This window comes from Noviherbaspirillum sp. Root189, from assembly GCF_001428545.1.
GTDB lineage: Bacteria > Pseudomonadota > Gammaproteobacteria > Burkholderiales > Burkholderiaceae_D > Noviherbaspirillum.
The window spans coordinates 1-57,193 of record NZ_LMHZ01000001.1; the positions used below are offsets into that span (position 1 = coordinate 1).

General features: G+C 57.7%; 51 protein-coding genes and 3 tRNA genes. 18 read left to right on the plus strand and 36 right to left on the minus strand.

Going from position 1 to position 57,193, the window contains the following annotated elements; translation table 11 throughout:
- The 6 genes from tuf to ASE07_RS00030 all read right to left on the minus strand — a co-directional run.
- A partial coding sequence (tuf, locus tag ASE07_RS00005; protein WP_057288758.1) for an elongation factor Tu occupies positions 1-1,085 on the minus strand: 1,085 nt, incomplete at its 3' end.
- Complete coding sequence (locus ASE07_RS00010; protein ID WP_057288759.1) at positions 1,046-1,405, minus strand: GTP-binding protein; 360 nt, start codon at positions 1,403-1,405, stop codon at positions 1,046-1,048. The genes ASE07_RS00010 and tuf, both read right to left, overlap by 40 nt.
- A gap of 76 nt (positions 1,406-1,481) precedes the next feature.
- A tRNA-Thr gene (locus tag ASE07_RS00015) sits at positions 1,482-1,556 on the minus strand.
- Between the two features lie 87 nt (positions 1,557-1,643).
- Positions 1,644-1,717: transfer RNA gene (locus tag ASE07_RS00020), tRNA-Gly, on the minus strand.
- A gap of 45 nt (positions 1,718-1,762) precedes the next feature.
- A tRNA-Tyr gene (locus ASE07_RS00025) sits at positions 1,763-1,848 on the minus strand.
- Between the two features lie 111 nt (positions 1,849-1,959).
- Complete coding sequence (locus ASE07_RS00030; protein ID WP_057288760.1) at positions 1,960-2,925, minus strand: gamma-glutamyl-gamma-aminobutyrate hydrolase family protein; 966 nt, start codon at positions 2,923-2,925, stop codon at positions 1,960-1,962.
- 102 nt (positions 2,926-3,027) lie between these two features.
- Between ASE07_RS00030 and ASE07_RS00035 the strand changes: the two genes are divergently transcribed.
- Positions 3,028-3,510, plus strand: coding sequence for an ArsC/Spx/MgsR family protein (locus ASE07_RS00035; protein WP_235548292.1), 483 nt, complete (start codon positions 3,028-3,030; stop codon positions 3,508-3,510).
- A gap of 14 nt (positions 3,511-3,524) precedes the next feature.
- Here ASE07_RS00035 and ASE07_RS00040 read toward each other — a convergent pair whose 3' ends face one another.
- The 5 genes from ASE07_RS00040 to ASE07_RS00060 all read right to left on the minus strand — a co-directional run bounded on the left by ASE07_RS00040 (position 3,525) and on the right by ASE07_RS00060 (position 8,497).
- The gene (locus ASE07_RS00040) at positions 3,525-5,153 is read right to left on the minus strand and encodes a tetratricopeptide repeat-containing response regulator (protein ID WP_057288761.1); all 1,629 of its coding nucleotides are present in this window, start codon (positions 5,151-5,153) and stop codon (positions 3,525-3,527) included.
- Between the two features lie 150 nt (positions 5,154-5,303).
- Entirely contained in the window at positions 5,304-6,725 is a 1,422-nt protein-coding gene (locus ASE07_RS00045; protein WP_057288762.1) for a DHA2 family efflux MFS transporter permease subunit, read from the minus strand.
- Positions 6,726-6,847: 122 nt separating this feature from the next.
- Positions 6,848-7,063, minus strand: coding sequence for a DUF2905 family protein (locus tag ASE07_RS00050; RefSeq protein WP_057288763.1), 216 nt, complete (start codon positions 7,061-7,063; stop codon positions 6,848-6,850).
- An 11-nt stretch (positions 7,064-7,074) separates the two neighbouring features.
- Positions 7,075-7,272: a DUF2905 domain-containing protein gene (locus ASE07_RS00055; RefSeq protein ID WP_057288764.1), complete on the minus strand. Its 198-nt coding sequence runs from the start codon at positions 7,270-7,272 to the stop codon at positions 7,075-7,077.
- 61 nt (positions 7,273-7,333) lie between these two features.
- Positions 7,334-8,497 (minus strand): class I SAM-dependent methyltransferase, encoded by a 1,164-nt coding sequence (locus tag ASE07_RS00060; protein WP_200960860.1) that lies wholly within the window; start codon positions 8,495-8,497, stop codon positions 7,334-7,336.
- Between the two features lie 98 nt (positions 8,498-8,595).
- Between ASE07_RS00060 and ASE07_RS00065 the strand changes: the two genes are divergently transcribed.
- The 3 genes from ASE07_RS00065 to ttcA are packed head-to-tail and all read left to right on the plus strand — an operon-like array spanning position 8,596 to position 10,706.
- Positions 8,596-9,363, plus strand: coding sequence for an SDR family oxidoreductase (locus ASE07_RS00065; protein ID WP_057289043.1), 768 nt, complete (start codon positions 8,596-8,598; stop codon positions 9,361-9,363).
- Between the two features lie 12 nt (positions 9,364-9,375).
- Positions 9,376-9,768: a dihydroneopterin aldolase gene (locus tag ASE07_RS00070; protein WP_057288765.1), complete on the plus strand. Its 393-nt coding sequence runs from the start codon at positions 9,376-9,378 to the stop codon at positions 9,766-9,768.
- Between the two features lie 14 nt (positions 9,769-9,782).
- Positions 9,783-10,706: a tRNA 2-thiocytidine(32) synthetase TtcA gene (ttcA, locus tag ASE07_RS00075; protein WP_057289044.1), complete on the plus strand. Its 924-nt coding sequence runs from the start codon at positions 9,783-9,785 to the stop codon at positions 10,704-10,706.
- 126 nt (positions 10,707-10,832) lie between these two features.
- Here ttcA and ASE07_RS00080 read toward each other — a convergent pair whose 3' ends face one another.
- Positions 10,833-11,684: a DUF6279 family lipoprotein gene (locus tag ASE07_RS00080; RefSeq protein ID WP_235548293.1), complete on the minus strand. Its 852-nt coding sequence runs from the start codon at positions 11,682-11,684 to the stop codon at positions 10,833-10,835.
- Positions 11,685-11,738: 54 nt separating this feature from the next.
- Between ASE07_RS00080 and glmU the strand changes: the two genes are divergently transcribed.
- Positions 11,739-13,097, plus strand: a complete 1,359-nt coding sequence (gene glmU / locus ASE07_RS00085; RefSeq protein WP_057288766.1) for a bifunctional UDP-N-acetylglucosamine diphosphorylase/glucosamine-1-phosphate N-acetyltransferase GlmU — start codon at positions 11,739-11,741, stop codon at positions 13,095-13,097.
- A gap of 20 nt (positions 13,098-13,117) precedes the next feature.
- Here glmU and ASE07_RS00090 read toward each other — a convergent pair whose 3' ends face one another.
- The 3 genes from ASE07_RS00090 to ASE07_RS00100 all read right to left on the minus strand — a co-directional run bounded on the left by ASE07_RS00090 (position 13,118) and on the right by ASE07_RS00100 (position 14,553).
- Entirely contained in the window at positions 13,118-13,579 is a 462-nt protein-coding gene (locus ASE07_RS00090; protein WP_057288767.1) for a hypothetical protein, read from the minus strand.
- Between the two features lie 5 nt (positions 13,580-13,584).
- Positions 13,585-13,974, minus strand: a complete 390-nt coding sequence (locus tag ASE07_RS00095) for a hypothetical protein (protein WP_057288768.1) — start codon at positions 13,972-13,974, stop codon at positions 13,585-13,587.
- Positions 13,975-14,082: 108 nt separating this feature from the next.
- Positions 14,083-14,553, minus strand: coding sequence for an Lrp/AsnC family transcriptional regulator (locus ASE07_RS00100; protein WP_057288769.1), 471 nt, complete (start codon positions 14,551-14,553; stop codon positions 14,083-14,085).
- A 152-nt stretch (positions 14,554-14,705) separates the two neighbouring features.
- Between ASE07_RS00100 and glmS the strand changes: the two genes are divergently transcribed.
- Positions 14,706-16,523 carry a glutamine--fructose-6-phosphate transaminase (isomerizing) gene (gene glmS, locus ASE07_RS00105; protein ID WP_057288770.1) on the plus strand — a complete coding sequence of 606 codons (1,818 nt, stop codon included), beginning with the start codon at positions 14,706-14,708 and terminating at the stop codon, positions 16,521-16,523.
- Between the two features lie 370 nt (positions 16,524-16,893).
- Here the strand turns inward: glmS and ASE07_RS00110 are convergent, their stop codons facing one another.
- The 6 genes from ASE07_RS00110 to ASE07_RS00135 all read right to left on the minus strand — a co-directional run bounded on the left by ASE07_RS00110 (position 16,894) and on the right by ASE07_RS00135 (position 26,462).
- Positions 16,894-17,874: a tripartite tricarboxylate transporter substrate binding protein gene (locus ASE07_RS00110; protein ID WP_082583859.1), complete on the minus strand. Its 981-nt coding sequence runs from the start codon at positions 17,872-17,874 to the stop codon at positions 16,894-16,896.
- Positions 17,875-17,997: 123 nt separating this feature from the next.
- Positions 17,998-20,379, minus strand: coding sequence for a DUF6351 family protein (locus ASE07_RS00115; protein ID WP_057288771.1), 2,382 nt, complete (start codon positions 20,377-20,379; stop codon positions 17,998-18,000).
- A gap of 282 nt (positions 20,380-20,661) precedes the next feature.
- The gene (locus ASE07_RS00120) at positions 20,662-21,300 is read right to left on the minus strand and encodes a response regulator (protein WP_057288772.1); all 639 of its coding nucleotides are present in this window, start codon (positions 21,298-21,300) and stop codon (positions 20,662-20,664) included.
- Between the two features lies 1 nt (position 21,301).
- Positions 21,302-22,387: a PAS domain-containing sensor histidine kinase gene (locus ASE07_RS00125; protein WP_057288773.1), complete on the minus strand. Its 1,086-nt coding sequence runs from the start codon at positions 22,385-22,387 to the stop codon at positions 21,302-21,304.
- Between the two features lie 17 nt (positions 22,388-22,404).
- Positions 22,405-23,433, minus strand: coding sequence for a Bug family tripartite tricarboxylate transporter substrate binding protein (locus ASE07_RS00130; RefSeq protein ID WP_057288774.1), 1,029 nt, complete (start codon positions 23,431-23,433; stop codon positions 22,405-22,407).
- Positions 23,434-23,537: 104 nt separating this feature from the next.
- The gene (locus tag ASE07_RS00135; RefSeq protein ID WP_156396307.1) at positions 23,538-26,462 is read right to left on the minus strand and encodes a sensor domain-containing protein; all 2,925 of its coding nucleotides are present in this window, start codon (positions 26,460-26,462) and stop codon (positions 23,538-23,540) included.
- A gap of 262 nt (positions 26,463-26,724) precedes the next feature.
- On the opposite strand from ASE07_RS00135, the gene ASE07_RS00140 reads away from it, so the two are divergent.
- Positions 26,725-28,827: a putative bifunctional diguanylate cyclase/phosphodiesterase gene (locus tag ASE07_RS00140; protein WP_162256850.1), complete on the plus strand. Its 2,103-nt coding sequence runs from the start codon at positions 26,725-26,727 to the stop codon at positions 28,825-28,827.
- A gap of 4 nt (positions 28,828-28,831) precedes the next feature.
- Here ASE07_RS00140 and ASE07_RS00145 read toward each other — a convergent pair whose 3' ends face one another.
- A complete protein-coding gene (locus tag ASE07_RS00145; protein ID WP_057288777.1) occupies positions 28,832-29,464 on the minus strand; it encodes an ANTAR domain-containing response regulator in 633 nt (210 codons plus the stop codon).
- A 416-nt stretch (positions 29,465-29,880) separates the two neighbouring features.
- On the opposite strand from ASE07_RS00145, the gene ASE07_RS00150 reads away from it, so the two are divergent.
- The gene (locus ASE07_RS00150) at positions 29,881-30,912 is read left to right on the plus strand and encodes a GGDEF domain-containing protein (protein WP_057288778.1); all 1,032 of its coding nucleotides are present in this window, start codon (positions 29,881-29,883) and stop codon (positions 30,910-30,912) included.
- 130 nt (positions 30,913-31,042) lie between these two features.
- On the opposite strand, the gene ASE07_RS00155 is transcribed toward ASE07_RS00150, so the two are convergent.
- On the minus strand, positions 31,043-31,672 hold the full coding sequence (locus ASE07_RS00155) for a LysE family translocator (protein WP_057288779.1): 630 nt from the start codon (positions 31,670-31,672) through the stop codon (positions 31,043-31,045).
- Positions 31,669-32,607, minus strand: coding sequence for a drug/metabolite exporter YedA (gene yedA, locus ASE07_RS00160; protein WP_082583861.1), 939 nt, complete (start codon positions 32,605-32,607; stop codon positions 31,669-31,671). Before yedA ends, ASE07_RS00155 begins: the two co-directional genes overlap by 4 nt.
- Positions 32,608-32,726: 119 nt before the next feature.
- Between yedA and ASE07_RS00165 the strand changes: the two genes are divergently transcribed.
- The 3 genes from ASE07_RS00165 (at position 32,727) to ASE07_RS00175 (ending at position 37,936) form a co-directional block, all read left to right on the plus strand.
- A complete protein-coding gene (locus ASE07_RS00165; protein WP_057288780.1) occupies positions 32,727-33,173 on the plus strand; it encodes an Lrp/AsnC family transcriptional regulator in 447 nt (148 codons plus the stop codon).
- Positions 33,174-33,219: 46 nt separating this feature from the next.
- Positions 33,220-34,155 carry a LysR substrate-binding domain-containing protein gene (locus tag ASE07_RS00170; RefSeq protein ID WP_057288781.1) on the plus strand — a complete coding sequence of 312 codons (936 nt, stop codon included), beginning with the start codon at positions 33,220-33,222 and terminating at the stop codon, positions 34,153-34,155.
- A 220-nt stretch (positions 34,156-34,375) separates the two neighbouring features.
- Positions 34,376-37,936: an indolepyruvate ferredoxin oxidoreductase family protein gene (locus tag ASE07_RS00175; protein WP_057288782.1), complete on the plus strand. Its 3,561-nt coding sequence runs from the start codon at positions 34,376-34,378 to the stop codon at positions 37,934-37,936.
- A gap of 106 nt (positions 37,937-38,042) precedes the next feature.
- Here ASE07_RS00175 and ASE07_RS00180 read toward each other — a convergent pair whose 3' ends face one another.
- Positions 38,043-38,729, minus strand: coding sequence for a Crp/Fnr family transcriptional regulator (locus ASE07_RS00180; RefSeq protein ID WP_057289047.1), 687 nt, complete (start codon positions 38,727-38,729; stop codon positions 38,043-38,045).
- Positions 38,730-39,018: 289 nt separating this feature from the next.
- Between ASE07_RS00180 and rarD the strand changes: the two genes are divergently transcribed.
- Positions 39,019-39,903, plus strand: coding sequence for an EamA family transporter RarD (gene rarD / locus ASE07_RS00185; RefSeq protein ID WP_057288783.1), 885 nt, complete (start codon positions 39,019-39,021; stop codon positions 39,901-39,903).
- 37 nt (positions 39,904-39,940) lie between these two features.
- On the opposite strand, the gene ASE07_RS00190 is transcribed toward rarD, so the two are convergent.
- Positions 39,941-41,818: a potassium transporter Kup gene (locus tag ASE07_RS00190; protein ID WP_156396308.1), complete on the minus strand. Its 1,878-nt coding sequence runs from the start codon at positions 41,816-41,818 to the stop codon at positions 39,941-39,943.
- A gap of 272 nt (positions 41,819-42,090) precedes the next feature.
- On the opposite strand from ASE07_RS00190, the gene ettA reads away from it, so the two are divergent.
- Together ettA and ASE07_RS28550 are read left to right on the plus strand one after the other, a co-directional pair.
- On the plus strand, positions 42,091-43,758 hold the full coding sequence (gene ettA, locus ASE07_RS00195) for an energy-dependent translational throttle protein EttA (RefSeq protein WP_057288785.1): 1,668 nt from the start codon (positions 42,091-42,093) through the stop codon (positions 43,756-43,758).
- Positions 43,759-44,137: 379 nt separating this feature from the next.
- Positions 44,138-44,353, plus strand: coding sequence for a hypothetical protein (locus tag ASE07_RS28550; protein ID WP_156396309.1), 216 nt, complete (start codon positions 44,138-44,140; stop codon positions 44,351-44,353).
- Positions 44,354-44,411: 58 nt separating this feature from the next.
- On the opposite strand, the gene ASE07_RS00200 is transcribed toward ASE07_RS28550, so the two are convergent.
- The gene (locus tag ASE07_RS00200) at positions 44,412-45,239 is read right to left on the minus strand and encodes a DUF4198 domain-containing protein (protein WP_057288786.1); all 828 of its coding nucleotides are present in this window, start codon (positions 45,237-45,239) and stop codon (positions 44,412-44,414) included.
- 124 nt (positions 45,240-45,363) lie between these two features.
- Positions 45,364-46,062: a class I SAM-dependent methyltransferase gene (locus ASE07_RS00205; protein WP_057288787.1), complete on the minus strand. Its 699-nt coding sequence runs from the start codon at positions 46,060-46,062 to the stop codon at positions 45,364-45,366.
- A 279-nt stretch (positions 46,063-46,341) separates the two neighbouring features.
- On the opposite strand from ASE07_RS00205, the gene ASE07_RS00210 reads away from it, so the two are divergent.
- The 3 genes from ASE07_RS00210 (at position 46,342) to lpxO (ending at position 48,679) form a co-directional block, all read left to right on the plus strand.
- Complete coding sequence (locus ASE07_RS00210; protein WP_057288788.1) at positions 46,342-46,671, plus strand: hypothetical protein; 330 nt, start codon at positions 46,342-46,344, stop codon at positions 46,669-46,671.
- Between the two features lie 130 nt (positions 46,672-46,801).
- Positions 46,802-47,605 (plus strand): substrate-binding periplasmic protein, encoded by an 804-nt coding sequence (locus tag ASE07_RS00215; RefSeq protein WP_162256851.1) that lies wholly within the window; start codon positions 46,802-46,804, stop codon positions 47,603-47,605.
- Between the two features lie 174 nt (positions 47,606-47,779).
- Complete coding sequence (lpxO, locus tag ASE07_RS00220) at positions 47,780-48,679, plus strand: lipid A hydroxylase LpxO (RefSeq protein ID WP_057289048.1); 900 nt, start codon at positions 47,780-47,782, stop codon at positions 48,677-48,679.
- Between the two features lie 10 nt (positions 48,680-48,689).
- Here lpxO and ASE07_RS00225 read toward each other — a convergent pair whose 3' ends face one another.
- On the minus strand, positions 48,690-49,238 hold the full coding sequence (locus tag ASE07_RS00225; protein ID WP_057288790.1) for a superoxide dismutase family protein: 549 nt from the start codon (positions 49,236-49,238) through the stop codon (positions 48,690-48,692).
- A gap of 269 nt (positions 49,239-49,507) precedes the next feature.
- On the opposite strand from ASE07_RS00225, the gene ASE07_RS00230 reads away from it, so the two are divergent.
- Positions 49,508-50,092 (plus strand): hypothetical protein, encoded by a 585-nt coding sequence (locus tag ASE07_RS00230; protein ID WP_057288791.1) that lies wholly within the window; start codon positions 49,508-49,510, stop codon positions 50,090-50,092.
- Positions 50,093-50,149: 57 nt separating this feature from the next.
- On the opposite strand, the gene ASE07_RS00235 is transcribed toward ASE07_RS00230, so the two are convergent.
- From ASE07_RS00235 to ASE07_RS00265, 7 genes are all read right to left on the minus strand, one after another.
- Positions 50,150-51,319 carry a zinc-dependent alcohol dehydrogenase gene (locus ASE07_RS00235; RefSeq protein ID WP_057288792.1) on the minus strand — a complete coding sequence of 390 codons (1,170 nt, stop codon included), beginning with the start codon at positions 51,317-51,319 and terminating at the stop codon, positions 50,150-50,152.
- Positions 51,316-52,383 carry an SRPBCC family protein gene (locus ASE07_RS00240; RefSeq protein WP_235548294.1) on the minus strand — a complete coding sequence of 356 codons (1,068 nt, stop codon included), beginning with the start codon at positions 52,381-52,383 and terminating at the stop codon, positions 51,316-51,318. The genes ASE07_RS00235 and ASE07_RS00240 overlap by 4 nt, the downstream gene beginning before the upstream one ends.
- A 328-nt stretch (positions 52,384-52,711) precedes the next feature.
- Positions 52,712-53,269 (minus strand): hypothetical protein, encoded by a 558-nt coding sequence (locus ASE07_RS00245; protein WP_057288793.1) that lies wholly within the window; start codon positions 53,267-53,269, stop codon positions 52,712-52,714.
- Positions 53,270-53,451: 182 nt separating this feature from the next.
- Positions 53,452-53,754, minus strand: coding sequence for an antibiotic biosynthesis monooxygenase family protein (locus tag ASE07_RS00250; RefSeq protein WP_057288794.1), 303 nt, complete (start codon positions 53,752-53,754; stop codon positions 53,452-53,454).
- Positions 53,755-53,922: 168 nt separating this feature from the next.
- The gene (locus ASE07_RS00255) at positions 53,923-55,092 is read right to left on the minus strand and encodes a DNA topoisomerase IB (protein ID WP_057288795.1); all 1,170 of its coding nucleotides are present in this window, start codon (positions 55,090-55,092) and stop codon (positions 53,923-53,925) included.
- Between the two features lie 109 nt (positions 55,093-55,201).
- Positions 55,202-55,801: a DUF924 family protein gene (locus ASE07_RS00260; RefSeq protein ID WP_057288796.1), complete on the minus strand. Its 600-nt coding sequence runs from the start codon at positions 55,799-55,801 to the stop codon at positions 55,202-55,204.
- Positions 55,802-55,941: 140 nt separating this feature from the next.
- On the minus strand, positions 55,942-57,180 hold the full coding sequence (locus tag ASE07_RS00265; protein WP_057288797.1) for a sensor histidine kinase: 1,239 nt from the start codon (positions 57,178-57,180) through the stop codon (positions 55,942-55,944).
- Positions 57,181-57,193: the final 13 nt, after the last annotated feature.

Sequence of the window (57,193 nt, forward strand, 5' to 3'; positions counted from 1 at the left end):
GTGATCGACACGTTGTCGCCTGGCATAACCATCTCTTTGTCCGCTGGCAGCTCGATCGCGCCGGTGACGTCTGTCGTGCGGAAGTAAAACTGCGGACGGTAGTTGTTGAAGAACGGGGTGTGACGRCCACCTTCATCCTTCGACAGCACGTAGATCTCGCCGGTAAAGTGCTTGTGCGGCTTGATCGAACCCGGCTTGGCCAGCACCTGGCCACGCTCGACGTCTTCACGCTTGGTACCGCGCAGCAGCACGCCTACGTTGTCGCCGGCCTGACCCTGGTCGAGCAGCTTGCGGAACATTTCCACGCCCGTGCAAGTCGTCTTCTGGGTGTCRCGGATACCGACGATTTCGATTTCTTCGCCAACCTTGACGATGCCGCGCTCAACGCGACCGGTCACCACGGTACCGCGGCCAGAGATCGAGAACACGTCTTCCACCGGCATCAGGAACGCACCGTCAACGGCACGCTCCGGRGTCGGGATGTAGGTGTCGAGCGCTTCAGCCAGCTTCATGATCGCCTGCTCGCCGAGCGGACCTGTGTCGCCTTCGAGCGCCAGCTTGGCCGAACCCTGCACGATGGGCAGATCGTCGCCAGGAAATTCGTACTTCGACAACAACTCGCGCACTTCCATTTCMACCAGCTCGAGCAACTCRGCGTCGTCGACCATGTCGCACTTGTTCAGGAAAACGATGATGTAAGGAACGCCAACCTGACGCGCCAGCAGGATGTGCTCGCGCGTTTGCGGCATCGGACCGTCAGCGGCCGAGCACACCAGGATCGCACCGTCCATCTGCGCGGCGCCAGTGATCATGTTCTTCACATAGTCAGCGTGGCCTGGGCAGTCAACGTGCGCATAGTGGCGGCTCTGGGTTTCATATTCAACGTGGGCGGTATTGATCGTGATGCCGCGCGCCTTTTCTTCCGGCGCCGCGTCGATCTGGTCGTAGGCCTTGGCTTCKCCGCCAAACTTCTTCGACAATACCGTTGCAATTGCTGCAGTCAGCGTGGTCTTGCCATGGTCAACGTGACCAATCGTGCCCACATTCACGTGCGGTTTGGTCCGCTCAAACTTGCCTTTTGCCATTTTAGCACCAGGATCGCACCGTCCATCTGCGCGGCGCCAGTGATCATGTTCTTCACATAGTCAGCGTGGCCTGGGCAGTCAACGTGCGCATAGTGGCGGTTCTGGGTTTCGTATTCAACGTGGGCGGTATTGATCGTGATGCCGCGCGCCTTTTCTTCCGGCGCCGCGTCGATCTGGTCGTAGGCCTTGGCTTCGCCGCCAAACTTCTTCGACAATACCGTTGCAATTGCTGCAGTCAGCGTGGTCTTGCCATGGTCAACGTGACCAATCGTGCCCACATTCACGTGCGGTTTGGTCCGCTCAAACTTGCCTTTTGCCATTTTAGACTCCTAACGATTTGATGAGAATGTCCAGGCACGTGCCCGACTGTCTTGCATATGGATAAATCAAGAAAACTGGTGCCCTTGACGTGGATTGAACACGTGGCCTCTCCCTTACCAAGGGAGTGCTCTACCACTGAGCTACAAGGGCATTCAGGGCCTTTCGAGATTTCGCTCAAAGCAAGATCTCGTCAAGACCTCTATATTGTCCGTATCAGGTATACGTCCAACTCAAAACTGGAGCGGGTGAAGGGAATCGAACCCTCGTCATAAGCTTGGAAGGCTTCAGCTCTACCATTGAGCTACACCCGCAAGGACTAACTACTTCAGCCGCACAATCTTTTCCCGCGGTACCGCTGGTGGAGGGGGCTGGATTCGAACCAGCGTACTCGTAAGAGGGCAGATTTACAGTCTGCTGCCATTAACCACTCGGCCACCCCTCCGCGGGGAACCCCAAACTATAGGCGAACACCTCCCGAGTGTCAACATCAAAATCTGTTTTGTGAGTAATTTTCCAGATTACGTATCGATGTCGACCAAAAAGACAGGGACAATCAAAACCTGGTTTCTCGGGCCGCAGCCAGGAAATCATCAAGAATGGGGGTGCAGTCCAACAGTTCGGCGCTGCCGCCGCGATGGAACTCGGGATGCCATTGCAAGCCCATGACGAAACGGGCCTTGCGATAACGAATGGCTTCGACAATGTCATCCTTGCCAGAAACTGCTTCGACGACAAGATCCCGCCCCAGATCCTTGACGGCCTGGTGGTGAATGGAGTTCACCAACGCTTCTGGTTTAGCGGAAAAGAGAGAGCGTAATGCTGAACCCTGCGGAAAATGAATGACATGGTAATGACTGTCGTATAAATCATTGACATGCTCGATAGCAGTCGGTACGTCCGAGGCAATGTCTTGGTACAAGGTGCCGCCAAATGCAACATTAATAAGTTGACATCCCCGGCATATCCCGAGAACCGGCTTTCCCGCCTCGACGAATTCATGCAAAAGTTCCAATTCATACATATCCCGCGTGCGGTCCCCCGACCACTCTGGGCGAGTTGCGACTTCGGAATAGCTTTGTGGTGATACATCCGCGCCGCCCTGAAGTACGAGTCCGTCAAGATGTTTTGCATAATCGCGCAGTTTAATTTTGCTGGGATGCAACATGCCGTTAGTGTTTACGGTCGGGATCATGAAAACCAGTACATCTCGTGACATGACCCATTGTGCAATGGATTCTTCCAGATACTGCAAGGTCTTGCTACGTAACCCCTTGGCACCAAGTTCAGGATGAAAGATGCGTGCCGAAATACCAATTTTCAGGGTACGTTGGTTGATTCTGTTCAGGATCCGGTCAGACGCAGCTCGCACACGGGCGCTGATAATGCGCTGAGTCTGTGTCCATGGCGACTCGCCTTCGATTCTGCGCGTAAATGGCTGAGGTGCCGAACCAGTCGTCGGGGTAGCATCTACAGGCGCGTCCGGGGTCGCGCCTGCGTCAGGAATAATCTTTTCAGACATAGGTGGAAAATTGGGGGGCGTCAGCGCTTAAAAAGCGCGCTTAAGGGGATATAAGATTGGGAACCTGCCCCTGAAGTTGGGCGATTCCGTTCTTCTGACAAAATGAAGTGCGCCGGGTTCAATGCCGATGTGCATCTTATCCTGCATTATGTTCATGTCAAAAAAGCACATTATGCTGGCTGGGCGATACAATGCATTATTCAACATTCGTTTTCTTTCAAGATGACCATCACGATTTATCATAACCGCCGCTGTTCAAAGTCGCATGAAGCATTGGAACGCGTTACGCATTTTGCCAGCCTTCATCATCAAGAGGTTAACGTGGTCGATTACCTCGATACCCCGTTGAACTTTACTCAGTTGCAGGCATTGCAGCGCCAACTCGGTGTGAGTGCGCGCGATCTTGTCCGCGCCAATGAAGAAGAATATATGACACTGCGGCTTGATCAAGCCGACGAGCACGCCCTTCTGCAAGCACTTGCAGCGACACCCAAATTGTTACAGCGCCCTATTGTCGTTGTCGATGAAAAGGCAATCATTGCCCGCCCCCCGGAATTGCTGGACACCTTCCTGTCAGCGAGCTGATAACGCGGGCACAATCAGGATGCGGCAGGTGGTCTGATACCGTATTTCTTCATGATAGCCAGATGCAGGTCTCCTAAAGGCACCAGGCGCGGGTTATTTGGATCCAGCCTGCGCGCCGACTCGATATATCCTCGCACCTGCTCTCCTAGCTGATTATCCCATCCGAGATTTTCAAGGTATTTCAATACCGCTACGGCGGCGTTGAAGACAACCTGCGGGTTTTCTGGCAATTTGCGTACCGCAGCGGTCATTAGCGATACCGCGCCTTCGAAATCTCCCTGCTTGGCCTTTTCTGCACCCGACGACACCAGCTCAACGACTTGGCGGCGGCTCTCTTTGGCGACCTTCTCGGCCAACTCGCGGCGCCCTGCTTGTTCGAAGACGCGCATTGCCTTGGCGAGGGCCACGTCATCGGCAGCGTTGCTCATCACGTCACGCATCACTTCGGACGCACCCTCTTCCAAATTGTGGCCGAGGCAAGTTTTGGCTAGCTCCATCTTCATGTCATTAGAGATACCATCGGTATGACGACAGGCCATCACGGCCGCCGCCAAGTCTTGCGCAGCCTGCTCCGCATTGCCGAGCTCGGTTTGGACGAGCGCCGATGACAAGGCGCGGCAAGCAGGTGTTTTGTCGAAATTGCCAAGCGACTTCTCCAGATCGCGAATGACTGACGAAGCCTGCTTGGTATCGCCTTTTTTTACCAGTGTACGTACCAGCCGCACATGATCTTCGGGGTCCCGGAATTCGGAATACTTCGCCTTGGTGACCACCTTTTGAAAGGACTTTTCGGCCGTATCGATGTCGCCTGCCTCAAGCGCAATCTCCCCAAGCTTGCGCAAGCGCCGTACGGCATGCGGCGAGATAGCGACGGCTTCCACCAAAACATCCTTGGCTTCAGACAACTGTTCGCCAGCCAGATGGGTTTTGGCGAGCCAGTCATAAGCGTCCATGTATTTGCTGTTTTCTTCTACCAGCGCCTTGAGCAGCATTTCCGCCTCGCCAAATTTCTGCTGCATGAACAGGGTTTTGGCGAGTCCCAGCCTTGCCCAGGCTACTGCTTTCGTGGCAAGCAACTCCTGGTAGATCGTTTCTGCTCCCTCGGCCTCGCCAAGAATCACATGTAGCTCCGCGCGCAAACGCATGAAATCAATCGCATAACGGCGGTATTTTTCTTCGCCGATCTGGCAAATTTCGATCGCCTCATGCAGGTTGCCGTGCTCCATCAGGTGGTATGCAGGAAGAAAAGCCGTACGCTTTTCAATGGCCTTGCCGATACGGTCGAGCAGTGTATCCGCGGTAAATGGCTTGAGGATGTAGTCGGTCGGTGCCAGTTCAGCGGCGCTTACAACCTTTTCGTACGCCCGCTCGGCAGTGACGATGATGAAAACGGTCCAGAGGGGAATCAGCTTATTGTGACGAAGATCTTCCAGCAACTGCTGGCCATCCTGGCCGTCTCCAAGATCGTATTCGCAAAGAATCAGGTCGTAGGATTTGTTCTTGAGCGGCCGGATGGCGGTTCCGGAGCTGACCGCATGGTCGATCTTGTTGATTCCGCAAAGATTGAGCATGTTATGCATATTGGCACGCATGCCCGACTGTGGCTCAACGATTAACGCAGTTAAACTTCGAAGCGAGGTCATGGCTGGGGTTTCCGTGCAACGCAAACAGGTCAGTACCGAGGCATCAAAGCAGCCCAAGCGGGCTTCGTGTGTGGCGAGCCCTCATAGCGTCAAAATACCATTGTAGTGCCGAAATGCAAGCCTGACGCACTCCCGCCGGAGAATTTGATATCAGACGGGTGCTGTTGGAATCGGACGCATACGCCATGCGGCAAGGATTGCCATGGCACAAAGCACGGCAACCAGCACAAAGGTTTCGCTGAACGCCTGGACCGGATCACTCTGCTGGGCAGGAGCGACTCCTTGGTGGGCTCCGAGCCGCCATTCCAGAACAATACCAACCAGACTGACGCCGATTGCTCCGCCAAGTTGCCGGACGAAATTGATGGTGCTGGCTCCTTGCGCGATCATGTTGTAATCCACGCCGCGCATCGCACCGAGGCTGAGCGCCGGTAGCACAAAGCCGAGTCCGACGCGCCCGATGATGGCAATACCCATCAGCATCAGATAACTGGTACTCCTGGATCCGAATGCCATCAAGGCAAAGGATAAGGCCAGCAATGCCAATCCAATTGACACCAGAATATTCGGTGAAAAACGGTCGGCCAGCTTACCAGCCATAATAATCGTGACAGCAAGCACGATGCCCGCAGGCAGGAGAACGACGCCGGCTTGCGACGGTGCATAGTGCAGCGCTATCTGCATATAGACCGGCCACAGATAAGTAGAACCGAACAGGCCGGCGCCATAAATGAAAGCGACCAAGGCGCCCATGGAAAACTGCCGGTAACGGAAAAGTTGCATGTTCATCAAGCCGCCTTCGTTGCGCAACTGATACACGACAAAGCCGGCGAGCATTCCGAGTGCGGCCAGCAGCAGAACGACCGCCTGAAGCCGGCTTTCATGCAGGTGCACCATGCCATTGAGCAGCATGGTGATGCCCAGTCCGGCCAATAGCAATCCTTTCCAGTCCAGGGGGTGCGTGTCGCCGGCCATCGGTGAACTGACTGCCAGCAGACGACGCACCATGAACAACACCGCCAGGCAGAAAGGCACGACAACGAAGAAAATCGAGCGCCATCCGAAATGTTCAACCAGCACGCCGCCGACGCTAGGTCCAAGGGCTGGCGCCAGAACGACACCGAAACCAAATACGCCCATGGCCTTACCTTGTTCATGCGGCTCAAAGGCGCGTAACACCACAATCGAGGGAATCGGCTGAAGAATGCCGGCAGCCAGTCCTTCCACGACACGCATCGACAACAGCATCGGGTAGTTGATACTGAATCCGCCGGCCACACCACCGAACAGCAACAACAGGATGGCTCCCGAATAGGTACGGCGCAAGCCGAAACGCAGCAACAGCCAGGGCGTGGTCAGCATCGACAGCGTCATGGCCAGCATGAATCCGGCCGAAACCCATTGCGCGCGCTCCTGTCCCAGCGTGAAGTAACGGCTCAGGTCAGGCACTGCGACATTAACGATCGTAGACGAAAGAATGGATGCCATGGTACCGATCATGACGGTCGTCAGTACCAGCCATTTGTAGCGGGCACCATAACGCGCGCGCAGTTGTTCCAGGGTAGGTTGCATGCAAAGGTCGTTGGGAGAATATAGCCGGACAGTATATTTGTTCCGGATCCAAGCTGTATGCGTTGCTGCAATCCTTGGGCTTTATCGTGCCTGCCAGGACAATAGTGGTCTATCCTGGTCAGCTAGCAAAACATGCAGGTCCAGCTGACGATTTCTGCAATTACAAATGCCAACACCGACCAGACTACCGTGGACCCGAACGGCAGGCACAGCACGATGCCACGCATGCGAAACCGTACATCGGCAGGCATCCGTCCCACCCGCAATCTATCGAGAAACGGCAGAAGCGGATAAAACACAAACAGGGCAAGAAAAATGACGGCAACCCAGCGGATCATGGAGTGCCTTTCTAGCGCAACAGCCGTGCAACAAGCACCACGAACAAGGACATCAGAATGGTGGATGCAAACGGCAGCATGATCTTGCGCCCGAACAGGGTGAACCGGAAATCACCCGGTAACCGGCCGATGCCGAGTTTTTCGAGCCATGGCAAGGCCGCCGAAAACACGATCAGCGCGATAAAGATTGTCAGCACCCAGCGGATCATCGCGCATTCCTCAACAGATATCCGCAACGCGGCCTGCCTGCAGGCAGGGTAAAACGCCTCGTCATAGTCGATAGCTCCTGTCGTTGCGACCGAAGCGGTCCGGTAACGTCGCGCCCTTACCGACCACGAGTACCTTGAACAATTCTCCCATTTCCGCCGGTGAAATCAGCTTTTGCACGGCGTTGGCCTGCGGCAAATAGCGTTTTGCATCCTCGGGCGACGTTCGCAGTAAAAGCTTGCCAATACCGGCATCGAGTAGGAACGCAGCCTGGCTGGTGTAGCCGAGCAAGTCCAGACCCCTATCGGCGGCTGCCTGCGCCATGGCGGTAAAGTCCACGTGCGCGGTTACATCCTGCAAACCGGGAAGGTAGAACGGGTCCGGATGCGCATGGTGCCGATAATGGCACATCAGCGTGCCCTGCATGCGCTGTGGATGGTAATACTCGTGAGCAGGAAATCCATAATCAATCAGGATGGCGACACAGCCCCGCCCACTCTGCCCGTGTCCCGACGCGATCATTGTTCCGAGTGAACGCATAAAGCCTGCCGCTACGGTATGGGTTTCAGTGAGATAGCCTGGCGGCAGCTCAGATGCGTCCGGCACCTGCCTGATCAGGTCCGCATGACAGGGGCGATCCTCAAACACGAACCCGCCTCCGGGACCAAGACCGACGCCACGCTCCTGCCAGCCGTTGTCGGTCCTCACCACGAGGTTGACCGGCATCGCATCGAGCACCTCGTTGCCGAGCACCACGCCGGAAAAGCTGTCGGGAAACCGGTCCAGCCATGTCACTTCAGGAAACTCGCGCAAGGTTTCTTCCTGACGGGCACGCAATTCGCCTGACACTTCGACAATGGCATACCGTTCAATGGCTACGCCCATTTGCCGCAGTTCGGTTAGCACGTCGCGGGCCAGCTTTCCGGTACCGGCACCGAATTCAAGAATCTGGAAAGCGGTCTGGGACATCAGTTCCGCGGCCAGCTGCGCCATGGCACCACCAAAAAGCGGCGTGATTTCAGGCGCGGTTGTAAAATCTCCGTCTTTACCAAGTTTTGCGGCCCCGCCACTGTAGTATCCCAGTCCTGGCGCATAAAGCACCAGGTCCATGTACTGCGCGAATGGAATCCAGCCGGCATGTTGCCTGATCTCGTCGGCAATCAGCTGGCAAAGCGCATTGGATGCGGCCAGCGCATCGGCGGAAGGTTGGGGCAGTTGCAGTTGCATGTCCCGTATTGTATTGAAATCGGCAGATTGCTTGGGAATTAATCCGGCACTGCCGCTGGCCAGGTCGCCATCGATCATCATTGACAACCAATAGCACCATGACAACAGGAAACGGCAAAGTAGCGCTCGTGACCGGCGCGGGCAAACGCATCGGGCGCGTCATTGCGCTCGCGCTAGCGCGGCGTGGCTGGGATATCGCGGTCCATTACGGGCGCTCCGCCGACGGCGCCGCTGCGACCGTGCGCGACATCCAGGCGTTGGGGCAGCGTGCGGTAGCCCTGCAATGCGAACTGGCCGACGAACGGGCGGTCCGCGCATTATTGCCGCAAGCATCAGAGACACTCGGCACCGTCGCTTGTGTGATCAACAACGCTTCCCTGTTTGCCTACGATGATGCTGCCGGCTTTTCGCACGACATGCTGGACCGTCACATGCAGGTCAACGTCGCCGCGCCGCTGCTGCTGGCGCAAGCCCTGCATGCGCAGATACCAGACGACGGTCAAGGCGTCGTAGTCAACATCCTTGATCAGAAGCTGTTCAACCTGAATCCCGATTTTCTGTCTTACACCATGTCGAAAGCCGCCTTGCAGACGGCCACCATGATGCTGGCGCAAACGCTGGCGCCCAAGGTGCGCGTTGTCGGCGTCGCGCCGGGCATCACGCTGGTATCGGGCGAACAGACCGAAGAAGAATTTACCAAGGCCCATCGGGTGACCCCGCTGGGCCGATCCAGTACACCGGATGATGTTGCATCCACTGTTTGCTTTGTTGTCGAGTCGCCGGCCATCACCGGCACCACCCTGGTCGTCGATGGCGGCCAGCATTTGATCCCCCTCCAGCGCGACGTGATGTTCGTTGCCAAATAACCTGTAGCCACTATGCTTTCCACCCTCTCGCATCCCAGCCTTGCCGACTGCCGTCGCCTGTTCCTGCGTAACTATGAAGTGATGATCAATATCGGCGTCCATGAATTCGAAAAGAAGGGCGAGCAGCGCGTGCTGGTCAATGTCGACCTGTTCATTCCGCTGGCCGAATCCACGCCCAAGGGCGACCATCTGCACGAAGTGGTCGACTACGACTTCATGCGCGACACCATTTCCAAACGCATGGCGCAAGGCCATATCCATTTGCAGGAAACCCTGTGCGATGACGTCGCCCGCGAAATGCTGAAACATCCGAAGGTACGGGCTGTGCGGGTATCGACCGAGAAGCCGGATGTCTATCCGGATTGCGATGGCGTCGGTGTCGAAGTCATCCATATCAAGCCATGATGCCGGAGCCGACAATGAACGACATCCTGCATGACGAAGCGGTAACCGGCGCAAAGAAGGCCGAGAAGATCGCTTACGAAAACAACAAGCTGCACAAGCGCCTGTGCCGCCAGGTCGGGCAAGCCATCGGCGACTTCAATATGATCGAGGAAGGCGACAAGGTGATGGTTTGCCTGTCGGGCGGCAAGGACAGCTATGGCTTGCTCGATATTCTGCTGACGCTGCGCGAACGCGCGCCGATTCATTTCGATATCGTTGCCGTCAATCTCGACCAGAAGCAGCCTAATTTTCCGGCGCATGTGCTGCCCGAATACTTGACGAAGATCGGCGTGCCTTTTCACATCGAAAATCAGGATACCTACAGCATCGTCAAGCGCGTGATCCCCGAGGGGAAAACCACGTGCTCACTGTGCTCGCGCCTGCGCCGCGGCATCCTCTACCGGGTCGCCGATGAGCTTGGTGCAACCAAGATCGCGCTCGGACACCATCGCGACGATATTCTCGAGACTTTTTTCCTGAATATGTTTTTCGGCGCCAAGCTGAAAGGCATGCCGCCCAAATTGCAGTCGGATGATGGCAAGCACATCGTGATCCGTCCGCTCGCGTATGTGAAGGAAGCCGACATGGAGCGCTATGCGCAGGTCAAGCAGTTCCCGATCATTCCTTGCGACCTGTGCGGCAGCCAGGAAAACTTGCAGCGCAAGCAGATCAAGGCGATGCTGCGCGATTGGGAAAAGAAGCATCCGGGACGCGTCGAGAATATTTTCTCGTCACTGTCGACCGTCGTTCCTTCTCATTTGATGGACAGGGATATGTTCGGCTTTGCGGATTTGAAGGCAACCGGGGAAGCCGTGACGGACGGCGATATCGCTTTCGATGAGGAGCCGTGTGCAACGCCGACGCCGAATATCGTGCGCTTCGGCGCACTGGACGACTAGACGAGCAGGTCCTCGGGCAGGCGGCTCTGACAGGTGGCTTTCGTTGCTGCACCAGATGCAACAACGAAAGGCCGTCCATCGATAGTACAAGTCATCGATAATACAAGTTACAAGTAGCGCTTCCAGTTATCTCGCCGCCAGCGTTTTACAATCATCGATCCATGCCTGTAACCGCTTGACGGCATGCGTGCGCTGCGCTGGCGTGGCAACATTTGCGATCACCGCTACCATGTTCGATGCGCTCGAGCGCGTATTATCGAAAAATTCCTTGTTCTCGGCATAGCTGAAGTTGTCAAAACTTCGTTCGATATACTTGCGCAGCAGGGCAGCGACGGCATCGCGCGGCGGACGTTCCGCCTGGATTTTCCTCAGGATGCGCAGCAACTCCTGCTGCCGCAATTTGCGCTCCGCCGCCCACAACTCATTATTTAGTGGCCGCGCATCCGATGCTGCCCGGATTTGCGCTTCCTGCTCCCTATTGAAGTCGCCGTACCAATACTCGGCCTGCTTCATGACTTTCTTGAAACGGAAAAGTTGACGGTCCTCAAGGCTGCCGCGCAAGTACTCTTTACGATAGTTCTCGTTGTTGGAAGCAAACTTTTTCTCGAGGTGCACAATCTGCTCTGGTTGCAGATCCATGGCAAGATTGGTCAATTGGGGCAAGGCTTTCTCGACCACCAGCATGATGCGTTTTTTAGTCGCGGCATAATCGCCCATCACTTCTTCAGGCGTTACAGGCTGCTGGACGCGTTGCTGAAGCTGGGTGAGCCATTGGGCATAGTCATTGAGCTGAGTCTTGCGATGCCACGCCATGAAATCGTCGATGTCCGCCTTCACCCAGGATTTTTGTTCATTGGTGAAGTCGACATAGCTGTTGAGCCACCAGTACATCACCGTGTCGCCATTTGCATAGCCGAGCCGGATTGCGCTGCATCCGGCGAGCAGGCACGCAAACAGGAAAACACTCCACTTTGCCAAAAAGCTTCGATAAGTCCGCATGTTAAAATTTTGCATCACTTCCATTGGTGTTCTATGAATGTTGTCATCCTCGCTGCAGGCATGGGAAAACGCATGCAATCTGCACTTCCCAAGGTCTTGCATCCGCTCGCCGGCAAACCGCTCCTATCGCATGTCATCGATACGGCACGGGCTCTGTCGCCTACTACCTTGTGCGTTATTTACGGTCATGGCGGCGATGCCGTGCCGGAAGCGGTAAAAGCGTCTGATCTGTCGTTCGCGAAGCAGGAACCCCAGCTCGGTACCGGCCACGCTGTCATGCAGGCAATGCCATACTTGCGCGATGACGTGCCCACACTGGTGCTGTACGGCGACGTGCCATTGACGACCAGGGATTCGCTCCAGCAATTGTTGGACAGTGCCGGTAGCAATAAGTTGGCGATACTCACTGTCGAGCTGGAGGATCCAACCGGTTACGGCCGCATTGTGCGTCGGCACGGCAACATTGTCGGTATCGTCGAGCAAAAAGACGCGAGCGAAGAAGAGCGTGCCATCGGTGAAGTGAATACCGGCATCATGGTGGTGCCGACCACGAAGCTGAAGACCTGGCTTTCCACGTTATCCAACAATAATGCACAGAAGGAATACTATCTGACCGACATCGTCGCCAAGGCAGTGGCCGACGACGTGGCAGTGGTATCAGCCCAGCCGTCAGCGGCATGGGAGACCCTGGGCGTCAATAGCAAGGTACAACTCGCTGAACTGGAACGTATTCATCAGCGCAACCTTGCCGATGCCTTGCTGGAACAAGGCGTAACGCTGGCCGATCCGGCGCGCATCGATATTCGCGGCTCGCTCAGCTGCGGACGCGATGTCACTATCGATGTCAATTGCGTGTTCGAAGGCAAGGTGGAAGTCGAAGATGGTGTGACCATCGGCGCGCACAGCGTGATTCGCAATGCACGTATCGGCAAAGGCGCGAGCATCAAGCCGTTTTGCCATATCGAAGATGCAGTCATCGGTGCCAGCTCGCAAATCGGTCCTTACGCGCGGCTGCGCCCGGGAACCGAGCTGGCTGAAGATGTCCATATCGGTAATTTTGTCGAGGTCAAAAACAGCCAGATTGCTGCGCATAGCAAAGCCAATCACCTGGCTTACGTAGGTGACGCCACCGTTGGCTCACGGGTCAATATTGGTGCGGGCACCATCACCTGCAACTACGATGGCGCCAATAAATTCCGTACCATCATTGAAGACGACGCCTTCATTGGCAGCGATACGCAACTGGTGGCGCCGGTACGCGTAGGCAAGGGTGCGACGCTGGGGGCCGGCACGACGCTGACCAAGGATGCGCCGGAAGGCAAGCTGACCGTTTCACGGGCCAGGCAGACGACGATCGACGGCTGGACGCGTCCGGTCAAGGTCAAGAAATAAAAAGTACTCCGCGTATCCCGCTAATGGGAAGTTCCGGTGGCCTGTTGCTGTGTCCGGTTCAGCAGTGCGGCAAGGGTCGCCGCATCGACCGACTTCCAGGCAGCGAGGATTTGTGCTCGCGCCTGGGGCGGACTAGGATTTCCGGCGCCATCGTCCCACGCCACCATCTCGGTCCGTCGCTTCTTGACGGGCCGGAAATTGCTCGCATCGCGCCAGGCAACCGCACGTGACCCAAACACGCCTTTCACCACAAAGCCCTTGTCATCGAGCGTTAGCGTGCTTAGTCCGGGAAAGTGCTGCAGCAAGCCTATCATTCCTGCCATGACCGCTATCAGCGCCACCTCCATGTAACGGTCGCTTGACGCTGCCGCCAGGCCAATCGCGATTAATGTCAGGCACAGAAGCAAAAGACCCACAGGAATCCGCGCCTGCAGGACGATGGGAAAGGCGACAGGAGCAAATTCGGTCGTATGAGGTTGCATGCGATTCAATGTGGAAGGTCGTTCTGGGTTTTTCGGCGGCGCTTTTGCTTGTGCTTGCCGAACAGGAAATGCATGACAAGAACATATAGTCCCGCCGCACCACCGATAAAAGCGATGGCCTTCAGGAACCGGCCGAGCAGCATCAGGTAATAGCTGCCCGGGCTGGACGCTTTTAATGCATTATCCGCCGCGTCGCGCTGCTGCCGCTTTTCCGCAGCCAATGTCTCGCGTTTGCGCACAGCAGCTTCGCATTGCTGATCACCACGGCAGGAAGCCACCGCTTGTTTGATCGCGGCTGCGGTCTCTTGCGCGGGCTCGGCAGCGAAAGACAGCCCCGGCAAGGCGCCACAGAAGATAAAGAAGAAGATCAAGAAAAGACGGATATTGGCGTGCATGCTGGCGGCGATTGACGTGTGCACCGGACTATACCGGGATTTCGGGACAGCTGCGGTTCCGATAATTAGCGTCGGACTGGTGTGCGGATCTATGTGCACCGATGCAAATTAAAGCGCAATGCGCGTTTCAAACTTACTGCGGTGCATGGAAAAGAAACTGCGGACATTACGCACATTTGCCTGCGACGCGAACAAGCGGTGCGCCAATGCATGATAGGCCGGCATATCGGTCACCTGCACGACCATCACGAAATCCGGCCCGGGCGACACCCGATAGCATTGGAGCACCGCCGTTTCACCGGCCACCAGGCTCTCAAACTCCGCCATATGTTCAGCGCCTTGGCGGTCCAGAGTGATTTCCACGATTGCGGTCAACGGCGTGCCGATCTTTTCAGGCGCAAGAATCGCTACCTGACGCGTGATTACACCTGCGTCAATGAGACGCTTGACGCGACGCAAGCATGTCGGCGGTGAAGCATGCACACTTGCTGCTAGTTCATTGTTTGTCCGGGCAGCATCTATTTGCAGAGCATTCAGAATGCGACGGTCCAAGTCATCCAAGATGATCGATTCATTCATTTTATAAAAAAGTATTCGGTTTAATGAAATTATATTTCATCGATACACTGTCATGAAAATATATTTCATATCGACATTAATTTAGACAGCTTATTTCATAAGCCGTCTCGTACGATACAACCGTCAATACAGTATTCGCGAAGGGAGTTCACATGTGCGGCATCGTCGGCGCAGTAGCGCAACGTAATATCACCCCGATTCTTTTACAGGGCCTCAAGCGCCTCGAATACCGCGGTTACGATTCCTGCGGCGTGGCATTGCATGTCGATGGCAAGCTGCAGCGCTCGCGCAGCACCTCGCGCGTAGCGGACCTTGAAATGCAGGTCGAAAAAGCCAGCCTCGAAGCCTTTACCGGCATTGCGCATACACGCTGGGCGACTCACGGTGCGCCTGCTACCCACAATGCTCACCCGCATTTCTCGCGTGAACGTATCGCGCTGGTCCACAACGGCATCATTGAAAACCACGACGAACTGCGTGCGGAGCTGACGGCAGCGGGCTACATCTTTGAAAGCCAGACCGATACTGAAGTCATCGCCCACCTGGTTGACCATATGTACACTGGCGACCTGTTCGAGACCGTGCAGCAAGCCGTCAAGCGGCTGCATGGCGCCTATGCGATTGCGGTATTCAGCCGCGATGAACCGCATCGTGTGATTGGCGCCCGCCAGGGCTCGCCGCTGATTGTCGGCGTCGGCAAAGGTGAAAACTTCCTCGCTTCGGATGCCATGGCACTGGCCGGCACCACGGACCAGATCATCTTCCTTGAAGAAGGCGATGTGGTCGACCTGCAACTGCAGCGTTACTGGGTCGTCGACCACACCGGCAAGTCCGTCGAACGCGAAGTCCGCACCGTGCATGCCCATACCGGCGCGGCCGAACTCGGCCCGTATCGTCACTACATGCAAAAGGAAATCTTCGAGCAGCCACGCGCGATCGGCGACACGCTGGAAGGCGTTTCAGCCATCATGCCCGAACTGTTCGGCGACAAGGCTTACAAGGTTTTCAAGCAGATCGATTCGGTACTGATCCTTGCCTGCGGCACCAGCTACTACGCCGGCCTGACCGCAAAATACTGGATCGAGTCGATTGCGCACATTCCGGTCAATGTTGAAATCGCCAGCGAATACCGCTATCGCGACAGCGTACCCAATCCGAATGCACTGGTGGTCACCATTTCGCAAAGCGGTGAAACCGCCGACACGCTCGCCGCACTCAAGCACGCGCGGGCGCAGGACATGGTCAATACACTAACCATCTGCAATGTCTCCACCAGCGCGATGGTTCGGGAATGCATGCTGTCCTATATCACCCGCGCCGGCGTCGAAGTCGGGGTCGCGTCGACCAAGGCCTTTACCACCCAGCTGACCGCCCTGTTCCTGCTGGCTTTGTCGCTGGCGCAAGTGCGCGGCCACCTGAGCGACGAGCAGGAAGCTGCCCACCTGAAGGCGATGCGCCATCTGCCGGTATCGATCAGCGCCGTGCTCGCCCTGGAACCGCAAATCATCGCCTGGGCGGAAGAATTCGCCCGCAAGGAAAACGCCCTCTTCCTCGGCCGCGGCCTGCATTACCCGATTGCGCTCGAAGGCGCGCTGAAGCTCAAGGAGATTTCCTACATCCACGCCGAAGCCTATCCCGCCGGCGAACTCAAGCATGGCCCGCTAGCGCTGGTCACCAAGGAAATGCCGGTGGTGACTGTTGCGCCGAACGATACGCTGATCGAAAAGCTGAAATCGAACATGCAGGAAGTCCGCGCACGCGGCGGTGAACTGTATGTATTCGCCGACGCCGACTCGAAGATAACGCCAAGCGAAGGCGTGCACGTGATCCGCCTGCCGGAGCACTATGGCGCGTTGTCGCCGATCCTGCACGTAGTGCCGCTGCAGCTGCTGGCATACCATACTGCGCTGGCGCGTGGCACCGATGTGGACAAGCCGCGGAATCTGGCGAAGTCGGTGACGGTGGAATGAGCTGACAACACGGCTAGCAACGGGCAAAAAAGGATGGTTGGGGAAATGAAAATCCGCCAACCACCTTGTATCGACGGCGCGGTGAGCCGAACGCAATTCAGTCCTGACTTTTTTCCTGCATGGCTTTGTAGAGCCCGACGTCCGCGCGCTTGATTCAGCTACGCACATTGTCATCCTGCGGGTTCAGGGTTGTCACCCCAACTGCCACGCTGGCCTTGACAGTTTCCCCGTCGACCACCACACCTGCGGATCGCTCGATAGCCTGTTGCCAACAAAAGCCTGATCGCTTTTGTATAGAAGATAGAAGAAGAAATATATGACGGCAGCTTTTATCAGATACCGTCATATCGCAGGTGAATTTACAGAATAATTAAGTCTTCTTCGAAAGGCCCATGCTCTCGATCATTTCCTTCTCTTCGCGGAAGGTGTCCTGAGCGAACTTGGTGTACCCCGCACTATCCATATAAATAATGGGCTGGTCGAACTTGTCCAGCGTCGCCGTGACCAGCGGATCTTCGAGGGTTTTCTTGAGCGCATCCTGAAGGCGTTTCACTAATGCGGGGTCCATGCCTTTCGGGCCGCCAATGCCGAACGGCGAATCGGAAACGGTTTGATAGCCCAGTTCCTGCAAGGTAGGCACATTTGGCCAGCGCTTCGTGCGCTTGCTGCCATAGGTGACCAGCAGACGCGCCCTGCCCGCTTCCACCGCGGAAGCCCAGCCGGTCGCATCGCTATGCGCCATCACATGTCCGCCAAGCAAGCCCTGCATGCCATCGGCATTGCCCTTGAACGGGATATGCAGCAGCTTGATCCCTGCCCGCTTGGCAAATTGTTCGACGACCAGGTGCGGGGTCGTGCCGGTGCCTGTCGATCCATAGCTGAACGATTCCGGATTGGCCTTGGCGTAGGCAACCACGTCCTGGATGCTTTTCATTGGCGAATCGGCGCGCACCACCATGCCGAAGGTATACCCGGTCAGGCAGGCGATATAGGTCAAATCCTTCATCGGGTCGAAAGAGACCTTTTGCATGTGGGGCAGGCGGAAGATGCCCAAAGGAAGCTGCGACAGCGTGTAGCCGTCCGGCCGCGCGTTGGCCAGTTCGACTGCGCCCAGGATGCCGCCAGCGCCGGGCTTGTTTTCCACGACCACGGTGCCGCCCAACGTTCTGGCCAGGCTATCGCCGAACGCGCGCATCACCACGTCGGTGGAACCGCCCGCCGGCCATGGGCACAGCAGGCGTACCGGGCGTGACGGGTATTGCGCCTGCCCAAGCGCGGGAAGCGCAATGGTGGCGCCGGCGGCTGCCGATGCCTTGATAAAATTTCTTCGGGTAATTTTGTATTGGCTCATATTTGTCTCCTCATGCGATACAACGAATCCATCGTAAATACAAGTGCGGACACAGCATAACAAAATGGCTCGCATCCCGACAGGATGCGAGCCATGCTGACCTGGATTCTCAGCGTTTCAGGATCAGCGTGCTGCCGATACCGGCGCGGCTGGAATAGGCTGGCCACCGGCACCGGCTGCGTAACTCATCGGCGAAACAGCATCCTGCTGGCCCACGCCAGGCTTGCTCCAGTCACAGACACCGGTCGGAAACACTGCCTGCAGACGTTGCAATTGTGTCGCGCTCACTGCCTGAGGTGCGTAGTCGGCCGCATTGACTGGCTTTAACTGGCACTTCAGAATGTCTTCCGACAACGGCCCACCAGCCACCTGGCGCGGCGAACTGGCCGGACGCAGGAACGAGTCGGCATCGCAGATCGCCTTGTTGGTAACCTTGGTGCTTTGCGTCACGTCGCTGCTCAGGTAGCAGAAGTCAACCGCTTCAGCTGGTTTGGCTTTGACCACCTTTTGCTCGATTGGTGTCGTGCTGGTGTCGGCTTTCAGGTTGGTCAGCCACTTGTCCATGGTCAGGAAAGAGTCCAGCGCGACGGCTGCCGAAGGAGCGAAGCCATTGCGTCCGTAACGCCACATCACATGGTTGTCGTGATTGCCATTGGCCTTGTCCATGCGATCACGCAACTCGAAGCTGCGCCATACATGGTGGATGCCTGTCAGACCGGCAGCGGAACCGACTGCACCGTTGGCGAGCGGCACCAGCAGCGAGTCATCCCAGCCGCGCATATCGATGATCGGTGTCTTCGCCAGCTGCTTGCCGCTAGTGACGATGCCGGCGCGATAAGCGATGTCCAGGCCTTCCTGATCCGCTGTCGTACGGTTGGCCGACAACACCGAATCACGGTTCACGCCGCCGATCTTCTCGTTCAGTGTGACGAACTCTTCCGCCGTGATGGCACCGCTGACGAAGGCTTTCAAACCGTACTGCACGCCAACGTTGTCGCGGGTATCTCGAGCGAAGTTGGTTCCGGGAACCTTGCCAAAGATGGCAACGGCACTGTCGAGCGCGCCGCAACGCGGACCGTTCGGATTGCTGACCGGGTCATACACCGCGGATGCCGGCAGGCCGCAGTTATTGGTGGTCGCCGGAGCCTGTGTAATGGTGCCCGTGACGTGGTCGGTCACCGTCCGTGCAAAGAAGTTGCCCGGCTTGCTGTTGTTGCCGAACAGGTTGTTCCATCCATGGCAGGCAGTCTGGTCGACGTGTCCATTGATCGCTGCTTTCTTGGCATTGATCTGCGCCTGGGTGTAGCCGGCTGCGGTCATCAGTGCCAGCCATTCAGGCTTCTGGTAGGTTTCCACCAGGAGCACACAGTCCTGCACTTCCATTGTGGTGGTTTCCGAATCAGGGTAGGTACAGGTCGGCTGGATGCCGTCCAGCAAGCCCGGCATGATGGACGAAGCGGTGTTCTGGTTGATCGAGCCACCCGAGCAGCCAGCGCCCATGGTGAACTTGATCTCGCCGAAATTCTTGGCGATGCGCTCCTTCATCATCATGACCGTTTCGGTCATCAGCACGCGGTTCGAGTTGTACTGGGAATCGGTCAGGCTGTTCTGCACCACCATGAAGCCGCGCGACAGCGACTTGTCGTCGGCCCATGAACCTTGCGGGCGGAACTGCTTGCGTGGCTGGCCTGTGCTGGAGCCGAACTGGTACAGCACCTTGCCGTTCCAGGTCGATTGCGGCGCAGTCGCGGTCCATGGCTTGCTCGGATCGGCCAGTACGACGATATCGTAAATGCCGCGGTTCACCGTGCCGCGCTCGCGACGGACGATGTACGGAACTGTAACGCCGGCATCGGTCGTGGTGGTTGCCATGTCGGTCGGCGCCGGGGCTGCCGGATCGTAGGGCCTGAAGCAGACGTTGGCCGGCGCGACAGCGGGTGGTGTCGGGTCGGGCAGCGCGTTGGCGCAACCGGCGACATTCGTCTTGTAGAAATAGCGGACTTCCGTCCTGATGTTGCACTGTGCATCGGTTGCCGTGGTCGACAGGCCGCTGCCGTTGCTGGACGGCGTGCTGCCGGATTCTGCCTGTGCAGTCGGTGTGGCGCAGACCCAGGGCTGTACCTGGGGTCCGGAAATCATCGGACCGCCGACCGGATAGTTGGTGACTTTCAGGCTGGCCGCCTTGAAGCCATTGCCTTGGGCGGTGATGGTGTTGTCACCATTTGCCAGGCCACTGACCAGACCAGCCAGGCGACCGTTGCGTACCGTGAAGGCATTGGTGACATCGCGTCCACCCACGTCGACCTTGATGTCGGACGCATTGACACCGGTCGGAACACTGACTTCGACGAGCGCGTCGCCGCCGCTGACAAAGTCGGCCCGGCTGGACAGTACCTTGATGTCTGGTGCGGCGGCGTCATTGCTGCCGCCTCCACCGCAGGCAGCCAGTGCAAGGCTGATGGCGGTCACGGGAAGAGCCCGTAACCACGGCGTGTTGTAGTTCATATCGTCTCCAGAATGTTATTTTGGTCGCCCGCAGGCGCCTTCCGCGGCATACGGCGCGCAGACGCAAAAAATGATAGGAAGAGGCGGCGAAGCCAACAAGTCGGAAAGCGCAGGCGCGCATGTCGGAAAGTTCTGACATGGCGACCGTGGGGCAGATGCTGCACTGCGATTTCACGCGATCGTCGGGTTAGTGACGTTAAGTGCAGCGCGACGGCAGGCGTGGCTCTGTTTCTGGAATCGGGAAGTTTGCGATTAATCAGATGGCATGGAAGGCATGCCTTGCTAATCAATCAGGTTATTACGCACCGCATATTGGATCAGTTCCGCATTGGTGGTCAGGCCGCGCTTTTCCAGGATCCGGCTGCGATAGGTACTCACGGTTTTCACACTGATCGACAGCCGGGCTGCGATCATGGTCAGCGACTCGCCGCGCACCAGCATGTCGAAAATCTGCGCTTCACGTATCGACAGCTTCTTTGGTTCCGAGGGATTATCTTCGGGGCCATTGAGCGAAGAAATCAGTATTTCCGTCACCTCGGCCGACATATACTTTTTGCCGTTGAGGACAGTGCGGATCGCGCCGATCAGGTCGGAGGCTTCCATATCTTTCGCCACATAGCCGTGGGCACCGGCACGCAATGCCCGTAGCGCGTACTGCTGCTGTGAATACATGCTGAGCATGATGACCCGTAGCGCGGGGAATTCGGCATGGATGACTTCCAGCAGATCGAAACCGCTGCGTGCAGGCAGATTGATATCGAGGAGAACAACATCGAGTTGCACATGACTGCGCAGTTTTGACAGGCCTTCGGCCCAGTCGCCCGCTTCATCGATGACCTGGAAATCCGGTTCGTCATGCAGCATTTTTTTCAGGCCCGACCGGAACATGGCATGGTCGTCAATGATCATCAGCTTAATCAAATTACAAGTCCTCGTTGGCGTCGAGCGGTGCGATGAGCACAATGCGCGTCCCCTGCCCTGGTGCCGAGCCGATATCCAGTGTGCCCCCAAGCTCGCGTGCCCGTTCTTTCATGGACAGGATACCAAAGCAGGGTGCATTCAGGTCGGGTGTGGCGTTGGCGCGCAACGGCATGCCGCTGCCATTGTCGCGGACTTCGACCCGAAGGGATTCGGCATCACAGGCCACCAGCACGGTCACCTCGGTCGCTTGCGCATGGCGTGCGATGTTGGTCATCGCTTCCTGGAAGATGCGGTAAGCCATGGTCGCTCGCGAACTGCTCAAGGGAATATGCAACTCCTTCGGCTGCATGGTGACCCGGATGCCGGAGCGTGTTTCAAAGCGCTCAAGATACGATGCCATGGCCGTCGCCAGTCCGAGATACTCCAGCGCCTGCGGATGCAGCGACTCGGAAATCTCGCGCACATTGTTGATGGCTTCCTGCAATAGCCCGTTCAGGTCATCGGCGATTTCCCGAATCTCGCTCTGCGCATCGTGCTCGGTACGGCGCAGGATGCGGCCGACATTCAGTTTCATGGAAGTCAGCAAGCCGCCCAGCACATCATGCACTTCCCGCGCATAGGCCGAGCGCTGGCGCTCGCGTGCCGCGATCAGGTAAACGGCAAGCTTCTGGTATTGCTGCCGTGATTCCCGCAACTGCCGCGTCTGTTCGAGCTGCTCGGTCACTTCAATGCCGACGCCGACCACGGCGGGGCGCCCACGGTATTCCAGTGCCATGCCGTGCACATCGATAAAAACGATGCTGCCGTCCCGATGCAATCCACGCACCACGAATCGCATGCTAGGCTCGACACCGGATACGCGACGATGATAGCGAGCACTGACTTCTGCAACATCATCGGGCGGCACGAAGCGGGATACGGGCTGCCCGATCAGTTGTTCGGGCAGATACCCGGTCATGGCGGCCCAGGTAGCATTCACGTATTGAAATACTTCATCCTGGATGATGTAGACGCCTGCCAGCGCCTGCTCCACCAGGCCGCGAAACGGAATGCTGGTGATATCGAATTCGTGGCTGCTGTCGCTCATCCCGGTTTCACTTCGCATCAATCGACCTTGGCGCCCGACCGTTTCACCACGCTTTCATAGCGGCGGTTTTCGCGGCGCACCAGGTCACCGAATTGAGCGGGTGTGGTTGGCGCAGGTTCGGCGGCCAGTTTCAGCATGCGTTCACGCACGGCTGGCGAACGCAGCGCCGCGGTAAATTCCTTGTTGAGTTTGTCGACGATGGCCGGCGGTGTGCCGGCGGGTGCAAAAATGCCGAACCAGGTGCTGATATCAAAATCCTTGAAGCCGGAAACGCCGCTCTCGGCGACGGTCGGCAAGTCGGGATAGGCTGATGCGCGGCGCAAGGTCGTCACGCCGATCGCCTTGATCCTTCCTTCCCGGATGCGTGGAGCGGCCGAACCAAGATTATCGAACATCACTTGCACATCCCCGCTCAGCAGGGCGGTCTGCGCAGGTGCGGCGCCACGGTAGGGTATGTGCACCATGTAGACGCCGGCTGCCTGCTTGAACAGTTCCGCCGCCAGATGGCCACCGCTGCCATTGCCGCCGGAGGCGAAATTGACCTTGCCGGGATTGCGCTTCAGGTAGGCGATCAGGTCGCCTACGTTGCGGATACCGTTTTGCGCGGCGAAGTCGGCATTGAGCACCAGCACATTAGGCAGGTCGGCCACCAGCGTAACCGGCTGAAAATCCTTGAGCGGATCGAAAGGCATGCGTGGATACAACCATGGATTGATCGCGTGGGTCGACAAGGCACCCATGCCGAGTGTGTGTCCATCGGGTGCGGCCTTTGCCACTACGTCCATGCCGATGTTGCCGCCGGCGCCCGACCGGTTTTCGACCACCACGTTGCCCAAGGCGGGACGTACGGCTTCACCAAGAATACGGGCAACCGCATCGAGCGGACCACCCGGTGGAAAAGGAACGACAAAGGTAATCGGTTTGCCGGATGCCGAAAAATCCGGGGACTGCGCGGCGGCCCAGGGAGCATGTGCAGCCAGGGCAAGGACGGCAATGGAAAGGATACGACGGCGCGGGTTGGGCAATGCATTCCGCTTCGATGTCATGCGGGTCTCCTGGACGAATCGGTTGAATAGGTATGAGCTGCCACAGTATAGCGAGCACCCGCGCAAGGCGCTGAAGGAAAGTGCGGAAGGAAACTACGTCGACGTCAATGCAGGTCGTTGACCGTGAGTCCGTCATTCATTCCGGGAATGCGGTTCACTCGTGCCCAGCTACCATTGAGCATCAGTTCTTCGAATTCATGCGCCGGCAACGGCGGACTGAAGATGAAGCCCTGTGCGCCGGTACAGTCGCGCGCCTTCAGGTACGCAAGCTGTTCCGCGGTTTCCACGCCGCCCGCCACCACGCTGATGCCGAGGTTGTGCGCGAGGCTGATGATGGCCGAGGTAATCGCCGAGTCTTCGCGGCGGTGCGGCACGTGTTGCACGAACGCCTTGTCAATCTTCAGCGCATCGATACCAAAATCCTTGAAGTCGATCAGCGCGGTGGCGCCAGTGCCGAAGTTGTCGATGGTGAGCCGGATGCCCAACCCTCGCAGAAAGGACAACTGCTCCTTGATTTCCGGATGCTGGGCAAGCATGGATTCGGGTACTTCCAGCTCCAGGCAGGCAGCCGGCAAGCCCTCTTCTTGCAGGATGAAGGGAATCATCGCAACGAACTTCGGATCATTGAATTGCCGCGCCGAGCAGTTGACCGACAGGCGCAGCTCGCTCAGCCCCTGCGCCTGCCAGCGCCGTACCTGGTGGCAGGCTTCACGCAGCGCCCATTGGCCAATCTCGACGATCAGGCCGCTCTGTTCGGCAATTTCCAGGAACTCTCCCGGCAGCACGGTTTCGAGCTCGGTGGCGTTCCAGCGCAATAGCGCTTCGACCGTGGAAATCTTCCAGCTGCTCAGTTCGACCAGCGGCTGATAGTAGAGCTCGAACTGGTGATTCTTCAATGCGCCGCGCAGCGCCGCCTCGCGATCCTTTTTCCAGGTCTGTTCCGAATACAGGTCCGAGGTATAGAACTGAAAATTATGGCGCCCGGAATTTTTTGCACGGTACAGCGCCAGGTCGGCGCGCTTGAGCAATTCAACCGAACTCTTGCCGTCTTTCGGAAACACGCAAAGACCGATGCTGGTGCCGCTCAACACTTCCTGACCTTCAAGCTGGAATGGGCGTCCCAGTTCGATCACCAGCTTGCGCGCCAGGGTCTCCGACGCATCCGGTTGCGACACATCCATCTGAATGATGACGAATTCATCCCCGCCCAGGCGGGCGATAAAGTCGGACTCCCGGATCGAGGAGCGAATGCGCAGCGCAACTTCCTTGAGCAGCAGGTCGCCGGTATGGTGGCCGAAGGTATCGTTGACATATTTGAACCGGTCCAGGTCCAGCAGGAGAATGGCCAAGGGTATGCCGTTGCGCTGTGACAGGGACAGTGACTGGTGCAACTGATTACTGAAGTAGACCCGGTTCGGCAAGCCGGTCAGGCCGTCATGGTTGGCGAGGAAATGGGTCTGCTCTTCCGCCAGCCGCTGGGTGGTCTGGTCGCGCAGGATCTTGACGTAACCGCGCAGGCTGTCATCCGGATTCCATAGCGGCGTCACGGCACCGGTTGCCCAGAAGCGCTCGCCATCCTTGCGCTGGTGCCAGCGGTCGTCGTCGGACCGGCCGCTGCTTTTTGCCTCTTCGAGTTCATGCAATGGCGTACCGACGCTACGGTCTTCCCTGGTAAACAACACGTCGATTGAACGGCCGATCGCCTCGTCCGCGGTGTAGCCGAAGATACGTTCAGCGCCTGAGTTCCAGCTGGCAATCACCCCTTGCGGATCGATCATCATGATCGCATGGTCGGTCGATGCTTCGACCAATAGCCGGAAGTCCTGCTGCGACTGCTTGAGCGCACGCTCCGTCTCGACTTGCTGGGTGATGTCGGCATTGGTTTCAAGATAGCGATAAGGCTGGCCATTGTGGAACTCAAGCGCCCACTGGCTGAAGATGATCATTTCACGGCCGTCTCTGGCAACGTGGATGACCTCGCCTTCCCAGTAATGGTCGCGCTGGACAATTGCCCGGATTTCGTCGAGCGGTTGCGGAAATCGCGTACGCAACAGGACGTGGCTGACCTGGCCGACCGCTTCCTCGCGCGGATACTGATAAAGCTTTTCAGCGCTGAGATTCCAGTAAGTGATGACGTCTTCGGTCGTGCGGGCGAGGATCGCATCCCGCGCAAGGTCCAGCAAACTTGCCTGCTTCTGCAACAGCCGCGACTGCTGGGCCATGGCTTCTTCGCGCCGGCGCAGTTCGGTAATGTCATGGAACACCACCACGCCACCAACCAGCGCTCCCTGGATATCCATCAACGGACGCGCATTGGCGTTGACCCATACACCTTCGCCATCGCCCGCGTGGCGCACGTATGCCACCAGTCCGTCCACATGTTCGCCGCGCAATGCACGTGGAATCGGCCGCTCATTGTGCGGATAGGGCGTCAATTGGTCAGTCCGGTACAGCTGAATGACGTCCAGCGACTGGCCTTCCGTCAAGCCGATGCGATCAGGATCCAGCAAGCGCTGGCCGGCCGGATTGACCATGATGAGCCGCTCATCGAGATCGGCGACGACCACGGCGTCCGCCATGCTGTTGAGCACCGAGGTCGTGATATTGGCATGCTGATGCAAGGATTCTTCCAGCGCCTTGCGTTGAGAGATATCACGCAGCGAAGCGAAGAACAGCGGACTGCCCGGCATCTCCATCGGCGTAACAGTCAGCTCGACCGGGATTTCTCTGCCGTCCTTGCAGCACGCCGGCATTTCAACATGGCGTCCCACAATACGTCCTGGCCCGCCGTCCAGGTATCGCCTCAAACCTGCATCATGTGCGGCGGCAAATCGTTCCGGAACTATCGTGTCGGTAAGAAGACGTCCGACAACCTCCTCCTTTGTCCAGCCAAAGGTTCTTTCGGCGCCGTCGCTCCATTCAACGATACGGCTGTGATGGTCGATCGCGACGAACGCATCGAGCGCATTGTCGATAATCAGGCGATACAGTTCATCAGCCTGGCTTGCCTCTTGGAACAAAAGTTTCATGGAAATGATCGTGGTGGGCGCAGCGCGCGTCTGGACGTTTTGATCAGACAGCAAGCCGGGTCATGGGTTTCTTTCCATAAGCAACATGGGTGAGAAAGCACAAGTACTGTCTGACTTGCAGGAAACAGCGCTTGATCAAGACAAAACATTTTGCATTTCTACCACTTGTAGATGGATTTATTGACCAAAAGGCGAAACAACGGCTGCCTTTCCCGGTCTACCAGCTGAACTGAAGTCCCGTCTTCGATTGGGAAACATGCTATTGGACGACCCGTTAAACGATCCTCATCTGCGCTTTCGGCATCTGGCCGAAGTGCTGGATCAGATGCCGGTTGGTGTGTCCATCGCGGAAGCACCCAGCGGTAAATTGCTCTTCAATAACGCCGAGGCGCTGCGCCTGCTGCGCCTGCCGTTACGCACGATGCCGGGGTTTGACAGCCATACCGCCCATGGCGCAATCGTGTTCGAAGGGCGTCCGGCCGATCCGCAGCAATCCCCGATCATCCGTGCCTTGCGCGGCGAACATGTCGGGCCGGAAGAAATCAACTATCTGCGCGGTGACGGCACGACCGTCTGTCTGCTCGTCAACGCCAGGCCGGTCCGTAATGCGACGGGAGGCATTGTTGAGGCAGTCGCCACATTTTCCGATGTGACCGACAAAAAACTTGCCGAATTACGCCTGCAGGACGCGGAAACCAAACTGCAACTTGCGGTCGATATGGCGAGCCTGGGCTTTTGGGAGTGGGACATTGCAAGCAACGATGCGTACTTTTCACCCCATTGGAAACGGCAGATCGGCTACCAGGATCATGAAATTACCAATCGCTTTGACGAATGGCTGCGACGGGTCCATCCTGACGACCTGAGAATGACCCAGGAACGCATTCAAGACTTCCTGCAAAACCCGACACAGGACTATCGAATCGAATTTCGTTTCCGGCACCGGGATAAAAGCTATCGCTGGATCCAGGCCAAGGCAAGGCTGGTGCTCGACGAACATGGCCGGCCGCAGCGCATGATCGGCACTCACCTCGACATTACCGACCACAAGCAACGTGAAGAACAAGTGCGCCAGACGGTTCAGCATGACCGGCTGACCGGCCTGCCAAACCGCGCATTGCTGCTGGAACTGGCGGACGGCTGGCTGTCGGCGGCGCAGCGTAGTGGCAAGCTGTTCGCGGTCTTGTTCATCGACCTCGATGAATTCAAACCGATCAACGACAGCTATGGGCATCACATCGGCGACCTGGTTCTCAAGGAGGTTGCGATGCGGCTCAAGACCTCATTCCGCTCCCAGGACATCATCGGCCGGCTGGGCGGCGACGAATTCGTGGTGCTGGTAACCCAGCTCGACAATGCCCTGGGAGCAGCGCATGCCGCGCAGCATGCGGTTAGGCAACTGAGCCTGCCTTACCGCATCCAGGATCTTGAATTGCGCACCTCGCCCAGCATCGGCATCAGCCTTTTTCCCGGCCATGGGAAGGATATCGCTTCCCTGCTGCGCAATGCCGATACGGCAATGTATGAAGCCAAACAGCGCGGCAAGGCCAGCTACCGCTTTTACGCGGGTGGTGGCGATGCGATTGTCGATCCGGGGCAGATCGACCAGCGCCTGCGTACCGGCTTTGCGCATAACGAACTGCAGTTGTATTTTCAGCCCATCGTCGACATGCATACGCACCGGCTGATGGCCGTCGAAGCGCTGTTGCGCTGGCCCGGAGCCGATGGCTCTTTTGTGCCGCCGGACGTCTTCCTGCCGGTGGCCGAACAGAATGGCATGATGCGTGAAATCGGCGGCTGGGTACTGCGCGAAGCTTGTGCCCAGCACGGTCGCTGGCGACAGGAAGGCTTGCGTGCCATCGAGATCGGCATCAACCTGTCTGCGATGGAATTTCGTGATGCCAGTCTGGCAAATGCCCTTGCCAGCACAATGCCGAGGCTCGACATCGATCCGAGACTGCTCTGGTTTGAAATCAGCGACCGTGCACTGACTGGCAATCTCGACTATGCGGTCTGCGCACTGAACGAGTTGAAGGCGCTCGGCATGCGCATCACGCTCGATGACTTCGGTGCCGGCTATGCCAGCCTGGAGCAGCTCAGCCGCCTGCCCATCGATCGCGTAAAGATTGACCGCTCTTTGATCGCGACGCTGCCGAACGACCGGGCAAGCATCGCGGTGATCGAAGCGGCGATCGTGTACGGTCATTCACTCGGCATCGAGGTGATCGCTGAAGGGCTGGAGTCGGAGGAGGTTCGCGGCTTTCTGGAGCAGCGCCACTGTTATCAGGCGCAAGGTTATTTCCTGGCACGGCCTATGCCGGGTGCCGAGTTCAGCGCCTGGTACCGTCGGGCCGGGCTACATTAAAGGATTACCTGCTTCGGGCATGTTCCAGAAATGCGCTCCTGAAAGCGTTCAGCGTTTCTTCCGCCTTCAGCAATTCATCAGCGACTTCATTGATCTTGCGCCGGCGCGAGCGGGCAAAATCCCGCAGTACCTCGAACGCGGTTTCCCGGTCCGTCTGGAAGCGGGTCATCAGTAAACCGACGGCCATGCTGGTTTCACGGCCGGCTGCCAGCGCTGTTGTCAAATTGGCCTCGGTGCGGCGCAGGCGCTTGATATCTTCGGCCCGGGCCAGCGCAGCTTCGACCGCTGGCACGATCTGGGTGGCCTCGACCGGCTTGACAAGATAACCGACCGCTCCAAGGGCCGTGGCGTCCTTGACGATATCGATTTCACCATGCGCGGACAGAAACATGACCGGCGTCGTCGTCTCTTCCTGCAGCCGGCGAGCCAGTTCGATGCCTGACATGCCGGGCATCGCGACATCCAGCAGCGCGAGGTCCGGCGGATTTTCCAGGGCGAGCGACAAGGCTGTCTCACCCGAGTCGGCCTGTGTTACATGATAGCCGGCGCACGTGAGCACCGAGGCGACGAAAGCAAGAATGAGCGCATCGTCATCCACGATAAGAAGGTGGTGGCTGGCGACAACTTGAGCGGGCATTGGCTGGGCACTCCTGGCAAGACGGAAATCAATGGTCGGATGACCGCGTCCATTCTAGCGAAACCCCGGAATGCATGACAAAGTACTTCGTCGCTTCATCTGCGCTGAAAGGCTAAATAGATGCTTTGGCACCTGTTATGACTGTTTTTACCCACATACCACAGTGTCCATGACATAAATGCGACAGGCGTCTACACGTTTGCAGATTCGGGATAGAATAGCCGCAAGGTCTTACCAAGAATAACTACAAGTTCGAACTGGTTGCCGTCCTGCAGTGCAGTACAGTCGCCGGTTCGGGTTATTGCCACCGCTTACAAGAATCCAGGATCATCCGCTTTCATGCTGAACCCATTCTGCGCACAAGGCCGGCTGCACCTGGTTCGTTTCAGTTCCCTTAAAAACCCAGGTGCTTGAACATGGAAGCCCTGCTCAAGCACCTGGTGGATATCACCTGTCAGCGCGATCATACTTTGCTCGACAGTTCCATCGTCTCCGCTCTCCACGAGCTGGTTGGCGCTTCCAGGGTGTTTGTGCATGAGCTGTTCCGGTTCAGGGACGAGCTGTACATCAGACCCCGCGTCGGCATCAACAATGGCAAAATCGTCTCGATGGAAGAGGCGCCAGACAATCATGGCGAGCCGATTACCCGCTATCCCGCCCTGGTCGAAAGCATCAAGCAGCGCAAGACCTGCATGGAAGACGTCAATGCCGCCGGCGACCGTACGCTTTGGCTGCCGGTCTGGCTGAACGACAAGGTCAGCACCTGCCTCGAAGTGACCAATCCGACGCCTTACAGCAGCCATACGCTACATATGATGGAAGGCATACTGAGCGTCTACCGGAATTACCAGAACATCCTCGATTACAGCGAACGCGACTCGCTGACCGGCTTGCTCAACCGGAAAACCTTCGATGAAAAATTTTCACGCCTTCTGACCTCCAGTTCGCCGGAAAGCGGGCTACAAGAGCGGGATGAGCGCCGGCATCAGCCGGCACCCGGCATCGGGCAATGGCTGGCGGTGGTCGACATCGATCATTTCAAACGGGTTAATGACCAGTTTGGCCATCTCTACGGCGACGAAGTGCTGATCCTGGTAGCCAATCTTTTGCGCCAGTCGTTCCGTTCGCAGGACCGCGTATTCCGGTTCGGCGGCGAGGAATTTGTGGTGTTGCTGCGCTCCACCACGCTGGAAGACGCCCGCAAGATTTTCGAACGCTTCCGTACCAACGTCGAGCAGCATGAGTTCCCGCAGGTCGGAAAAGTCACTGTCAGCCTTGGCTTTGCCAGTATTTCCAATGAATCGCCGGTGGTCATCCTTGGCCACGCCGATCAGGCCCTGTACTACGCCAAGGCCAATGGCCGCAACCGCGTCTGCTACTACGACGAACTGGTCAAGAGCGGCGAACTGCATTCTGAAGTCTCGAACGATACCGTCGAATTCTTCTGAGTGTCAGGGTTCCAGCCAGCCCCCGCCAATTCGCCTGCTCCTTTGTCTGCTACCGACTAAACAGAGCCTCGTGCATCCATCGTTTATATTAAAGACGGGTAAAGCCCCACGCCGACTTGTCCCGCCTGGTTCAGGCCACCTTTTTCAAGGTTGCCATCATCGCGCCTGCGACCATCAGCAAGCCACCGGCCGCACGGTTACTGGTCTTCACAAAGCGCGCATTTGCGGTAAAGCGCCGCGTCTTGCTGCCCAGCCAGGCATACAAGCTGTAAGCCATCGTATCCAGACCGATGCAGGTAATACCGAATATCAGTAATTGCGGCCCGACTGGGCGCGAGGGATCAATAAACTGCGGCAGCAGGGCGACGAAGTACAGCAAAGCCTTGGGGTTGGACAGTTCGACCACCATCGCCTGCCAGAAAGCACGGATACCGGTAGTCGCATGGGTGGCGTCGTTGCTCACGGTCAGTGCGCTCGCTTTGCTGCGGATCGCTGAGATGCCGAGATAGAACAGGTAGGCAACTCCTATCCATTTAATCACCGAAAACAGGGTACTGCTGGCAACGATCAGTGCGGCGACACCAGTTGCCGACAAGGCGAAATAAATGGCATTGCCAAGCGCGATGCCAGCAATCGCCCAGTACGACCGCCGATAGCCGTTCGACATGCCTTGCGCGACCACCAGCAAGGCCGCCGGCCCCGGCGTCAGACAGACCACCGCGGTGGTGACGAGGAAAATCAGGAAGGTTTCCCAGCTCATGTTGCTCTCCTTGGTTTCAGTTGCGGGGTGAGATCGTCTCTTTGCTGCGTCGGCTTGTCCGCCGGTTTGGTGGCGGTGCGCGAGGTGGTCAGCAAAATCACGCTGCCAAGGATGATGCCCATGGCGACCATTTCACGCGCCCCAACCGTTTCACCGGCCAGTGCGACGCCCAGCGCAACGGCAATCACCGGATTCACATAGGCATAACTGGAGGCGAGCGCAGGAGACACTCGCGACAGTAAATACATATAGGCAGAAAAGGCCCCAAGCGATCCGGCGGTGACCAGATAGGTCCAGGCCCACCATGCCTGGGTATCGATCGGCAAGGTGATGCGCTCTCCTTGCAGGAGACCGGCGACAGTCAGCAAGGCGCCGCCCAAAAGCATTTCACTGGCAAAGCCCATGGCGCCGGGCGCCATGGCCAGCTTCTTTTGCGACAGCACCGAACCGAAAGTCCAGCTGCATACAGCGACCGATAAGGCAATCACGCCGATCGGGCTGGCCGCCATTTCACCACCGCTTGCCAGCAGCATGGCCCCGCAAAAGCCAAGCACAATGCCGACCCAGTCACGGCGGCCCGGCCAGTCGCCGAAAAGGCCGGACCACAATGCAAACATCAGGGGTGCGCTGGCGATGAAGACCGCTGTCAATCCGGACGAAACGGTTTGCTGCGCGACCGCCGTGAACCCCATGCCGCCGCCAAGTAACAGTGCGCCGACAATGCCGGCGTCTCGCCATTGGCGGCCAGTCGGACTGGACGTGCCACGCAGCTTCAGTACCGCAAACAACAGTGCGCCGGCGACGAGAAAACGGCTTCCCATCAGCAAAAAGGGAGGAAACGAGAATAAGGCAAAGTGAATCGCCAGGTAAGTCGAGCCCCAGACCAGATACACAGTCAGCAGGGCGAGCAAGGCAAGTCTGGGGAGGGTTCGCATGTTGTTATCCTTCTTTTACGGATATTCAGTCTAGTGGTGAAAAAGCGCTGTTAAAATAGATAATCAAAGGCAAATTTCTGTTTTCTCCTTTTCTTTCATTGAAATTTTGTGGAATCGCCATGAAGTATGAATTTGATCTGATGGATGCGAAGATTCTCGAGATCCTACAAGGCGACGCCCGCATCACGCTGGCCGAAATCGGAAGGCGTATCCATATGAGCCAGCCAGCGGTGGCTGAGCGGGTGCGACGCATGGAAACTACCGGCGTGATCACGGGCTACCATGCGCGCGTTAATCCGGCCGCTTTGGGTTACGGTATTACCGCCTTCATTCGTGTTTCAAAGCGCAGCCATGAAACGCCTGTCGAAGTGGTGGCCGCCCAAGTGCCGCAGATTGTCGAATGTCATTCGATTACCGGCGATGACTGCAGCATCGTCAAAGTGGTAGCGAGTTCGGTAGGCGAACTGGAGAAAGTGATCGTCGAGCTGACTCGCTGCGGCGTAACGTCGACCTCGCTGATCCTGTCGTCTTTTATCGAGCGCAAACCGATCAGGCCGGCCGCTTGACGGACAAACGCGGGCTGCTGCGGCAATCCCGGTTATCATCCCGCCCATGGAACTCCGCCAACTTCGCTACTTTGTTGCCATCGTCGACCACGGGTCACTGTCGCGCGCAGCCCGCGTGCTGCACATCGCGCAACCGGCGTTGACCCAGCAGATCCAGCAACTGGAAGAGGAACTCGGCGCACAATTGCTGCATCGCAGCGCACAGGGCGTGCTGTCAACTGATGCCGGCAAGATCTTTTATGAGCATGCGCAAGCGATCCTAAAACAGGTCGACGACGCCAGGTCGGCGGTTGCCCAGTCTGCCGACAAGCCATCCGGCACGGTGGCATTGGGAATCCCGCAAAGCGTATCGAACGCGTTGGCGCTGCCGTTGCTGACCGCGGTGCGCCAGACCTATCCGGAAATCTCACTGCAGCTGACCGAGGAATTGTCCGGCACACTGATCGACCAGCTCAAATCCGGTCGCATTAATCTCGCGGTGCTGTTCGATGATGGGCAACTCGGCTCGTTTGCAACAACGCCGCTGGTCGAAGAAGACATGATGTTCGTGACGCGTGCAGCGTCGCAGTTTGCACCGAAGGCGGCATCGATTGCACTGGCCAAGGCGTTGCAGGTGCCGCTGATCCTGCCCGGATTGCAACACGGCGTGCGTCCACGGATCGAGAACTGCGTGCGTACCGCCGGACTGTCGGTGTCGAATGTCATCGACATCAATTCTGTTGCTATCCTGAAATCTGCGCTGCTTGCCGACATCGGGGCGACGATCCTCCCTGTCGCGCCCCTGCTGTCGGAAATCGAACGCGGCCTGCTTGTTGCGTATCCGATCAGCGACGTCCGGATGTCGCGTACCGTGGCGCTCTGCTACTCAAAAAACATTCCACTAACCAACGGCGCTGCCGCGGTACGCCGTCTGGTCCTCGCTATCACCCGGGACTTGTGTGAAAGCGGCCAGTGGTCAAGCGCCGAGGCACTAGGCTCCTGAGTCGCTCGACGCACAAGGTATAAGTTTAACTTATACCCCCATCCGCATTCCATATTTGCATCTGTTTGTCGCCCGCCCTACACTTCAGGTCATAGCAGATTCACACCAGAGTTTGCTGCATGGATCCGACAACGATCCGGCGACATTGGCATGAAGTCCGTCTTACCCGACAGCCTTAATGCCAGGCGCTATCTGAAATCACCATTTTGGAGACAATGTAATGCAAGCCGATACAGCAGTGGCCACTGCTGGGCTGACAGACGCCGTATCCACCGGCGCTTCTGCTCTCGCCCCCGTCAAACTCGACGACAAATACACCCTCACTTCCGGCAAGATTTTTCTTTCGGGCATACAGGCGCTTGTACGTCTGCCGCTGATGCAGCGTCAGCGCGATCTGGCGGCTGGACTCAATACCGCCGGTTTCATTTCCGGCTATCGCGGCTCGCCTTTGGGCGGGCTCGATGAAACCCTCTGGAAGACACAAAAGATCCTCGAGGAAAACCATGTCAGGTTTGTCCCTGGCGTCAATGAAGACTTGGCGGCGACCGCGGTCTGGGGTACGCAGCAGGTCGACCTGATCGGACCGGCCAAATACGATGGCGTGTTTGCGATGTGGTACGGCAAGGGACCGGGCGTGGACCGTTGCGGCGACGTCTTCAAGCACATGAACCATGCCGGCACCGCAAAGCACGGCGGCATCCTGCTAGTGGCCGGCGACGACCATGGCGCGTACTCATCGACGCTGCCGCACCAGTCCGACCATATCTTTTCAGCCTGCATGATCCCGATGCTGTATCCCTGCAACGTGCAGGAATACCTGGATCTCGGCTTGCACGCCTGGGCGATGTCCCGTTATTCCGGTTGCGCGGTCGGCTTCAAGGCACTGGCCGATACGGTCGAATCGACCGCCTCGGTCGATGCCGATCCCTTCCGCCTGCAAATCGCCTACCCGACCGATTTCGTGATGCCGGAGGGCGGACTGAATGCACGGCTGTCGACCGACACGCTCGGCATCCAGGCGCGCAAGCAGGAAGCGCTGATGCAGGACTACAAGATCTATGCGGCCCTGGCCTATGCGCGCGCCAACAAGCTTAACCACACCACCATCGACAGTCCGAACGCACGACTGGGCATCATTGCCTCGGGCAAGTCTTACCTCGATGTGCTGGAAGCGATGGAAGAACTCGGCATCAATGAAAAGATGGCCGCCGACATCGGCATCCGCCTGTTCAAGGTATCGATGCCCTGGCCGCTGGAGCCGGACGGCGTGCGCGAATTTGCCCAAGGTCTCGATGAAATTCTGGTGGTCGAAGAAAAGCGCCAGATCGTCGAATATCAGCTCAAGGAACAACTTTACAACTGGCGTGATGACGTCCGCCCGCGTGTGATCGGCAAGTTCGACGAAAAAGGCGAATGGGTGCATCCACGCGGCGACTGGTTGCTGACCTCGAAAGCCGACTTTTCGGTCGCGCAGATCGCGCGCGTAATCGCGCAGCGCATCGCCCGCTTTCATACCAGCGACCTGATCAAGGCCCGCCTGACTTTCCTTGAAGCCAAGGACAAGGTGCTGACCAAAGCGGTGAACACGCCGCCACGTCCGGCCTATTACTGCTCCGGCTGCCCGCACAATACGTCGACCAAAGTTCCCGAAGGCAGCTTTGCGCTGGCCGGTATCGGTTGCCACGTGATGGCCACCGCGATCTACCCGGAATTCAACAAGCTGACCACGCACATGGGCGGTGAAGGCGCACCATGGATAGGCCAGGCGGCATTTTCCAAGGTGCCGCACGTATTCCAGAATCTGGGCGATGGCACCTATTTCCATTCCGGTTACCTGGCCATCCGTGCAGCGGTCGCGGCCAAGGTCAACATGACCTACAAGATCCTGTACAACGACGCGGTTGCGATGACCGGCGGCCAGCCGGTGGACGGCACGGTCTCGGTGCCGATGATCGCGCAGCAGATGGCGGCCGAAGGCGTGCAACGCATCGCGCTGGTCACGGAAGACCTCGGCCGCTACCAGGATCGCTCGTCACTGCCGGCCAATGTGAGCTTGCACGATCGCAAGGACATGGATGCGGTACAGCGCGAATTGCGTGAAGTGCCGGGCGTCTCAGTCCTGATTTACGACCAGACCTGCGCTGCCGAAAAGCGCCGCCGTCGCAAGAAAGGCGAATACCCCGACCCCAACAAGCGACTGTTCATCAATGCCGCGGTGTGCGAGGGGTGTGGCGACTGCGGCGTGCAATCGAACTGTACCTCGATCATGCCGCTGGAAACCGAATTCGGCCGCAAGCGCACCATCGACCAGTCGTCCTGCAACAAGGACTATTCCTGCGTCAAAGGCTTTTGCCCGAGCTTTGTCACAGTCGAGGGCGGCACCCTGAAGAAATCGAAAACCGGCACCGCGAAACAGGATGATTTCGGCGCCCTGCCCGATCCGGCTTTGCCAGGCTGCGACGCACCGTACAACATCCTGCTCAACGGCATTGGCGGCACCGGTGTGATCACCATTGGCGCCCTGCTCGGCATGGCTGCGCACCTCGAAGGAAAAGGCGTATCGGTGCTGGACATGACGGGCATGTCCCAGAAGAACGGTTCGGTCACCTCGCATATCCGTATCGCACGCACGCCGGGCAGCATCCGCGCTCAGCGCATCGCGACCGGCGAGGCCGACCTGGTGCTTGGCTGTGACATGCTGACAGCAGGCGCAGCCGATGCCATCGCCAAGATGCGCGCCGGACGCACACGCGCCGTCGTCAATACGCACCAGCAACCGACCGGGCATTTCGCCAAGAGCCCGGACTGGCAGTTCCCGTTCGAGGAAGTACAGACGCTGATCAATGAATCGGTCACCAACCGCGCCGATTACATCGATGCGACACGCCTTGCGACCGCCTTGATGGGCGACGCGATTGCCACCAACCTGTTCATGCTCGGTTTTGCTTACCAGAAGGGCGCACTGCCGGTCTCCGAAGCAGCACTGCTGCGGGCAATCGAATTGAATGGGGTTGCGGTCGAGTCAAACAAGAAAAGCTTCCTGTGGGGACGGCGCGCCGCAGTCGATCTTGCACGCGTCGAACGCATCGCGGTACCGGCTCAGACCGTTACCGTGCAGATGCCGGAAAGCCTCAATACCCTGATCAAGCGGCGTGTCGCATTTCTGACCGATTATCAGGATACCGGGTATGCGGCGCAGTACGAGCAGCTGGTCAACGCCGTGCGCAATGCCGAAGCCGCGTTGGGCCAGGGCGACAAGCTGGCGCGGGCGGTAGCGAAGTCATATTTCAAGCTGATGGCGTACAAGGATGAATATGAAGTGGCACGTCTGTACACCGACGGCCAGTTCGTCGAATCGCTGAAGAAGCAGTTCGACGGGGACTTCTCGCTCAAATTCAACCTGGCGCCGCCGCTGCTCGCCAAAAAGGATGCCAAGGGCCATCTGGTCAAAGCGCAGTATGGTTCCTGGGTATGGCAAGGTTTCCGCGTATTGGCAAAGCTGAAGAAACTGCGCGGGACGAAGCTCGATGTGTTCGGCTATACCGCCGAGCGCAAGATGGAGCGGCAGTTGATCGCCGAGTACCGCGCCATGATCCTGTCGCTGCTCGACACACTGAGCGCCGACCGGCTTGCACTGGCAATCGAGATTGCCGGCCTTCCGGAAAAAGTACGCGGCTTCGGGCATGTCAAGGAGTCAGCAGTGCAGCAGTATCAAACGCAGCGCAAAGCCTTGTTGGAGAAATATACGGCTGTGCAGAAAGGCTTACCGCATGCGGCATGACGTCCTGTAACGTCAGGGTGGTCGCGTGCAACCCCAGCACGCGACCACGTCGGTCTTCGCTCAGGTCCGACTAATAGACCGCTTGCGATTGACATTGCCCGAAGCCTTATCCCTGAAACCTGCGCAATCCATCGAGATCGAGCACGGTAATGGCGCCGTATTCGGCGCGTACCAGTCCCGCATCCTCAAGCACGCGAATAGCGCCGTTGACGCGCTGTCGCGATGCGCCACACAAGTAGCCGATCTCTTCCTGCGAAATTTTCAGCTGATGGCTGATACCCGGATTGAGGTGCGGATTGAACAGTGCGGCGAGACACCGTGCAAGGCGCGCGTTAGTGTCGAGCATGCGATCATACTCAACCAGTGAAATGAACAGGCTCAGACGCTCGTTGAGCAGCGTCATGACGAAACGGTTGAAGCCGATGCTGTTATCGAGCAGATGAAGAAAAGTTGCACGTGGTATCTCGGCTAGGCGGGTATCGCGCAAGGCGACCACATCGTATTGCCTCGGCCCGCTCTTGAGCAGCGAGCCCTCGCCAAACCAGGCGCCGGTCAGGACCCCGGTAAAAGTAATCGACTTGCCTTCCGGCGAAACGCTACTCATCTTCAGCAAACCATCGATGGTACCGATCCAGCAATCAACGGGCTCGCCCTTGCGACAGACATAGCCGCCCGCCGGGACGAAACGCTCGACGACATCCTGTTCGACCTGCGCCATTTGCGTAGCGGTGAGCGAATGCGCCCATGCGGTCTGGCGAATCATGTTGATGAGAGTGATGGGGGTGGATGTCATGAAGTCGCAAGGTGATGAATTGATATCCGTTGATATCGGCTGCTGCAACTGATCATAACCGCAGGCGCAATGCGTGCCAAGCATGGTGGTACACGAATGCTGTTATCCAAGAATACTGTTGTCCAATCTTGCGCATTGCATATTGCAGAGCGCTCAGCGCAATCACGCGGCATGACGATTGCTGACATAATGTACGGGCTCGCGGGCATCCCGCTTCCGTGGCGTTGCCGCATGCTGCATTCGCCTGCATTGGCAATCGGCGCGGCATACTCCTACAACCGAATCCCTTATGAATATTGGCATGCTCTACGCCGCCACGGCTTACGCGCTGTGGGGCATCTTTCCCCTATATTTCAAGTCGCTGCAGGAAATCCCGCCACTCGAAATTCTTCTGCATCGCATGGTGTGGTCGCTGGCCTTCGTCGTGGTGGTGCTGACCTGGCGTCGCCACTGGGGATGGCTGCGGGGTGTCATGCGTCAGCCCAAAGTGCTGGCAGGTTTCGCGGCCAGCGCGGTGCTGCTGTCGAGCAACTGGTTCATCTACATCTGGGCGGTCAACAACGGCAACGTGGTCGAGGCCAGTCTCGGTTATTTCATCAATCCCCTGTTCAACGTGCTGCTGGGATCGCTGCTATTGCGCGAACGCTTACGCGTGGTGCAGTGGATGGCCGTCGCGCTGGCAGCCTGCGGTGTTGCCTGGCTGACCTGGCATGGCGGGCATTTGCCATGGATTGCGTTGCTGCTGGCCGCGACGTTTGCGTTTTACGGCTTGCTGCGCAAGACCGCATCGCTGGGTGCGCTGGAAGGCCTTGCACTGGAAACGCTGTTGCTGTTTCCGGTAGCGTTTATTTATCTGGCCGTGTTGACGAGCCAAAGCCATAACGCCTTCATCACAGCGTCGACCAGTACGCAACTGCTGCTGGCGGCATCCGGTCCGATTACAGCGATTCCATTGCTGCTGTTTGCGGCCGGAGCGCGGCGTATTCCGCTATCGCTGCTGGGACTGCTGCAATATATCGGACCGACGATTCAGTTGCTGCTGGGCGTGTGGCTTTACCATGAGCCGTTTGGCGGGGCGCGCCTTGCCGGATTCGCGTTGATCTGGGGCGCACTGGCGGTGTATTCGCTGGAGGGATTGTGGCAGGCATGGAGCCGCAAGGCGTCCAACGCCTGACTTCAACGCACGCCGGAAACCGGCGCATCCTACGCCGTCAAATCATGATCTGCGTACCCAGTTCAATCACGCGGTTCGACGGTACCTGGTAATAGTCCGCGGCCCCGCGCGCATTGCGTGACATGCCGACGAACAGGTGCTCGCGCCACGGCGCCATCCCGGCGCCAGGTCCGTGGATCACGGTCTGGCGGGCGATGAAATAGGAAGTTTCCAGGGATTCGAATGTGAGTCCGAATTCAGCAGCAGCTTCCAGCGCTTGCGGAATGTTGGGCTCATCCTTGAAGCCGTAATGCACGTTAAGCTGATAGCACTCATGACCTAAGGCGTACACACGCACACGCTCGGCCAGCGGTACCCATGGGACTTCATGAATTTTCACGGTCAGGAAGATGACCCTTTCGTGCAGCACCTTGTTATGTGACAGGTTGTGCAGCATCGCGTGCGGCACACCATCGGTTTCGCCGCGCAGATAAATGGCGGTGCCAGGAACACGTATCGGCGGCGCAATGAATAGCGACTCCAGGAAAGCGTCCAGCGGAATCGCATGTTTTTGCAGGTTATCGAACACCAGTTCGCGGCCACGCTTCCAGGTCAGCATGGTCGTAAACAGCACGATACCCAGTAGTAGCGGAAACCAGCCGCCATGCAGAATTTTCAATGCATTGGACGAAAACAGCGCGACGTCGATGATCAGGAAAAAGCCGGTGGCGAAGAAGCACAGCAACAGGTTGTAGTGCCAACGGTAGCGAATCACAAAAAAAGTCAGCACCGTGGTAACCAGCATCGTGGCGGTGACGGCGATACCGTACGCGGCGGCCAGGTTGCTTGACGAGCCGAAGCCGATCACCGCGAGCACCACGATGGCAAGTTGCAGCCAGTTCACCATGGGCAGGTAGATTTGTCCCATTTCAGTTGCCGACGTATGCTCGACGCGCATTCGCGGCAGAAAACCCAGTGCGATCGCCTGCTTGGTCATCGAAAACGTACCGGAAATCGTGGCTTGCGACGCGATCACGGTTGCTATGGTTGACAAGGCCACCAGCGGATAAATGCTCCAGGGTCCAAGCTGCTGGAAGAAGGGGCTGTCGACCGCCTCAGGGCGGTGAATCAGGAGCGCGCCCTGGCCCAGGTAGTTCAGAGCCAGGCCGGGAAAAGCAACCAGGAACCATGCCATGCGTATAGGCTTGGGACCGAAATGCCCCATGTCGGCATAGAGCGCTTCCGCACCGGTGAACGCCAGCACGACTGCGCCCAGTGCGATAAAGGCGACCAGCCCGTTCTGAGCCATGAATTTCAGCGCATACAGTGGATTGAGCGCGGCGAGGATGACGGGAGCTTCAATGATATTGACAATACCCATGACTGCCAGTGTCGCAAACCAGACCACCATGATGGGACCGAACCATTTGCCGATGCCGGCGGTGCCACGCGCCTGCAGCGAATAAAGACCAACCAGGACGATTACCGTCAGCGGTACGACGAAAGGCTCCAGTCCGGGCGCTGCGACTTCCAGTCCTTCGATGGCCGAGAGGACCGAAATCGCCGGTGTGATAATGCTGTCGCCGTAAAACAGGGTGGCGCCGAATAAACCCATTACCATCAGCGGAAAATAGAATCTCCCTGAGCGGCTGACCGACGACAAGGCGAGCGCCATGAGGGCCATGATTCCGCCTTCGCCGCGGTTGTTGGCGCGCAGGACCAGCGTGACATACTTGAGCGAAACGATGACGGTGAGTCCCCAGAAAATCAGGGACACGATACCCATGATGTTGTCGGGGGTGAGCGGAAGTCCATGCTCCTTGGAAAAGACTTCTTTCATGGTGTACAGCGGGCTGGTGCCGATGTCGCCGTAAACAATGCCGATTGCCGCCAGCGTAAGGGGGGCAAGACCGGACTTGTGATGGGAATGTGCCACGTGTGGTGTTATGTTGTTATGGTGCATTGCACAATAGGAGCTGTACGACGGAATTGCAAGTGAATTTTGACATGCCTGCGAACACGCGCGCATGCGCCACTTCAATGGTGATGGTGAAGTCGCCCTGACCGCTAAACACAAAATTCCTCAACAATGCTTTACCGCAGCTTGCCAATCCGGTTTTCCCTCTCAGGCCGCGCCTTCGTAAGGCATGATCGGTTATGCTTGCATTCTTCCTCTTTTAGGGCGATTTCTCGATCTCTGATATTCCTATGGCTCAATACGTCTATACCATGAACCGCGTGGGCAAAATTGTCCCGCCCAAGCGCCAGATTCTTAAAGATATTTCGCTTTCTTTCTTTCCCGGCGCCAAGATTGGCGTGCTTGGCCTGAACGGCTCGGGCAAATCCACGCTGCTCAAGATCATGGCAGGTATCGATAAGGAAATCGAAGGTGAAGCCGTCCCGATGCCGGGACTGAACATCGGTTACCTGCCGCAGGAACCGCAGCTGGATCCCGAACAGACCGTGCGCCAGGCCGTCGAATCCGCGCTGGGCGAAGTCTTCGAGGCACAGGCGAAGCTGGACGCGGTGTATGCCGCCTATGCGGAGCCGGATGCCGACTTCGACGCGCTGGCCGCCGAGCAGGCTCGGCTGGAAGCGATCATCGCCGCCAGCGACGGCAACAACGTCAACCTGCAACTGGAAATGGCAGCCGATGCATTGCGCCTGCCGCCCTGGGACGCCAAGATCGGCGTGCTGTCCGGTGGTGAAAAACGCCGTGTCGCACTGTGCCGCCTGCTGCTGTCGAAGCCGGACATGCTGCTGCTGGATGAGCCGACCAACCACCTGGACGCGGAATCGGTGGACTGGCTCGAGCAATTCCTGCAGCGCTTCCCGGGTACCGTCGTCGGCATCACCCACGATCGTTACTTCCTTGATAATGCGGCCGAATGGATTCTCGAGCTTGACCGCGGCCACGGCATTCCCTGGAAAGGCAATTACAGCTCGTGGCTGGAGCAGAAGGAAGCCCGCCTGAAACAGGAGGAAGCGACCGAGTCCGCGCGCCAGAAAACCATTGCCAAGGAACTAGAGTGGGTGCGCCAGAATCCGAAGGGCCGCCAGGCCAAGAGTAAGGCGCGTCTGGCCCGCTTCAATGAACTGTCCGAACACGAATACCAGAAGCGCAACGAGACCCAGGAAATTTTCATTCCGGTTGCGGAGCGCCTCGGTAATGAAGTCATCGAATTCAAGAATGTGAGCAAGGCCTTCGGCGATCGCTTGCTGATCGACAACCTCAGCTTCAAGATCCCGGCGGGCGCCATCGTCGGCATCATCGGCCCGAACGGCGCCGGTAAATCGACATTGTTCAAGATGATCGCCGGCACAGAACAACCGGATAGCGGCGAAGTGGTGATCGGCCCGACAGTCAGACTGTCTCTGGTCGAGCAGTCGCGCGAACAACTCGAAAACAAGAAGACGGTATTTGAAGACGTCTCGAACGGTGCCGACATCCTGACCGTTGGACGATTCGAAATGCCATCGCGCGCCTATCTCGGTCGCTTCAACTTCAAGGGCGGCGATCAGCAGAAGATCGTGGGTAACCTGTCCGGCGGTGAACGCGGACGCCTGCACCTGGCGAAGACGCTGCTGATGGGCGGTAATGTGCTGCTGCTTGACGAACCGTCCAATGACCTCGACGTCGAAACCCTGCGTGCGCTGGAAGATGCGCTGCTCGAGTTTGCCGGCAGCGTGATGGTGATTTCGCACGATCGCTGGTTCCTCGACCGGATTGCCACGCATATCCTGGCCTTCGAGGGCGATTCACAGGTTGTATTCTTTGACGGTAATTATCAGGAATACGAAGCCGACAAGAAAAAGCGTCTGGGTGAGGAAGGCGCGAAGCCCAAGCGTGTCCGCTACAAACCGGTTACTCGCTGATCCGGAAAAGGCGCCAACGCGCTGCTATCTTTCCTGAAAAACGCCCCGCCAGCCGGGGCGTTTTTTATTGCAATGTTCAGACTGGCTGGCCGAGCGAGTTGCCCGTTAAAAGAGCTTTTCCGCGAGATGAACTTCGTTGTGTGGCGACGGCACATTTTTTCCATAGGCTCATAATTTTCCACCGGCCCATTCATGCTTGAATCCACACTCTTCATCCGGCAAGCCTGAGCGTCAACCTGCTGCCTGCTTGAGCTGCCTCAAACCTTATTGCACCGGCCATAAGCCCTCCGACACGCGTCCTATAGTACAGCACCACGCGTCTGCAACGATGTTGGGGACGCGCCTGACTCAATGCAACAATAACCAGGACAGGTGCAATATGAAGAAACTTTCCATTATGGCCATCGTAGCTTTTCTTGCCGGCTGTTCGGGCATGGGAATGCATCAAGGAAGTGGGATGTCCAGCGGTACCAGCATGATGAGCGGCGACGGCCGCATGCACAGCGGGATGATGGGTGGTGCGGGTTCATCCGAACGACAGTGGACAGGCAACAACCGTCATGACTCCGCCTCGGACCCGTACTTCGGCGGTTAACTTCAGACAATTCAGACAACTTGGCATCGTCGGCCGATGGATAGCATGGTGAACGCGTCTATCGGCCGCTTTTTCTTCCAGCCAGTTCAAATGTCAGGTTTCCCCAGAAACTATCCCAGTCTACCTCCGGCGCATCGACGGCCGGTACCATATGCACCACGCTGATCATCCAGGGTCCCGCATAGGGCAGGCCGAAACTGACCTTGCCGTCAGCCCCGGTACGTGCACGGATCATGATGGTTTGCCCTTCGCGTTTATGCCATGCCTTGACCAGGGCGTTTGGCAATGGCTTGCTGTCAAAAAACAGTGTGAAGCTCAGGTTGTCGCCTGCCGACTTGGCCAGCGGGTCCGAAGTCGGCACGATTTCCAGGCGTTGTCCTGTCAGCGCCGCATAGCTGCCATCGGACTTGCCGCCGACACGTAACAGGGTTTTGACGTTACGCCGGTAGCGTTCGCGCCCGGGCGCAGTGGCGTTGCCTGCGTCTTCGCGCTGGCGAATGATGTGGTCCAGTCCCTCGTCATGCAGATAGGCGTGAAATTTATCCGGTGCGAGCGCAATCTGGCTGGGATTGCTGTCGTAGGCCAGCATGTAAGTGCCGGAATTCGGGAAGGTCATCTGCAAATCCGGTAGCGCCGTGTCGGTCGGCAACTGCCTCTGCAGATCACGTGGATTGCCTTTTGAATAGAGCAGCAGCGCAGCTGTTTGCCTTGACGCGATAGGCAACAGGTCGCCATGGAAATATTCCCCGACATGCAGCGTAATCGACGTGGATGCGCCGACGCCCGGTGAAAACGGCTTTGCCATCATCCAGAACTCATGTGCGGCGGCGGGCAAGCTGGTGAGCAATGCAAGAACAGCGCATGCAGCGCTCAGGCGTTTTATCATTTCGGATTCAGTGTCGGTTAGCGATGGACATGAAGAACAGCCAGGACAGTCAGCGCGCAAGGCAACGCTGCCCCTTAATCGATTGTACGAGCGCTCCCGTTATCCGGATTCATGTCATTTCGCATCATTTGACTTGCGGTTTATGAATCATCAGGAAGAAATGCGCCTTGGCCCCGAACACACGTTTATGCCCGACATCGTGCTTTGGCGAACCCGGCAGCATCTCGGCGAAGCGGTACAGCGCAGGACCGTCCACCAGGTTCAGCACAGACTCTGATGCCCAGCCATGATGGCCCGTCTTGCCGAGAATTCCGCGCCATACCGGTATCGGCAGCAAATGAATGAGTGGCATGCCAGTATTGAATTCAATCGGATGCCGGCGGTTGGAGGTCGACACAAAAACGCCTTTCCGGGCGACGCGGTACAACTCCTTTACCAGCGCAAATTGCCGGGCATTATTGCCGACGTGTTCGATCACTTCATTGCATACCACCCAGTCGAATGCGCCGTCGGAGAATGGCAGAAGCAGTCCTTCTTCTTTGGCTATCGGCGCACCGCGCTGGGCCGGGCCGGTCACGGGCGGTTCAATCTGATAGGACAAAATGCGGGAGCGTTCCTTCTGGTCGCTCCACATGCTCAGGTAATCCGGCTTTTCGAACAGCGTTGCCGGCATCATGCCCACATTGAGCGTGGTGTCGTTGGCGTTACCCTTCTTGAATTCCAGAAAGGACTCGAATAGCTTGCGTCGCTGTGCTGCCAGGATCTTGTCAACAAATCCCCCAGCTGGTGCTTCGCTGTATCGCGCATGGATTGCGTTCTTCATATCTTCCTTCTCCCCAGATAAAGTGGTCCGGCAAGCTGGTTTGGCGCAGACCTTCAAACAATAGCCGGCGCAGCGAACTGCCATGCTGGATTTTCTCCTTGCACATTATTCAATGCGGCTGCAGAACAGCGGTTGTGAAAACACAAGCGCCATGTCTTCGCAAGATCGCCAATGCGTTAAAAAATTTCCCAAGGGAACATTTCCGGACAGCACCGGTCTATTGCCCATCAAGGGCTGAACAGCGCTTTGATATTGGATGGATGCACTTATCAGGAAACCATGGAACAAGTGTTAAGCGTTTTGTATGGTGTCTCCGGCCTCGCCGCGACGGCTCTATATATCCCACAGATTTTGCGCTACCACCGTGATCCACTCATGCGCCGTTCGATTTCTCTATTGACTTGGGGCGGATGGATAGGCGTTACCCTGGTTACGATCCTGTATGCCATTTATGTCGTAAAAAGCCCATTGTTTGCCCTGGTCGCCGGTATTAACGCGCTTGCGCAACTCACCGTACTGGCCTATGGCATAACAGCGCGCATTTCTGGAACGCTGCACGAACACCAGGGCAGGCAAGCGCTGCATACGGTAGACTCAAACTTTTCCTGAACGTTGGAAAGAGGCCATAAAAAGGTCTTGATATCGAGCAGCGTTATTTTCTTTCCCGACCTATAATCGGCTTTCGGTCATGTCAGGAGTGGCTACACTGCAGAAAGCTCTCTGCACGGCGTTATACCTTATGTTTTCCACACGCAGCCCCACCTTAATACGCAATCCGCAGCGGCGAAGGTATGCACTATCCCTGCTGCTGGCGTTGGTGCTTGCCCCTGCCAGGCAAGGCATGGCCAGTACCGGTGCGCCGCTCGTTGAGGTGCAGATCGGCGTCGGCCTTACCAAGCCGCCGTATATCATGGGCTCCGGGGCAGGCGGTCTTGAATACGAAATTGCCGAAAAAGCACTGGAAGCCGGCGGCTACAAGATGGTTGCCCAACATTTGCCACCAGCCCGCGCCTTGGCACTGCTGCGCGCACATCACCTTGATGGCATGCTGAGTGTTACGGAAGGCATTGGCGGCGAGGAATACATTTCCGAACCCTACCTGCATTATCAGAATTTTGCGATTTCCCTGGCCAGTCGGCAGGTCCGGCTGCGCGGGATAGATGATTTACGCTTGTATTCGGTCGCCGCGTTCCAGAATGCCAGCCTGGTTCTTGGCGACACCTACAAAAATGCCGTCACCGGGCACCCGGCGTACAAGGAATATCCGCAGCAGCTGACCCAGAACAAGTTGCTGTTCACCGGACGGGCTGATGTTGTTGTGACGGATCGCCTGGTGTTCCGATATCTATCGCGGCAACTCGAATCGCCCATCAATTCGGTGCAGACGTTGACCTTCCATCCCTTGTTCCCTCCGAGTCCTCGGATGGCGGCGTTCCGTGACATTGCGGTTCGTAATGGATTCAATACCGGGCTCAGGACGATCCGACAGAACGGCACGTATGGCGCGATTCTCAAAAAATACCAGGAATTCCTTCAGCCCTGAATGGTGATTTCCTGTGATTCATCATCTCTGGTGCGCGGTACAGTCCTTGCAAGCTAACGCAAATGCAAGACACTTGAGAAACATCAAATTCGAGCGTGGTGGCCTGGTTTATTGAATGACCATGTCCGGCACCTTTTACGGGTGCCGCTTTTGTATTTGCTTTCGAGCTGCACCATGAAATGGACCATTGTCTCGCTGTATTTGGTCTCGGTTTTTCACATTCACTTCCGCGGCCGCGTGCGGCTGCCGATTTTCCGGCAGTTGTTTGATCACTCGTCCTTCATGGCGCCGATCAACCTGTTCCTGCACACGTTCTCACATGTACCGTCGACCCCCTATTTCGATGTGCATAGGTTTTCCGAACTGGAGGTTCTGCAGCAAAACTGGCAAGTCATCCGTGCCGAAGCCTTGCGGCTGCAAGCTGCGCAAAAGATCAGGGCCGCAGAAAAAAATGACGATGCCGGATTTAATTCTTTTTTCAAATATGGCTGGAAGCGCTTTTACCTGAAGTGGTATGACGCCAGCCATCCGTCGGCCGAACGGCTGTGTCCACAAACGGTCGCGTTACTAAGAGGCATTCCGTCAGTGAAGGCGGCGATGTTTGCCGAACTGCCGCCCGGCGGCAAGCTGAATATGCACCGTGATCCATTTGCCGGTTCGTTGCGTTATCACCTCGGACTGGTCACACCGAACAGCGACCGCTGCTTTATTGAAGTGGACGGCGAGCGTTACAGCTGGCGCGATGGCGAAGGCGTCATGTTCGACGAAACCTTCATTCACTGGGCAAAAAATGACACCGATAGCAACCGTATCATCCTGTTCTGCGATGTTGAACGGCCGATGCGCTATCGCTGGGCGCAAGCGGTCAACCGCTTTCTTGCACACACAATGATGACCGCAGCCAGTTCGCCAAACGAGACGGGCGACCAACTCGGCGGCGTCAACAAAGTGTTTCGCTTTGCATGGGCAATGGGACAGTACCGGCGCCGCTTCAAGGCATGGAACCGCATGGTGTATCAGGTCACCAAGCTCGGATTGATTGCCGGACTGGTGGCATTGATTGTATTTGCCTGAATCCCGCGCGTTACTTTAACCGGATCACGCCGCAAGCGACGCGCTTGCCGGAATTACCGGTAGGCTGAGTTTTCATATCGTCCGGATCGGCATGGACGATCAGCGCCTTGCCGACTATGCTGTTCGGTGCGTCTTTGGCAAGACTGAAGTCGCTCAAGGGAACTGCCATCTGCATTACTGCGTTGCCGGCTGCATCGGCGTTCAGGTTACCAAGGTCACCCGCGTGATGTCCCGAATGCGCCGGGTCACCATGCGGTTTTGCGGAAGGATTGAAGTGGCCACCCGCACTTGTTGCGTCAGGTGCGCTGCAGTCGCCCTTTTCATGGATATGGAAGCCATGCAGTCCCGGCTGTAAGCCATCGATGCGCGCATCGACGAGGATTTTGTCGCCTTTCTGCACAAAACTGACGGCGCCGTTGGTCTTGTTGCCTTGCGTCGGGCTGAGCTGCGACACGGCGATGGGGGTGGGCATTCCATGACTATCGCCGGACTTACCGGACATTCCGGCGCAGCCGGTGAGAACGACACTGCCAAGCAGCACGCTGGAAATGATGCGCATACGAGACCTCCTTTTATTGAATGCTTTTGATTGACGCGGTTGAAACGTCCCCGCGTTTATACATATTCTCATGCAACGTAATTTTTTTACAATCTCAACATACGGTGTTTGATCTTGCCCAAATGCATCAGGGCGGATGCGCAGACGGACCGCTAACACTAAGAACGGATTTCATCGTAGTGTACGGCCAGGAAAAGTAATACGGCGAACAGCATGTTGATAAGTGCTCTACGTTAAAATCGGTCGCTCCATTCACCCAAGGGGAACACTTGAACAAGCGCGAATTCATCCGTGCCGGACTGGCCGCAGGAACCCTACTACCCGCCATGGCCAACGCCAAAGCGGGTAACACAACGCGTCCGGGGCCGGCATTGCTTACCATTACCGGCGCAATCGGCGCCGGCAACCGCGGACCGCTGGATCCGGCGCTCGATCAGATGATGAAGAAGCAGGGCGTGAAATTCGACAAGGCGCACACCTTCGATTTCGCCGCGCTGGCGGCAATGCCCGCAGTCGCCATTCGTCCGACCCTGGAATATGACAGCCAGCCGCATGCATTGCGCGGCCCGTTGTTACTTGACGTGGTAAAGGCGGCAGGCGCCCGACCGCAGGACAATGCGAAGTTGCTGCTGCGCGCCGTGGACGGTTATGCGGTGGCAGTGGCGGTAGCCGACCTGAAAAAGCATCGCTTCATCGTCGCGACCCATCTCGACGAACGGCCGATACCATTGGGTGGACTCGGACCGCTGTGGGCTGTCTACGATGCGGACCGTTTTCCGGACATGGCGGCGCGCCCGTTGAACGAGCGCTTTGGCTGGTGCCCGTGGGGGCTCTACCACATCGAAGTGCAGTAGCGCCCCGCAGCAGGGTGAATATGCAGCCCGCAGCCTCGTTTAAGCCTTAGGTTAAGACTAAGGCTTCAGTACGATCTTGATACATTCATCCTGCTTGTTGCAGAAGATATCGAAGCCGTGGGGCGCTTCGTCGAGCGACATGCGGTGGGTAATGACAACCGTCGGATCGATTTCGCCTTTCTGGATACGCTCGAGCAGCGGCTTCATGTAACGCTGCACATGCGTCTGGCCGGTGCGGATGGTCAGCGAGCGGTTCATCACCGAGCCGAAAGGGATCTTGTCGAGGAAGCCGCCGTATACGCCGGGAATCGACACGACGCCACCGTTCCGGCACGCCATCAGTGCCTGGCGCAGGGCAATCGGACGATCGGTTTCCACGCTCATCGCCTGCTTGACGCGGTCGTAGGCGCCCATCAACCCCATGCCATGCGCCTCCATGCCAACCGCATCGATACAGGCATCCGGTCCGCGGCCGCCGGTCATCTCCTTCAGCGCGGCCGATACATCGACTTCTTCGTAATCCAGGGTGATCGCTTTCGACTTTTCACGCGCCATGCGCAGGCGCTCGGGAAAACGGTCAATCGCGATGACGCGCTCCGCACCGAGCAGATAGGCGCTCTGAATGGCGAACTGGCCGACCGGGCCGCATCCCCACACCGCGACCACGGAACCGGGACGGATGTCGCAGGCTTCAGCCGCCATGTAACCGGTCGGCAGAATATCGGACAGGAACAGCACCTGTTCATCGGTCATGCCGTCCGGGATCTTGATCGGTCCGACGTCGGCAAAAGGCACGCGCGCATATTCAGCCTGACCGCCCGCATAACCGCCGGTCAGGTGCGAATAGCCGAAGATACCGGCCGGTGAATGGCCCCACATCTTTTCCGCCATCGCGGCATTGGGATTGGAGTTTTCGCAGACCGAATACAGCTTTTCCTCGCAAAAGAAGCAATTGCCGCAGGCAATGGGGAAAGGCACCACCACCCGATCGCCGATCTTCAGGTTTTTCACGTCCTTGCCAAGCTCAACGATCTCACCCATGAATTCGTGGCCGATGATGTCGCCCTTCTCCATGGTCGGCACAAAGCCGTTGTACAGATGCAGGTCGGAGCCGCAGATCGCGGTCGACGTGATCTTCACGATGGCGTCGCGTGGATTCAGTATTTCGGGATCAGGCACATTGTCGATCCGCACATCCTGTTTGCCATGCCAGACATTTGCTCTCATCCTGGTGTTCCTTTCCTGAACAGTGTGCGGTTCCATGCGCCGCGCGGGCCAGATGGCTGGCCCACGGTAGTCGGAATCTCGCCGGTTTCGATGAGCCACTTGAAGCGGCGCAGGTCTTCGTCAATCTGTTGCGACGGCTCTTCACCGAACATGCCGGCGATGAGCGCACCGGCGACACCGGCCGGCGGACTGTATTGCATGACGACCCGCACAATGGTGCCGCGCCCACCTGGCGCAGACTCGAAGCGTACGCTGCCGGAATTGTCGACATCGGCACCCTCGACCGAGCGCCATGCCAGTAGTTTCCCCGGCTGGTCCTCGGTCAGCTCGGCATCCCATTCCACGGTCATGCCCAGTGGCCCGGTCGCTTTCCAGTGCATGCGGTTTTCACCGGTCAGCTGCACGGATTCGATGTGCTTCATGAAGCGGGGAAACGCTTCGAAGTCATGCCAGAAGCGATAGCATTCCTCCGGCGACTTGTTGATGGTGACGGATTTCTCGACATTCACCGCGCCGCTGATAGTGGGCCCCTGTCCCATGAGTTTGCGTTGCTGATTGTCCATGCTCGACAGCAGGTCAAGCGCGGCAATACCTGCAACGGCCGCACCGGCAATCGCAAGTTTGCGGCGCTGCGCACCGGGAGAGCGGGCCGCGGCACCCAGCATGGCGAGGTCCATCGCATCGCCGGCAACCCGGCTCCAGAGCCAGTTCGCAGGACGCCGCTGACTCAGGATGCCAACACCGGCGGTCAGCTCGCGCGCACCGATCGCGCGCATCAGTGTCGGGCTGTCCGCCACGCCGATGGCACGCGACATCCGGCGCGGCGCAAGCAGTTGTGCAAGACCGAGGCCGATGCTGAACCATCCCAGTGCCTTGGCCAGCTGTTCGGCGCGTCCGGCATTGGGGGCCCGATATTGGGCATCATAGGATGATGCGTACTGGGGGTTTGGACTGTTAAGAAAATCATTGGCGGTCGGCAGATGATGCCCGCTCGCTGCCGACCCGACGGGAGCCGGTCGTGCTGCCTGATCCTGCATGATGTATTCCTCCGTGGCGCTGGTCATCCGCCCGCACCTTGCCGGCTGAATGAACCACATGAATTGCGGAGCCGGCTGCAAACGTATCTTGCGGCCGGGCATGACATTTCAACAACTAAAGAGTTAGTTAGTCAGGCAATGATTCGGGGGAGTTCCCTGCGAGGGCGAGACTAGGCTTGCTTAGAACCCGTTCGCCCTGATGACTTTGGAAAGAGGAAATAGCATCACTGTTGCGATGCCGGTCAGGGAATGCATCCGTATGGGGCAGCGGGGAAAACGATACAGCGCGATACAGCTCGGAGCCGGCAGCTGCGCTCAGGCGGGCAACCGCATAGTGAATCAGCGAATCAAGGAATCAGGGATTGCCCTGCTGTTCGTCTTTGCCGCGTCCGAGGGTAGAGACCTGTTCGAAGGTTTCCCAGTCAAGCTCGGTGACTTCGGGCTTGGGAATGTGTCGGTAATGTTCGAGACCTTCGTTGATGTAATCGTCCGGGCTTTGTTCGGCCTTGCCGGCGTCAGGCGATGCATCGGCTGCTTTCTCTCCGGTCGCGGGTGATGCGGTTTCCTTGATCGGAAAGCGCCAGTAGACCTTTTCAAGCTGCAAGCCGCAGTTCTTGCGCACATGTTCGCGCAGGGTCATTTCGATAATGTGTGACAGCCGGAATCGCTTCATCGGCTCGGATTCGACGACGGCAGTAAAGGCATTGCGTCCTGCCAGGCGGGTACTGTCGCAGGCAACCTGGACACCGCTGCGGCGGAAGTAATCAATGATCGTTGCGTTGATGGAGGTGATGTCACGCTGCGTACGGCGCAGCGCGGCCTTGGCCGAGACGGCATATGCGACGATGCCGATGACGAGCGCGGCAAGCAGCGCGATCAGCGTCAGGGTAATTACGTCAGCATTGAATGGCATTCTTGTTCAACCTCTGTGGCAATGGCGATTGTCCTGTCCCCCCGCATCCTTGCTGGTTCGCGGACTGCATTCGGATCATATCATTGCGCGCGGCAGAATGAATTGAATTGATGCAAAGCGGGCGGCCGATAGTGGCCGCCTGTAGGACGAATTCCAACAAAAATGCCAGCGCCCGGATGGCCTCAGGTGGACTTTGTCAGCAGCGTGAAATGCTCTACCGCCGGCGGCGCAGCGAAGTAGGGACCAACGATCGCCCGCCACTCCTGGAAAGCCGGCGACTCGCGGAAGTCGACCGTATGGTTTTCCAGCGTATCCCAGAAAATCATCAGCACGTAGCGGTCGGGCGATTCAATGCCCTTGTTGACCTTGTATCCCTGAAAGCCTTTGGCCCTGGAAATAACTTGTTCCACGCCACGCTGGATGGCGGCGTCGAATTCAGCCTGCTTGCCGGCTTGAATGCGGATGTCTGCGAGTTCGAGAATCATGTTGTTCCTTGCGGTGGTTGGTTCGGATTGGAATTATTGCATCTTATGTCGCCTCGGGTTCGCCACTGCCGTGCCCGAGGACAAACTCCTGACCAGTGGGTGCTTAACCGGACCTGAACCACCAGCACCACCAGCACCACCAGCGCTATCGCAGCAGCGCAACAAGGCTTACCTCGCTGCTCTTGCAACTGAAGATGCTGCTTTAACACTCCGTTTGCGCGGCGCCGCCTTGCGCGCTTTTACCGTTTTTTCTTTGGCCGCGCTCGAAGACGGCATGCTCAGGCGCTGCTGCAGCAAGGCCACCACGGCGGCCTCCTCGGGTCCGAGCGCATGAAGGTCGGTTTTCAACTCATCCTGTGCCCGCTGTTGCAAGGCATGCAGCATGGTGCCGTCAAGATAGGATTCAATCACGGCCGGATGCACATAGCATTTGCGGCAGATGCTGGGTGTATTGCCGAGTTTTTCGGCAACCGATTCGATGGCGCGCACGACATTTTTCTTGGCCTGCGCTTCCGAATCGAACTTTTCATATTCCTGCAGCGCGAGCGCAGCGAGCACGGTCCCGGACCAGGTACGAAAATCCTTGGCTGTGTAATCCTCGCCGGTGATGCTGCGCAGGTAATCGTTGACGTCACTCGATCCGATCGTATGCGGCTCACCGTCATCATCGATGTACTGAAACAACTCTTGCCCGGGCAAGTCACGTGTCTTTCGGACAATGCGTGCCAGCCGTGGATCGTCCACCTTAATCGCATGATTGACGCCGCTTTTGCCGCGGAACCGGAACTCGACTTCCGAGCCGTCGATGCGGACATGGCGATCACGCAGTGTGGTCAGGCCGAAGGATTTATTCTGACGTGCGTATTCTTCATTCCCAATCCGCATCATGGTGGCCTGCAGCAGGTAGACGATGGTGGCCAGGACTTTTTCCCGGGGCAGTCCGGGCAGGTTCAATGCCTTGTCGACTTCCTTGCGGATGCCTGGCAAAGCCTGGCCGAAGCTGATCATGCGTTCGTACTTGGCCTCATCGCGCACGTTGCGCCAGCGCGGATGATAACGGTACTGCTTGCGCTTTCTGGCGTCCCGACCGGTCGCCTGCAGATGTCCGTTGTCCCATGGACAGATCCAGACATCGGTCCACGCCGGCGGTATTGCCAGCGATTTGATACGTGCAAGCGTCGCTTCATTCGTGACCGCTTTGCCGTCTGCGTCGATGTAGCGAAACCCGTCACGATACGGGCGGCGCGTCATGCCGGGAACATTGTCTGCGCCATAGCGAAGGCCGATTTGCTTGGCAACCAAGGGGGTATCTTGAATAGGAGGAGAGGCTGTCGTCATGAGCTTGCTGGCAGGAGAGGCGTACTCTCACTTTACCGTTACAGCTTTTGCCTGCCGTGAGCGAAGTCAACTGGTGCCAGGCAAGATCTCCTCCGAAACACTCTCTCCCTTAAAACCGCGAACCCTTTTCCTGAAGAAAAGCCAGTTCTTCCGGCGTGGAGGTACGTCCCAGTATGTCGTTTCGATGCGGAAAGCGACCAAAGCGGCGAATGACTTCACGATGGCGAAGCGCAAAATCATGGAAACCGGCGAAGGTGTCGCAGTGCGGCGGCGGCGCATTGGCGAGCAGTTCGGCAAACAGCTCGACTGCATGATCCTGGTCGTCGAGCGATTCGGAATGTTCAAGCGGAAGAAAAAAGAAGACCTGCTCAATCGGCCTCAGTGTTGCATAAAGACCGTTGCCCAATCCTTGTTTGCACCAGGCCAGCGCGAGCGGATCGAAGGCAAACGAGTGTGGCGTCTCACGGTACATGTTGCGTGGAAACTGGTCGGTGAGCAGGATCAGCGCAAGCAGGCCTGCCGACGTTTCGGCCCAGTCATCGAAAGCATGTGACGCGGCCTTATCCGTCAATGTGGCGAAGCGCTCGCGCATGGCGAGGTCGACGGCGGCATTCTTGCTCCACCAGAGTTGTGCTTGTCCATCGGCGACGGCCTTGTCGTCAGCCTCGGAACCAAACCAGAAGTCGAGAATGGTGGCAACATTTTCCATACAGGGGCTTTCATTGGGCAGGGTGACCAATGATAGCGGAGCGAAGCCCGGCGTGCCGGCAGGATCAGGATCACTGAAACTTGCACTCTTTTCGGCGCGGTCGGCGACCGGACTCGCGCAATGTCGCTTGCGCTAATTCTCTATACGTCCAGCGATGCGACGACGCGTTTGTCGACTTCGGGTGAAGGCGCTGTGCCTAAGGGGATGCTGATGCGCAGTACCGTGCCATTCCCCGGCATGCTTTCGATATGCAATTCGCCACCGAGAATGGTAATACGCTCTTCAATGCCGACCAGCCCAAAGCGGTGCGCCTTGCGCCGATCGCCGGGGTACATGCCTACACCATTGTCCCTGATGGCCATGGTCAACAAGCCCTGGTCGATGCGCAACTCGATACCCACAAAGGTGGCGCGTGCATGCCTTCCGATATTATTGAGGGATTCCTGCAGTATCCGAAAAGCGGCGGTAGCGTGTGCGTCCGGCACCGAGTCCGTAGCGCCGTCATCGGTCATCAGCAGTTCACACGGTATATGGTTGCGTGTCTCGAACTGCCTGACTTGCCATTCGATGGCCGCCTGCAAGCCAAGGTCGAGTACAGAGGGCCTGAGGTTGTTCATGATGCTGCGAATCGATTTCATCGTCATGTCGATGTACTCCAGCGCGGTCGATGCGCGCTCCCTGAGGGCCGGATGGCGGCTGCCGGCGCGTTCATGCAGGCTGGCGACGTCAAGGCGCAAGGCCAGCAGGTTTTGCCCGAGTTCGTCATGGATTTCGCGGGCAATGCGCTTGCGCTCATCCTCGCGGATACGCTCCTGGTAAGCGGCGAGTTCGCGTAACGTGGCTTGCGAATCGCGTAGGGCTGCCTCGGCCTTCTTGCGCTCATCGATTTCATGCTCGAGCCGGGTAATCACTTCCTGCAACTGACTGTGTGCCGGCAATCTCGCAGCCTTGGGAATCACCGGCAACATCAGCAATGCGGTGACGATGGCGATGATGGCGGTCGCGGCGTTCAGCAAAGCGGCCAGCCAATACTCTGCTCGCCAGTCGGTGAGGATGGAAGCGAAATGCGTGCTGCCTGCGAGGAAAATGAAGAGTGAAAACATGCTGAACACCCAGCGGAACTGGGTGTGCGGTCGCTTGCGGATGAAGTACAGCAGAGAAAACGAGATCAGGTAATACGCGAAGCCGATGGTCGCGTCCGGAACCAGGTAGGTCCAGAGCAGGTCACCATTCCAGAGAAAGCCTTCCCCAAGCGGCCGGAAGCCGCTTTCTGAAAACCATTGGGCAAAAACGTTCGACACCCTTGCCTCCCTCTCGGTATACAGGCATGGCCGGTCCACCACACCGATCAATAATGCCTGAGTGACGCCAGACTGCATGTCTGGCAACAGA

What these genes read in the sequence shown, in the direction of transcription:
- ASE07_RS00250 (WP_057288794.1), bottom strand. Translation starts at nt 53,754, where the DNA reads ATGATTCTCGAACTCGCAGACATCCGCATTCAAGCCGGCAAGCAGGCT.
- ASE07_RS00155 (WP_057288779.1), bottom strand. Translation starts at nt 31,672, where the DNA reads ATGAGCTGGGAAACCTTCCTGATTTTCCTCGTCACCACCGCGGTGGTC.
- ASE07_RS00055 (WP_057288764.1), bottom strand. Translation starts at nt 7,272, where the DNA reads ATGATCCGCTGGGTGCTGACAATCTTTATCGCGCTGATCGTGTTTTCG.
- ASE07_RS00135 (WP_156396307.1), bottom strand. Translation starts at nt 26,462, where the DNA reads ATGAAACTTTTGTTCCAAGAGGCAAGCCAGGCTGATGAACTGTATCGC.
- ASE07_RS00060 (WP_200960860.1), bottom strand. Translation starts at nt 8,497, where the DNA reads ATGCAACTGCAACTGCCCCAACCTTCCGCCGATGCGCTGGCCGCATCC.
- ASE07_RS00200 (WP_057288786.1), bottom strand. Translation starts at nt 45,239, where the DNA reads ATGATAAAACGCCTGAGCGCTGCATGCGCTGTTCTTGCATTGCTCACC.
- ASE07_RS00240 (WP_235548294.1), bottom strand. Translation starts at nt 52,383, where the DNA reads ATGACCAGCGCCACGGAGGAATACATCATGCAGGATCAGGCAGCACGA.
- ASE07_RS00165 (WP_057288780.1), top strand. Translation starts at nt 32,727, where the DNA reads ATGAAGTATGAATTTGATCTGATGGATGCGAAGATTCTCGAGATCCTA.
- ASE07_RS00215 (WP_162256851.1), top strand. Translation starts at nt 46,802, where the DNA reads ATGTTTTCCACACGCAGCCCCACCTTAATACGCAATCCGCAGCGGCGA.
- lpxO (WP_057289048.1), top strand. Translation starts at nt 47,780, where the DNA reads ATGAAATGGACCATTGTCTCGCTGTATTTGGTCTCGGTTTTTCACATT.
- ASE07_RS00125 (WP_057288773.1), bottom strand. Translation starts at nt 22,387, where the DNA reads ATGAGCGACAGCAGCCACGAATTCGATATCACCAGCATTCCGTTTCGC.
- ASE07_RS00040 (WP_057288761.1), bottom strand. Translation starts at nt 5,153, where the DNA reads ATGACCTCGCTTCGAAGTTTAACTGCGTTAATCGTTGAGCCACAGTCG.
- ASE07_RS00115 (WP_057288771.1), bottom strand. Translation starts at nt 20,379, where the DNA reads ATGAACTACAACACGCCGTGGTTACGGGCTCTTCCCGTGACCGCCATC.
- ASE07_RS00265 (WP_057288797.1), bottom strand. Translation starts at nt 57,180, where the DNA reads ATGCAGTCTGGCGTCACTCAGGCATTATTGATCGGTGTGGTGGACCGG.
- ASE07_RS00010 (WP_057288759.1), bottom strand. Translation starts at nt 1,405, where the DNA reads ATGGCAAAAGGCAAGTTTGAGCGGACCAAACCGCACGTGAATGTGGGC.
- ttcA (WP_057289044.1), top strand. Translation starts at nt 9,783, where the DNA reads ATGAACGACATCCTGCATGACGAAGCGGTAACCGGCGCAAAGAAGGCC.
- ASE07_RS00255 (WP_057288795.1), bottom strand. Translation starts at nt 55,092, where the DNA reads ATGACGACAGCCTCTCCTCCTATTCAAGATACCCCCTTGGTTGCCAAG.
- ASE07_RS00180 (WP_057289047.1), bottom strand. Translation starts at nt 38,729, where the DNA reads ATGACATCCACCCCCATCACTCTCATCAACATGATTCGCCAGACCGCA.
- ASE07_RS00065 (WP_057289043.1), top strand. Translation starts at nt 8,596, where the DNA reads ATGACAACAGGAAACGGCAAAGTAGCGCTCGTGACCGGCGCGGGCAAA.
- ASE07_RS00130 (WP_057288774.1), bottom strand. Translation starts at nt 23,433, where the DNA reads ATGACATCGAAGCGGAATGCATTGCCCAACCCGCGCCGTCGTATCCTT.
- yedA (WP_082583861.1), bottom strand. Translation starts at nt 32,607, where the DNA reads ATGCGAACCCTCCCCAGACTTGCCTTGCTCGCCCTGCTGACTGTGTAT.
- ASE07_RS00260 (WP_057288796.1), bottom strand. Translation starts at nt 55,801, where the DNA reads ATGGAAAATGTTGCCACCATTCTCGACTTCTGGTTTGGTTCCGAGGCT.
- ASE07_RS00145 (WP_057288777.1), bottom strand. Translation starts at nt 29,464, where the DNA reads ATGCCCGCTCAAGTTGTCGCCAGCCACCACCTTCTTATCGTGGATGAC.
- ASE07_RS00210 (WP_057288788.1), top strand. Translation starts at nt 46,342, where the DNA reads ATGGAACAAGTGTTAAGCGTTTTGTATGGTGTCTCCGGCCTCGCCGCG.
- ASE07_RS00100 (WP_057288769.1), bottom strand. Translation starts at nt 14,553, where the DNA reads ATGAATGAATCGATCATCTTGGATGACTTGGACCGTCGCATTCTGAAT.
- ASE07_RS28550 (WP_156396309.1), top strand. Translation starts at nt 44,138, where the DNA reads ATGAAGAAACTTTCCATTATGGCCATCGTAGCTTTTCTTGCCGGCTGT.
- ASE07_RS00225 (WP_057288790.1), bottom strand. Translation starts at nt 49,238, where the DNA reads ATGCGCATCATTTCCAGCGTGCTGCTTGGCAGTGTCGTTCTCACCGGC.
- ASE07_RS00030 (WP_057288760.1), bottom strand. Translation starts at nt 2,925, where the DNA reads ATGTCTGAAAAGATTATTCCTGACGCAGGCGCGACCCCGGACGCGCCT.
- ASE07_RS00110 (WP_082583859.1), bottom strand. Translation starts at nt 17,874, where the DNA reads ATGAGCCAATACAAAATTACCCGAAGAAATTTTATCAAGGCATCGGCA.
- ASE07_RS00175 (WP_057288782.1), top strand. Translation starts at nt 34,376, where the DNA reads ATGCAAGCCGATACAGCAGTGGCCACTGCTGGGCTGACAGACGCCGTA.
- ASE07_RS00235 (WP_057288792.1), bottom strand. Translation starts at nt 51,319, where the DNA reads ATGAGAGCAAATGTCTGGCATGGCAAACAGGATGTGCGGATCGACAAT.
- rarD (WP_057288783.1), top strand. Translation starts at nt 39,019, where the DNA reads ATGAATATTGGCATGCTCTACGCCGCCACGGCTTACGCGCTGTGGGGC.
- ASE07_RS00050 (WP_057288763.1), bottom strand. Translation starts at nt 7,063, where the DNA reads ATGATCCGCTGGGTTGCCGTCATTTTTCTTGCCCTGTTTGTGTTTTAT.
- ASE07_RS00045 (WP_057288762.1), bottom strand. Translation starts at nt 6,725, where the DNA reads ATGCAACCTACCCTGGAACAACTGCGCGCGCGTTATGGTGCCCGCTAC.
- ASE07_RS00245 (WP_057288793.1), bottom strand. Translation starts at nt 53,269, where the DNA reads ATGCCATTCAATGCTGACGTAATTACCCTGACGCTGATCGCGCTGCTT.
- ettA (WP_057288785.1), top strand. Translation starts at nt 42,091, where the DNA reads ATGGCTCAATACGTCTATACCATGAACCGCGTGGGCAAAATTGTCCCG.
- ASE07_RS00170 (WP_057288781.1), top strand. Translation starts at nt 33,220, where the DNA reads ATGGAACTCCGCCAACTTCGCTACTTTGTTGCCATCGTCGACCACGGG.
- ASE07_RS00035 (WP_235548292.1), top strand. Translation starts at nt 3,028, where the DNA reads ATGAAGTGCGCCGGGTTCAATGCCGATGTGCATCTTATCCTGCATTAT.
- ASE07_RS00090 (WP_057288767.1), bottom strand. Translation starts at nt 13,579, where the DNA reads ATGCAACCTCATACGACCGAATTTGCTCCTGTCGCCTTTCCCATCGTC.
- ASE07_RS00070 (WP_057288765.1), top strand. Translation starts at nt 9,376, where the DNA reads ATGCTTTCCACCCTCTCGCATCCCAGCCTTGCCGACTGCCGTCGCCTG.
- glmS (WP_057288770.1), top strand. Translation starts at nt 14,706, where the DNA reads ATGTGCGGCATCGTCGGCGCAGTAGCGCAACGTAATATCACCCCGATT.
- ASE07_RS00095 (WP_057288768.1), bottom strand. Translation starts at nt 13,974, where the DNA reads ATGCACGCCAATATCCGTCTTTTCTTGATCTTCTTCTTTATCTTCTGT.
- glmU (WP_057288766.1), top strand. Translation starts at nt 11,739, where the DNA reads ATGAATGTTGTCATCCTCGCTGCAGGCATGGGAAAACGCATGCAATCT.
- ASE07_RS00150 (WP_057288778.1), top strand. Translation starts at nt 29,881, where the DNA reads ATGGAAGCCCTGCTCAAGCACCTGGTGGATATCACCTGTCAGCGCGAT.
- ASE07_RS00205 (WP_057288787.1), bottom strand. Translation starts at nt 46,062, where the DNA reads ATGAAGAACGCAATCCATGCGCGATACAGCGAAGCACCAGCTGGGGGA.